The sequence below is a fragment of the Pseudomonas sp. NBRC 111119 genome (assembly GCF_001320125.1).
GTDB lineage: Bacteria > Pseudomonadota > Gammaproteobacteria > Pseudomonadales > Pseudomonadaceae > Aquipseudomonas > Aquipseudomonas parafulva.
The window spans coordinates 1-56875 of record NZ_BCAV01000007.1; the positions used below are offsets into that span (position 1 = coordinate 1).

Below are 56875 nucleotides of genomic sequence, written 5' to 3' on the forward strand. Positions count from 1 at the left end.
CAACTCGCGACCGTGACGGATGAGAAAGGCGCATTCACTGCTGCCCAACGGATGTTCGATCCTGACTCCACTTTCGGCGCGGTACTGTCGACGGTCGCTCCCGATGACGATGTCATGGTCTGCGATGACCTCGGTGATGAGTGGGCTGACTTCATAGGATTTCGCACGGATCCTGCTGCTCCAAGGATCACGTTCTATCACGCAAAGCATGGCGATCTCACGCTCGGCGCCGGCGCGTTTCACGTTTCTGTGAGCCAGGCCATTAAGAACCTGGGCAATCTCGCACTACCCGCTGCCGCCATGGCCAACAAGTTCGCCCTTTGGGATCGGCTCTATAGCAATGGTGGAGTGACGACGCGGATTCATCGTACCTGTCGCGGTACACCCGCGGCCTCCCGAACTGCGGTTGAGTTCTGCCGGAATGCCCCTCATACCTTCAAACGGGTGGCCATCGTCACCTCATCACTGAGCAAAACTGCTGTTGAACAAGCCTTCAAAGACATCGAGGCGGGGCGTACCCCAAGCCCCTACTTCGTCCAGCTTTATTGGTTGCTGTCGTCCTTTTTTGCTGCCTGCACCGAGGTCGGTGCTTTCGGGTGCGTGATATGCCAAGAGTGAGCACGAAAGCTCACACTTACTATCTTGTCACGTTACCAGCATGAGCCTCGGGTTTCAGGCTAAACCGTTCCGTCTTTGAGTTCTAAAGAGCGTATGCACCAAAGCCAATACACCACTGGACGGGTCGTCGATTTTATCGAATGGCTGGCACGCAGGCTGGACGGCGCTCCTATCCATTTTGCAGTCCCGGACACTGCGTCCTATGTCCATCTCCACGATGCCTTGAGCGCGTACCAATGGCCCCTCAGGGCTAAAGCTCCACTTCCGCCATCGGTTCCAGGATTCCCGTATCGACACCCTGTCGTACCTCCGATGCTACGCAATAGCGACCTGGCCACAAACGCTGCCGTCCTTAGGACGCTTCAGCATGAGCTTCGCAAAGCCTACACCGGCGGTGCTGCCAAGCACGTTGAGCTCGCAGGAGCAGTAGCCGCCATTTTTCACTGGGGAGGTGTCTACACCAACAAAAACAACAAAGGTAACAAGCCCTGGCTGCTGCACAACCACGTTGGATTACACGCGATTCTCAACACTTTTGTTTTCGACCACTCACGGGGCGATGACACCACAACCATTGCCAACTTGCGCTTCAACTCGGGCATGACCAAGGTCTACGCCCTTCTGCTTGAAGATTTCATCATCTACGACAGCCGAGTCGCCGCTGCTTTGGCCTGGCTGGTACGCCGCTGGTGGGTAGACGATCTGAGGCAGCCAGTGAACAGCTTGCCATCGTCGCTGAGATTCGGCTGCCTGCCAGGGAACGGAAAAATGGCGCCCTTTAGGAACCCCGATAGATCCGTCTTCACCACACTGAGAAGCGACCCTGCTGACCATTACCTCTGGAACGTGAGGGCCAATTGGTTACTGGGTGCTGCACTTGCCAAGGCTGAGCGGCCTGTCAATTTCCCGGATCTACGATCTATAGAGGCCGCGCTCTTCCAGATGGGACGGAAGGTTTCATGAGAAACACCTTCGCGTGACTCAGTGCCGCGGCGTCTAGGCGCACCCCGTCGGTGACCCTATCACCTCTCCGAGTCCTTACCCCGGATCTTCAGTCTTTGGGTTTGAACTGGACGTAATCTGCTGCCAGTAGGTGCGCCTCCTTACGAGCTCTGAGTCGGTGAATTCAACATCCGCACGGCGCGGCGACTAAAACTCGAACTGGAACTAGCGATTGAGCTTGGAACGACTATGTATTTGACCATCATGAGACCGGAACTCGCGGCTTGCGTTGCGACGTTCTCAGGGGGCTTGAGTGTCCTAAGTAGCCAGCAGTCGGGGCTGAACCGCACAGTGCTCATCATCAAGGCGTCGAAAGAGAGCATCCTAACCGCCAAGCTCGAAGGTGAGTTCAAGTTCTACCTGGCGCCGGCGCAGATCAGCGGACAGCCCTGCATGGCTGTAGTAACGGCTTTTTTTGACAACGCCGACAGCCCCCTCACTATCTTGTCTCCACTGATCGCTGGTGAGCGATTGCCAGAAGCGCTCGAGAAATTACCGAATGCATTCGATGTTTGCTTTTTTGACGAACACAATCGTGAGGTGTTTGCCTGCAACGCTTACGCTGAGCTATCCGCTTTCCGAGCTGCTTTGCAGTCCTGTGCAAAAGCTGCCCGAAGCGATGGTGTTGAGTTGATGCAGCGCGCGCACGAGTGGTTCGCCTGGCGCAGTGACGATGATGACTGCAGAGCCATTCCAGTGAAGCTGAGGCACACCCTATTACCGGTTGACCTCGTTCATTACAACCTGCGCGAAGATGCGCATGGCTATCTGGGGTCTCCGGGTTTCTCACGCTCCACGCTTCAGCGCCCCGAGCCGGGCGCTCAACAAGAGTTAGATATCATCATGCTCCTGCAGCGCGCCTACACACCTAGGCAGATTGTTCACTCACCCGTGAAGGTGGCCGACAACGAGGAACTCGTCGACATTGCAGTGGCTGGGACTCACTGCACCTTGCTCATCCAGGCGAAAGATAGCCCTAACACTGATCAAGGCCTTAGAACTTCACTCGAGCGAAAGCAAAGCAAGTCGGTGAGTCAGCTTAAAGGGGGGCTTTCACAGGTCGGGGGCGCAGTATCGTGCATTCGACGAACCACCGGCCTTGAGCTCAAGCTCGAGGATAACGAGAAGCTCGACATTGATCTGTCTGCCCGCCCTTTGGTGGGTGTGGTCGTGGTGAAGGAGCTTTTTCTCGACAAGTTTGATATCTACAGCGATCTGGCCATCAAAACCATGGAAAAATTCGGGTTGCCGGTAGTTTTCTTTGACTATGCGGAGTTCGAGCGAATGACCCGGTATTGCTCGTCTGAGGCCAAGTTGCTTTCGGCCTTTGATCAGATCCTAAGTGTCGCCATTGAGACCGGCCATTATCCCCGATTAAGCTTCGATACATCCCAAGCTTGACCGTCGCCAGATCCAGGAACGGCATCCTCGACCAATGCTCTGCTCGCCTGTGTTGGTGGCGCGTTGGTCGCTGGGCCGAGCGGATAAGAAGATGACCTACCCATACCTGTGGAGCCAGCCCTAGGCTTGGATGCGTCATGGCTTTTAGCTATTGTTCCGGCCTAATGACTTGGAGAAGGCCTGCGGAACGGAATGACGCCTCCAGTATCGGATACACCGAAGCTAAGCACCTATGCCAAAGGAGAGATATTTGAGCAAAAGGTGTTCGATTTTCTCTCAGGTGAGCTAGCAGCCGGCAGACTCCTCTTCGCGCCTCAGTTCAGTAAGATCTTTCGCAAGAAAAAGTATTTCTCCCGATATCGAGAGAGCTTCATCGTGTTCGATATTGCCATCGAGGTGCGACTTCCGGATAGGGAGGATCCCTCAGTGATCGTGCTGATCGAATGCAAAAATTACGATGGCACCATCCCAATCGACGACGTAGAAGAGTTCAGCTCGAAAATCGATCAGGTCGCGAGCCTTAACGGTAAAGGTATTTTCGTATCCGCAAGTGCTTTCCAGTCGAGTGCACTGAATTTCGCCCGCAACAAAGGCATGGCTGCGGTTAGGTACCTGGATGAAGGCAATTTCAAATGGGAGCTCTCTCGTTCATTGCTCGCGGGAACGATGACTGCCTCTGAGCGCAGGAGTGCAGCAATCCGCAACGCAATGATCGAGCAATCGTACGAGCCAGCACTGCATAGCACCTACGCCACCACTCCTCTCGGCTTCACAAATTCCTGGAGTGGGGTTCTCCAGGGGCTGCTGGCGGCCCCTGACGGCCAGAACGCGAGACTGGAGCATGTGATACAGCACCGGCCCGCTGTTAGGCAGTGGGTTACGTATCTCACGGAGCATCAGATTGAGGCGAAAGCAAATGAGGTACTGCAGGATATCGGTTACACCTGCGGACGTGTGAACCTGTCCAAACTGATCGATCACGAGCTCAAAATTAGCGGATTGGGAGTTACTTTCAGCCGAGCATCTATGTCAGCCCTTGGCGGTATCTCGTTCAATCCACCCCTAATCCAAATCTTCGCTGACGACAAGAACGAACCAAGAGCGCGTTTCACCTTGGCCCATGAGCTAGGGCATTTTTATCTGGAACACGGTCGCTACCTTGAGCGCGAGTTGCTCCACCCTCGAGACTTCGAACTGCAGCAAAGCACCCAAATGCCTACCGCGGATGTGGAGCGACTGGAGTGGCAAGCCAACGTTTTCGCAGCCCACTTGCTCATGCCGAAGACGGCCTTCCTTGAGAGGCTCGCGCGGCTTGCTCTGATTTACGATATCCGTAACCGCGGGCATGGCTTCCTCTACCTCGACAGCCAGCCTGTCAATCACCGCCTCTTTTACCTGGTTTCGGAGAATTTGAGCGTACATTTCGGCGTATCCAAAACAGCCGTACGCTTACGCTTGAGCAGCTTGGGACTTCTAATAGAGACCTCTGCGGCCAATCGATCGCCTTCCATTGCCCAGATTGTCAGCCGAAGGCGATGGTGCTAGTCTCGCCGCGCAAGGTGCTCGATAGGTGCCTGCAGTCCACGCCCGCGAAGCTCTAGCACTATCGTGACAGTTGAAAAACCCCGACCTGAATATCATCAGGTTGCCTTGTAGTGGACGCCAGGCCCGTAAGCAGGAGCTGCACAATGCAGGTTACCTACAGCCACATCAAGCAAGTCAAACGTCTCGCGAAAGCACTGAAAGACACCTACCCCTCCCTCAAGCTCTGTCAGCGTCAAGACAAGGCTGCCATCCAAGAGCTGGGGGTCAGGAACTACCATGAAGCGACCCGCCTGTATGACCAATGGCTCATGCTGCATGTCCACACCTCCCCTGACTCTGATGGCGTGAGCAAATGCTCGTTCTGCGAGTTCAGCTTCGCGGCTGACCTCAAAGAAGATCGCGAAGCCCACCGAGAGGTTCATGAGCGCTTCCATGAGGCGAGCGAAGCTTTGAGCTACAGCCCTGCCCACTATGCTCAGCGTGAAGTGATGAAGCGTGATGGTCGCAACCAGGCGCTCTCCGCAGAGAGCCCTGAGGTACGACTCGAGGGCTTGCTGTTGCTGCTGCGCGGATGGTTCGATCGATCGCTATCGAAGGCGATCTACAGAGACTACTGGCGCAAGCACCCCTCGTTCGACCTCTATGTGTCCATGATCCAAGACACCCTCTCCGGCAACTATGCCGAACTGAAGTCAGTGCTCAAAATCCGCTATGGCTACAATCCCGGCGAAATCGCAGCAGGTGACAGCAACTGGTATCCGAAGACCCGGTAACCCGTGAAGTAGGCCTCATTTTACCGATGAGGCCTTTTACATCTCCATTAGTTAGATGCAGATCCCGTGATCGAGGCGCATGAGCCATTTATAGATCACTGAATACCCTGATGAAGTGGAGAGTAGGAAGCATGGGGCTTGACCGCCAAATTCTACTCTTGAAGTTTTCATCCAATCAGCACTGAGCGCGGAGTTACCAAAGACCTGGTTTGCGACCCAACATATCTGCTGGTACCGAGCAATGTGACTACGATGATCAAGACTCCAACAACTGATCACTTCAGTGTTGCATGGCGCTACGATCTCAAGCATGTTCATGCTTATACCTCAGGATGAGTAAGAGCCATACTATTCCGGTTGAATATCTTCACTCGCTTGTTTCGTTACCCGCCCGCCATCACAGAAGGCGCGTGCAAAAGGTGGATCGGGATGAACTCTATATGACGATTGATTTGGCGAACTCTAGCAAGTTCTGGAACCGTCCCGCCCCGTAGCGATCCAGATGTGTTCCCACAATTCCGCACGCACGCGGCCCTTGTTCGTCACATTTCTTTGAGTCGCCCACCATGTAGACCTGCCCATGTTTCGGATCGGATAAATTCCCGGGCTCAATACCAAGCATTGAACATACACTTCGGTAAATGATTGGGTCGGGCTTCATCACGCCGCACTCCGCGCTAAGGGCATAGGCATCAAGGCCCGGAAGCAACCGCCGCACCTCTCTGCAATAAGGCCCTGCCAGATTTGAACAGACGCCAATTTTTGTGCCCGATGCTCTGAGCAGCTCAATCGCGGCCCAGGCATCATCAAACACCTGGATCGACTGCAGCTCGAGCTCAAGAGCATCCTTCAGCAGAGCCAGATCTCCAGAGCCCAAGTGGATTCCAAGGGCATCCGCGGCTTCGTGGAGCTCAGTGTCATGGGTCATGATCCATTCCAGATCGTTCGAGGATGCCGCGCGCCCTTGCTTTGCACCCAGGCGCACGAGCTGCCGGTACGGATTCTGACGGTTCCGAATCTCGACAACTGTACCGAACACGTCAAATATCACCGCCGCGACCATCAACGCTTCCTAGAAGAAAATGAGAATAGATCATAGCCGACATTAAGATTTTGCGACTAGCGAACGATAACACCGTGCTGAGCCAAATCGCTCACCAGTGTCTTACGACGCAACATACGCGGAATCTTGAAGACAGCCCTGTAACTGTAGAAAAGCGCCATTGGAATGAACAACAGACCGAGACCGTATGTGGCAGTTGCAATAATAACCCCTGCAGGAACCGCGGCCACAGCCATCATAACTCCTTTCAAAACGCTAGACCTAGTCACCAGCTTCATATGATCAAGATCATACTCAACTTTTCCATCCGGTTTCCCGACTGCCACCAAAACGATAGACTTCTTGGTCAGGTGCTTGAAATACCAAGCTCGCGGACTATCAGTCATCATGGCGCCATGGCGCTTGAGGTAGTTGAGCATCACGACCTCCTTAAAGTGAAAGGTGTTTCCCAGGTCATCTTCGCAGCGAACCGTGTCATATAGCGTATCAAGATCGGCACTGGCCTTGACATTAAAGTTCTTGACAGTCAACGTGAGCTTCTTGAGGTCGGACATGCATCTTCCTTAGGCGCATTAATCTACGGAGCAGCAGCTAAATCACCCTAGCAGCCACAAAATTGAGGCGAGTGAAACCCGTGATTTGAATCACTCGTAAAAATCGCCCGCTCTGATTGAGCAAGGGAAGCCAAGTTAACGCGGTTACGCTTTATCCTGTACCAGGCCTGAAATCGATCCACTATGTGCTCATCTCGCTTGTGATCACGAAGTGGTCGTTCCCGCTGATACTGCGCATGAGCTTAAACCCAGCCCTTTCCTCCACAAGCTGCAAAGGGGGTGTAGCAACGGTCATTCCATTCGCGTTGAGGCCAGATAGATCGCTGAAGACCTTGGCTGCATATCGCTGGCCAACGCGCCCAGCCTGGGACAAGTACGCATCAACGATGACGCCCCAGTCCTCGCGCTGTGCCCGAACGACTTCCAAGGGCACATTCGTCTTCAGTTGTGTGCTCTCTCGGAGTTCAAGAAAATTCAGGGCTTTCGCAGAATCCGACATCAAATTTCAATCTCAAAGAATGGGTCAAAACCGGTGCTCTCCCCAGGGTAGCCACCGGGGTTCGACACTACTCTGCAGCCCGTCAACTCAACATCTGTAGCATCATGCGTGTGACCAAACACCCACACATCGGCCTCCTCAATTAGGTGCGGCCAGTCATTGGTGTACGCTGCAGTAAGATGCCCTTCATGCTGATCACCAATCACCACGGGGGATGGTGAGTGATGGGTCACCACTACCGTTTTGCCGTCAAACGGTCGAGCAAGCTGTTGAGTCAGCCAGTCCTTGGCGATGTGGTTCCGGGTAATCAGGTCTTCCGTTCGAAGTCGCCTGTAGCTCAAATCCGCCCTGATGTATTTGAAGTCATTCATGCATTCCCTGGCAGCCCTGCTAGCCGCGAGCGGATCGCTTGTGGAGGTGAAATCAGTCCAGGCAGTAGTACCCAGGATCCTGACGCTATCCAGAATCAAGGCTTCGTTCTCCAGCACGTGGACATGGCTGGCCGCGGCGTCCTTCATTTTTCGCAGCGTGCGATCAATGTGGCCATCGTAGTACTCGTGGTTCCCAGCGATGTACGCGACTTGGCAGTCAAAGGTTTCGCTCGCCCAATGGACGCCTCTGGCCTTTTTGTTGATGTCGCCGGCGAGGATTACCAGGTCAACCCCAGCATCGAGGGGCGGCGGGTCGAAACGGCGGAACTCCGCGTGGAGGTCTGAGTAGATTCTGATTCTCAAAATGCTGACCTTGAGGATTTAGCGGTAAATTGACGCCGACTGGGATACAGAGCGCACGCGTGCCGGGACTACCGGCACAATGGAGTGGAAGCATTCCTGCTTTCCGCCTTCGATCACAACAGGGTGCAAGCGTGCGAATGGGTTCATTTCGCAGCACTATATTGCATGGAGTCGAACCGTGCAATATGGCTTTATCCTCGGCTTTGGGTATTCCAAATGTCGTTGAGAGAACCGCTGGCCGCAGTCTTGAGACTGACACGCACCGCCCGAAACCTGTCTCAAGAAGATTTTCATGGCCGGGTCGAAGCTCGGCACATGAACAACCTCGAGCGCGCGAAAAGCAGCCCCACCCTGTCCTCGCTCGAAGACATCGCCATTGCATTGGACGTTGACCTTGTAGCGCTCGTGGCGGTCGCCAGCGCTCATGTCCGTAGCCAGACCCCGAAGGAATTTTTGAAACACCTGGCCGGCGAGATCACCAAGCTTGAGAAGCTCGGTGTCCTGGTCAAGCTCGACGGCGAATTCACCGACGGCAAGCTTCAATCAGTGCACGGTCGCATTCGGTCAGGCGCCGCCAATCGAGCGGCGGTGCTTCAGTGCAAGGCTGAGGGAAAGACACAGAAGGAGACTGCGGAGCTGCTGGGACTCGCAAAGTCGACAGTGAGCAAACTGTGGAAGACGCCAGAAGCAGTTTATGTCAATAAGGGCGCTTGACCCCAGGCTATGGGTGCGGGTCACCTTGTGAACCCCTTATAGGGATTAGCAGGTGAGCACAGCCAAAATACAAGCACGCAAGTAGGTGATAGCACATGTCAGAACGCTCGGGCTCAGACGTCAGAGAAGGTGACAACACCGGAGTCAACGGCACTATTGAAGCGACCTACTACACGATCTAACATCCGGACAAGCTGGCTTGAATTAATTACTTGAAAACTATCAAGCTCGCTGAGCATCGAATAATCCCAATCATAAAAAAGATGCGCTATAAGCATGCCAGCCTTTGACCAGTCGAACGTATTAGGTCTAGGATATTTGTATGTTTCAAGAGACAACTGGCATCTATCAACCTCAACTTTCCGCCTCGCCAAAGGTATGTCCCCTGACGCACTCCTGTACAAATTTTTGGCTGCTGTTGGCCGAGCCATTTTTTCCTGAATCGCTAGCTGTGCGAGGTAGTGCAGTTTGCAAGGTGGCAAGCCATAGCTAAAGCTGTACGAAATTATCATACCAGTCGCGCTATCAATCAAGAAACAGACTGGCGTGAGAGCGTAGTCGTTAGCGTGCACCGTACGGATGCGCAAACTAGAAACCCAGTAAAGGGGTGCGAGATATTTATACATGCTATTACTCCCACCCTTTCAAAGAAGATACGCCCAACAAATCAGTGCTGTACACCTGCAGCACCGTACGAACGCCCTGCGACAAGTCAAGTCGCCGCCACAATGAAGATCCCGAGGTGCTCAGATATACGTCGTGATCTTGCCGAGCATCCGCGGCCTGCTCGTCGGTAATCCACCCCAATAACAGGCCTATCAGGTAAAAAGCCCGAGCGCGGGCGATCGCAGTGACGCGCAATGGCAACTGATGAAACAGGGAAATTCCATTTACATTATCAAATTCACTACTCGACTGAACGCTGAACTTCAGCACTGACGTGTAATTACCCATGACCTCGGCCCTCAGTGAAAGGCGAAGAAGCGTCAACAGAAAGTTTTCAGCGCTACGCTGTACTGCCTGATCGTGACAACCTTTCATTAATTTATATGCGCGTTCAACGACCATCCTGCCAAGTAGCTGCACTGCACTGTCCTTCTCGAGCCATTTCGTTTCCCGCTCCAGCTCATGACCACGAGCGCTGTCGTACTCGAATACATCCATCGCAAAATCCACTGAGTCATGCAGATAATTTCCAGCACTACGCAGTACACAGCCATGCACCTGACAAAACGGCTTCAATAAGTATCGCCAGCTTCTGAGATACACTGGAAAGCCCGTTGCCGTCACCGATTCCTCCATGCAAGCAAGGCAGTAATCTGATCGAAAGTAGATCGGTATGATTTGAGCCTCAGAGGGACGGAACGTGGATTCGATCCACTCCATCGAGATCTCATAGCATTCTGCAAAGGCCTTGACCCCTGGTAGACTGAAGTCAAAATCATAGTCTTTACCTCTGCCTCCTAGCGCTTCGATGTAGGGTGCGCGTAGCGCTGAGCTTTCCCACGCGTCGGATGGCATACCCCAAAACGCTCGCACTTCAGGCTCAGGCTGGACTTCACGCACTCTGTACATCCAGGATGAAAGCGCTTCATCAGGATAAGGCTCAGGATAAATTTTAGAATAAGGGTTAGGAAAAGGCCCCGGGTAGACCTCAGGTGTAGAGAAACTGGAGGACATAACTTTCGTACTCATTTAAATCATTCGTCGTGCTGAGCGCCGCCACTGCGCCTTGCTGGTGAAGGAAGCGCTCAACTAGTTTCAGCCTGAGTGACCTATTGACGTCCTGAATGTCTAAGCCAAATTTTGGCTCTGAGACTCTAAGGCTTTCTGCAGTAAGGTTGAGCGAGTACTCACAATTCAACCTCCCCCATAGTCGATTCGCGAACCCATGGTATTCTTCATCTGTCAGCCGCTGCCTAAATGTGTAGCGGCGCCAACCAAGCCGCAAGTACCTGTCGAACCTTTTCTGCAGTAGAGCACTGCGCGTTGAAATTACAAACTTGAGATCTCGAATTTCTTCTGAGAGAAGACGAATAACACCGAAAACTGTATCATAGTCATCAATGTCACTCGCCAGGACATCTAGATCATCGACCAAAATCATTTTTTGAGATGAGAGCGACAAAGTCCGTACCAAATTTGGCGCCAGTACCCTTTTTTTGGGATGGTACTTACGCCTGACATGGAATGCATCAGACAAATGATCCAAAAATTCTGATCCGCCAATGTACATATCACCCTGCAGTAGCTGAGTGCTACTAGGGTGGCGCTGATGCAGCGTTCTGAATAATGTCGTGATGCCGCATCCTGAAACACCATCCAGCAGCATCACGCTTGACTCTGTATTTGTTTCTGTATTTGCCTCTGCATTTGATTGAGGGGGTAGGTTTCTGGGCCAGATGGATTGCTCTAAAGTCTTCATCATGACCAGCTGTTCCGTTGAAAAATACGGGAGGACGAAATCGTCCTCCAATACTTCTCGAGCTAGAGCTTTAGCTTGAGAGGGCGTCATTACGCGCAGTCCTTCTCCATACTCACGTCGTGCAGGCCCTGCAAACTCGTTCCCAGTTCCATCGCCATGATGGCATCCACGTCACGGACATGCTTGAGCGTGATGCGTTCGGTACCGTCTGCGATTGCAGCCCAAGCCGATGCCTGCAGAATCTTGACGATGTTGTCGGTGATCCCCAGCGACTTCTCGACAATGGCCAAGCAGAGTTCCTGGTCACGAAAGTCCGTCGGCTTTTTCAGGGGCAGCCGGTGGATATAGCTGAACACGAAGTTCCGAACATCTTGGCCATTCGACCAAGTCTCCAGGTCGTGAACTGCATAACGACGAGCGAGTTGCGGATCCTCCCTTAAGAAGCGGGCGGCGTCAGGCACACCAAAGGCGAATACCGAAAGGCCATAAGTGGAACCGGAAAGGTTCTTCAACAGCGACAGATTGACCTTTCGCTGGAAAGGCGAGAGTGTAAGCGCATCATGCACCTCATCAATGACAATGGCTTTGATGTTCTGGCTTTTGATGAGATGCTGGAGATCCGGACTGATCCTACGGGACTGGCGGGCTCTGCGGCTCGTGTCCAACCCCATCTCGGCAAGTATCAGCTCCTTCAGACCCATGTTGTCCGCGTTTTGGTGCATCGTCACGGTGACAATTCGGTTCACAGAAGTGATATTCCTGCGTCCAAGCTCCTCGATCATGCTCGTCTTTCCGACGCCCCCCTTACCCAAACACAGCAAGCAAGGGGCAACAACCTTCCTTGGCATGGACATGATCATGTCCATCTTTTTGAACAATCGCTCGGCGGAGGGGTGCGGAACGAAAAAATCTTTCAGGCAGGACATAGCCCGATCATGATCGCTCAGTTCAAACAGTTGGTGGCAGCTGCAGTGCACATGAGAAAGATCCATAATTTATCTCCACATATAATATATAAGACGTATTGAGGATAAAAAGACACACTGAAGCCTCAGCTATATCTTTGAGCTGAAGTTTTGGTTGTGTCGATTAGTTAACAGGCTTGTTATTGTGGCGTTTTGTAGCGCCTTGGCAGATGCGTTGCTTAAATGCTGGTTGATTTTTCATTCTGTATCCAACCAACAGCATTATCTGCGCAAGCATGCCCAATTTTGATAACCACAGTTTTAAGCACCTGCTTGCAGGATATTTAAGTTGGAAAGTAACTATTGTGGTTCCTCTACCTCACTCTTGTTTATTGGATCGGTGATTTGGAGCCTGATATTGAATTCAGGGGCTGGGTTTGGGGTGAGTCTTGGCTGGATCTAAGTCTGAGGCGAGTCCCAGTCGCTCATAAGGTCAGGCCAGCTTCAGTAGAGAGTCGGTGGCGCATCAAAGTCGATCTGTTCTGCCGTGCCGCTCCTCGAAAAGCCCTGCCAGGAACGCTCCGCGGCCTTTCGTTCTCCCCCGACAGCTCGAAGTGCCGCACGCCCTTTCCGAACTTTTGAAACCTCGGGTTTAGGAGTTGTGGCGTTTTCGGGCTTTCTGGGGGATGCGATGCTGGCGGGCTTGGCAGTTGCAGCATTGTCAAGGAAGGTATCCAAGTGTTCCGTTTGATCCGTAAGCTCAGGTTCGGCTTGCGTGTTGACTTGAGACCTGGAATTAAGCGACTCGGTATAATTCCGCTGATCGCGTTTGCCCGCCGCTTTGGCAGCTTGGCGCTTACTTTGAGCAGTCCGCCGGTACTCTTCTTGGACGATTGCATTGCCCAAAGCAAGAGAAGCGGTAGCATCAGCAGAGTAGGTGCCATCCCGCTCACCCTTCTCCTGCCGCTCAACCCTGTACAGGGCATAGTCGTGGCTACGCCGCATCTGATTTCTGTACTCTGGTACACTTACGTAGGTACCATCTCCTTCAAGATCTACGAATATCTTCGAAAGATCATTTGGGTCGTACTTAACTACCAGCTCTTCTCGCACTTTGTTCTGCAGGCACGGTGCATAGTAGAATCGCCCGTGCATTTCGATCCCACCTGCGCGGATGAGCTTCGGCCTTTCTGGGTAAAGTGCGTACCGAAATCCTTCATGCAAAGACTCGTCGATCTGACGAGGCTGTGAATGCTTCCCAAAATGCTCATCCCATTTTTGGGAGGGAAACATCTTTATGGCCGGATGCTTGCGATTGTTATACGCATGAATGGCGCAGACGAAGAACTTCCTAAGTGCAGTAATAGAGATGGATGCCCTAGCCACGCTGTCCTCATCACCTCGCTGCTGTGTATTTGAATAGGTTGTCCCCCTCAAGAAATGGATATGAGATCGCATCATCGTACCTATCAAGCGCTCGATGTGCCCTCCCTGATGTTTTTTACCGACGTCACGGTGTTCAACTCTCACACCGAAACGTTTTAGCCTGGCCTTCAGCACCTCTGAGCGAAACTCAGCCGCATTATCCGCGTGTATGACCTCGGGCACGCCGTGCATAGGCCAGACGCTTGCATCCAGCCCAAGACTGGCGAGCATGGCCGTTTTGGGAAGGACGCAGTTCTCGATCAACATCGCTACCGTTACAGAATTGGGCGGAAGTAAGCTCAGGTAAAACCCAACAATAGCCCTCGTATGTATACAGATAGCAAAGCTAACCCAAGGGCGATCAATCACCGTCCGATCCTGCTCATCCACGACGATCATGTCGACACGGGTATGGTCGATCTGAACCCATTCAAGCGGGCGGGACGTAACCTTGTACCCGGGGCGAGCCTCGAAGACGTCAGCAGCATCAACCTTCCCTAGCTTCATGTTAGCCAGGAACCTCTTGCCCTTCTTCAAAAGCCGCCGTCGTACAGCATGATAGCTAGGCCGTTTGAGACCACGCTCGTCAGCAAGCATTTGGGCGGTCACCCAAACCCGTTCGATGGTTGCTGCCTTCCCTGCGTAGGCCTTGATGGAGTCAACAATCAACCCCTCAAGTTCTCCCCCAAGCTCGGACGGCGTCGGACGACGTCCGGGCATGCTGGACGTAACGGCACTCAGATCACCGCCACGTGCCCTCACTCGCCGGATAATTTTATGGAAGCCTGATGGCTTCATACCGATCGCCCTCGCCGCATCAACAGCGCTGATTTGACCGGAAAGATAAAGCTGAATCGTCGGAATCCGGTCGCTGGCAAGATCGAAGCGAGCAATGGTCTTATCCGAACTATCCAGATTTAGCTTTGAGCTCGATTTGGATTCTGCAATCCGTGAGGGCGCTATCGTTGGCTCAATATTTTTTTCAGATGTTTTATTGCGATTTGTCATTCCGTCTACCATTTGACGAGTTGCCATTGGTAAATGGCACCTGCCCGTTGTTTGTGGGTAGTGGTTATCACTTGCTGGTTTTTAAAGAGCGGCGCTGTGAAAGCCGAGCTAGTTTTACTTCCTAGATCGGCAAGGTCAAGCCCCACTCCGAAAAGCGTGAAAGTTGATTTAGCCATATATTGACTGACAATTTAGGCTATTTTATTTTACTGTTTTCAACGCCTAAAAAATATTGGAGGCCCGATGGTGTCAGGCCTTGAGGGGTTGAGCTGGCCTCATGAAAAATTTGCCAAGCGAGACGAGAAATGGAGTAGTATTATATATATTGACAAAAATCATATCTGCGGCATCGATATATGCGTTTCGCAATTTCGTGAAGTTCGCATCGAAATCACAAATGTTTTTTGTGCAAATTTTTCCTTGGACTCTATCTTCTTGGCCATCGCGGCTGAAAAAGCGTAAGCTAATGCGGACATTTTCCGCAGTTTGCGCAGTTAATGCGGACACTTTCAGCACAAGCGCTCAGTTAAATCGGACACTTTCTGGGAAAAATTTGCAAATAATCTGGACACTTCCCGTCAAAAAGTGTCCTGAGTGCAAATTGGAATGCTGGAGGTCTTGAATTTGGGGGCTTGCGGGGAGTGTCCACGATTCGCAAAGGTCACACTGAGCCCGTTTCCGATCTTTCCTATCATGTCGACTGTGAACGTTGAAACCAAAACGGAGTTCTGTCGCCTCACCGGAAACAACCCCTTCCCAATGAGTTGCCTTCGACAGCTCATGTGAAACCTGAGCTGCTGGCGGCCACTGTCGATTTCAGAACAAAATGCTAAGCGGCTTGGGGTCGCTTTTTTGCGTCCTGGCCTTTCGGAACCAAAACGGAAAACGGTGGCTTACAAGGTCGTCCCCTGGATGCTCGCGCAGCAGCTATCGGGCAAACCCGTGGACTCTTCTGTCCCGCTCAACCTGTCTGTTTGTAGTGACGGCTCGTTGCTCGCGTGGGACAGCCCGCTGCTGTACAACCGTGGTGAACGCCGGGCAGTGGCTGTGCACTCCATTTCTCCCGGCTTGTTGCTGCTGCATAAAGTGCCCAGTCAATATGCCTATGTCACGGTTCACCTGAGCCATGTCCTGCCCGAGTGGCGCCACACCACACATTCGGTCTGGGTCAAAACCGATCGCGGAATTTCAAAGTTCCAGATCCGGACGTTGCGAACGGATGAGGGTCAGTTTCAAACGGTCTACTCCAGCCCTGCCGCTGAGTTCATCCAGCACATGGGGGAAGGCGTCCAGCCCGCTCTTGGTGGGAATGAGATCTCGCTGGCAGGGGCAATCCGCCCTATCCACACACGCCCTCCTGTAGGATCACCCATCGGTAGTGGCGTTGGAACGGTCATTCTCGACCAGAGCAGCTCGGAGTGACGGAGTTCGTAATGATCCAAGAAGGGAATTTCGGAACCAGAGACCAGGTGGCACTGCAGGCTGGGTATTGGTGCAAGAATGCGCCGCTGTGGGATGGATTCCTACGGCTCCCCTCCCCTCTGCACGCGGCCCGGCAGATTGCAGCAGATCACCCGGTGTCTGAGAAGCTGAGGAAGGGGCAGTTCTGAATGCGCACAGTTAGTACATGCCATTGCCACACGGCCATAAACAACTTTTATCGGTGGAAAAATTGAGGCAAGACCAACCCCTAATGATTATCTCTTTACTGATCGCCGCATTATACAAAATGGCCTCCTTATCTCTAAATAAATTAATTCTGTGATTACTTACCCACTGAGCGCCTGCTAAAAAGCAGTACTTTACCATCAGTCACGTGCTATACTGGCAGATTTGGTGACGATTAAAAACATGGCAACTTCGCATTTCAGACATATCCCAAGACGAAATCGAGCCAGAGGCTTGCCATCCAAATTAAGACGACACTCCAAGAGGTTTAGACTTGCCTTAGCAGAAGGAAACATTGAAAAACAAAACAAAGAATCAATTGCTGCCTGGGAAACCATGGTTAAGTTGTTTGAGATACTTCGTGGAGAACAGGATCTAGGGAACTTGACGTCTGAACCGATGCGAACGGCAATCGGACATTTGGTTGTTTGCAATTCCATAGACGATCAGCTTGCCATAATGGAGCAGAATAAAATCGACCGTTCTAGATCAACAGAGCTCAGTCTCCGCGGAGCCCTTAACAAGATCGCCCACTGGGAAAATACGGATTTTCGTGTCGACAAAAGAGGCGCTCATTACATATTGCTGAGTGGTACGCATAAGCAAAAGAAATGGGTGGCTGAAATTCTTATATCCAAATTATGTAAAAGCTGCTCCATTGCAATTGCGGCAATCACCGGATAACAGCGACGCAATGCAGACGGGCGAGACAGGAGAGCTTCGGTCTGAAGCATCTACTCAAAGCCAGCGCTTGTGATAGGACTATCCGAGCGCTGGATACTTAAAAATTCTCTTCAAGATTCAAGCGCTGGGAATACTCACAGTAAAATTCAGACATATCTATTTACAGCACAACGAGGGGCTCTGGGCCTTTTTTTATCCAAAGCTTTAGCTCCTCAAATTCCGCAGAGTTTAGATCTGGGAACAATGTTTTGTTGATGCCAATTGTGGTTTCTTGAATCGTATAACCAGGAAATTTTTCACCCCCACTTGAGAGAGCTACTATCTCTTTAGAAAATCCTTCAAGCCCTGCATCTAGAGTCTTAAAAAATATTCTGCTGCGAGAATTTATGCCGTAAACCCCTTGCATCAGCCTGGCTACTCTCGGGATTGTCATTAAGTCCGCGATAGCATTGTACACTCTTTTCTCAGTTACCACTTTATCGCTTGAAGGAGTCTTGGGCTTCAAAACGTCGAATGCATTACGATTACCATAAAGACTTGCAATTCCGCAAATAGTTATTAAATTACCTCTTTCGACTTGCGATCGATCCGCAATTTCTCCAATTTTCTCCAATATAGGACGCCTTTTGTCTTTTTTTAGTTTTTGAAAAAGGTTTTCCTGCATATACTGAACTAATGGTGCGTACCTTTTAAAGTCACGAGGCTGCTGATCTGAAGCAGCGATTGCGCTAAGAAGCGTTTCGTTTCTAAAGAATTCCTTATCAACCTTTGCATGCTTGAAGAAGTCTGGAAAATAATCGAGCTCTTTATTTATACCATCAAAAGCCTCTGCCGTTGTCTGAGGCAACCCTTTATTTCCCTCAAGCATAGCAAAGATCAAGCTTATAGTTACCCCTTTGCGATCCAAGGATTTAATCCTTGAGATTTGCTCAGGCTTCAGACCCTTAAAATTATCCTTGATTTTTCCGATGATATTTCTATCAATCATATAAATTATTCCGCTCATCCACAGCTCCCTTTTTATTAACTTCCAGTATCCCGCTAATTGTTAGCCTATAAATTCGCCGAAATGTTCTCTTCAGTCTGAACCTTGTAGGTGAATACGAGCTTACAAGCTCCGCCCAGTAGCTGCTGATCAGACGACTTCCTTGATTTCCGCTTCCGCCGGCTCTGCAGGATTGGGTGTGACCAGGTCGAGACTGCCTTGCTCCTGGGTAGACAGTACCTTGGCCAGAAGCGTGTCTGTCGTGAGATTGTCGTACCTGTCCTCCAGGGTTTTCCGTAAGCGCATCAGACGAAGGTTGGCGGTGCTCACCAGAGTGCCGTAGGTGGTAGCCCTCACCTGTCCATAGTTACGAGACTCATCGCCCACTGTTTTGGACGTACTCACCCCGGCGGCGATCGACTGACCAACTACCCAAGCCGTGATGAACGGAGCGCCATTGACGTAGCCCGATGCGGCGATGTCCTGGACATACCCGTCGGCCTGGTTGACCTCCTTGCGGTTGAGTTTGAAGCCGCCTTTCTTGAGCTCGATCAGCAGGATGTTTTGCATCTGGGCGACTGACGCATCCTGAGGATCGAACTGTTCAATACCCACCAGTTGGGCAGTAGCCCGGTCTGGCAACACCACGATGTCAGGCCGTTTCCGATCGTTGATGAACGAAGCTTCCCCATCCCCCCAGAGCTGCTTCGCCACACTTTTCAGGGTCATGTTCGAGCAGTACTCCACTGACTCGAACTCTGGCCCGAACAACCAACGAGACCGTAGTATCAACGGATGCAGCGTGTGGAGTTCATCCGTCTCAGGATCCTCCGCCAGCCTGGTGATCGCCTCGATGACGCTGAGCCGGCCATCAATCTCATCCAGCACACGCAAGGCGTCCTTGACTGACCAATCAGCCAAGAGCGAGTCCAAGCCTTCAATGTCCGTCGCAGGAAGGTTGGCCAGCTTGTGAAGCAGCGATGCCCCGCTCTTGGATTTCTCAAGGTTGATCACGGCTTTCACCGCCGTGGCGAGAAACTCCGGGGACACCATAGGGTGAGCCTGGGCAACTGCTTTCGTGAAGGCAGTGACTTCGAGCTGGGCCCCGTGCCCCAGCGATTTGAGCTCTGACCGATTCTGTACCAACGCATCTTCTGAAGTGGCTTCCACAACCTCAGCTGCCAACTCATCCGCCACCTGGCCAATGCACTCTGCAGCAGCCTTGTACAGCTCCTCGACAGCGGGCGTTGGCTGAAATCCTGTCCAGTCCTCAATCACATGCCTCTCAAAGCCCTGGGTGTCTACGATGACCTTGTAGCGTTTGGCGAACCTTGTGCGGCCATCGAAGTTCGCTACTTGGCCGATAACCCACGAGGGATTGCCAACGAGTCGGTGCTCAACCCAAAACGCCACACCTTGGTGGATGGAGGAATGGTTCTGCTGCGTGGAGTCGATGACGATGACTTTTGCTGTGCGCCCATCACTCAGCTTCAAAGTGTGCGAGCGAGCATGCTGCTCAAGCTTGGCGAGGGTCAGCGGTGTGCCATTGACTCGAATTTGGAAGCTCGGGTCATGAATGAACCTTGCGGCCAGCACCGTGATGATTTCATCCACATCCGGCATCTTGCGGGTAACCGACACGGACAACCGTGTGCCCGAACCTTCTCGCTCACCAAACTCCTCGGAGCGCACCACAAAAGGACTGGGCCCGGATTCGGTACCCACGATGAAAGTGCTGAGCTTGCCATCGCGCCAGGTTTCTACCTGGTACTGGTCGCCGAAGCAAAGTAGGCCATGCCGACCAACCCCGTTGCGACCATAGGCCTTCCTGGATTTGCCGTTCTTGCCCTTGGGAAATTCGACCTTGAAGCTCTGATGCTTGAGTCGGTTGTAGCGAAGCGTCATCCAACGCTTGCTGAACTGCTGAGCTGTCATTCCATGACCGTCATCAACCACGGTCAGCGTCCCGCCTTGCTCAGTGGGTAAAACCAAGTCGACCCTGCTCGCGCCGGCATCCCAAGCATTGGCCACCAGCTCAGTGAGAGCCACCTGCGGCACGTGCGCGACGGGGCCCAACTCTCGGAGAAGATAGTCCTCCTCAAACAACGACAGATGACGGGTTTGGTCAGACATCGATTCCCTCCATGGATTGATGCGCACTGGCCTATTGCCAGACAGCAGCAGATGCGAGCAATCCTACCTGATTGGCTTGCTGAGCTAAATCCGGGAGGGCCACTTTCCGAATGCCCTGAAATCAGCGATCACGCGGTGCCGCACTCACCACTTAGCCTTTTTTTAGATCAGGGGAAAAGCGCTGGGCTAAAGGCCTAAATCGGCGGCGAAATGCTCGTCGCGCCTCCATCATTGACGAGGGGATGGCGCAGGCGTTGAACGAGGTTGCACAGGCGCAACTTGGATACCGAGAGCCTCGCGCATATCGGTGACCGGGGTCTTGTCCAGGCGCCCGCTGGCATTACGGTGATAGTGGTAAAAGCCCGAGCCGCTTTTTTGTCCGAGGCGGCCGAGCCTGACGAGGGCATCCAGGTGGCTGCTCGCCGCCGCCGACATCCGCTGCGGATACGCCGAGCCGATGGTGCGGAAGACATGCGCCGCGGTATCGATACCCACGACATCGTTGAGGTAGGCCGGCCCCATAGGCCATCCGAAAGCCTCCATGACCTGATCGATGCGGACGAAATCGACGCCCTCACCCAGCAGTTCCAGAAACGCCAGGATGTACGGCGTCAGCACGCGATTGACGAGGAACCCTGGGCAGTCACTGACCACGATCGGCGTTTTGCCCAAGGCCAGTACGTACTGCACCGCGGTCGAAAGGCTGGCCTGGTCGGTCTTCTCGCCACGCACCACTTCCACCAGTGGCATCTGCGGTACGGGATTGAAAAAGTGCAGGCCGACCAGCCGCTGCGGACGCCGAAGAACATCGGCCATGTCATGCAGGCGCAACGACGAAGTATTGGTCGCGATAACCGTGTCTGCGCTGACGACCGTCTCCAGTGTCGCCAACACGGTCCGTTTCACACCCAGGTTCTCGGTGACCGCCTCGATGGCCAGATGCACGTCTTCGAACCCGTAATAGTCGAGCAGCGGTGTGATCCGGCCCATCACTGCGCTTGCCGCGACTTCGTCCATGCGGCCGGATGCAACACGCTTGTCGAGCAGGCGACGTACTTCCGCCATCCCCGCCTGAAGGGCCGGCAATAGCACATCCTTGATCTTCACATCGATGCTTTTGAGCGCATTGCTGTAGGCAATCCCACCGCCCATGATGCCCGCGCCCAATACAGCGCTGCGAGAGACAGGACGGGCCTCGGATCGATACTGCCGGAAGGACTTCTTCAACGCCTGATCATTCAGAAACGCCTGAATAAGGCTAGATGCCGCCTGAGTCAGAGCAATCCGCGCGAAGGTCCTGGATTCCAGCGCCAGCGCCTGTTGCCCATCAAGGTGCAGGGCCTCTTGCAGCAGATCTAGCGCCGTACGAGCGGCGGGCAGATGCTCGCCACCGGGGCGCTCAAGGCGCGCCCGTTCCTGCTGAAACAGCGCCGCAACCCGTGGGGGATAGATCGGCACCGGCTGCTGTTTACGCTGCCGCGCCGCTCTCCAATCCAAGTCGCCGCTGACGGCCCGTTGCAAAAGCTCCAGCGCCGCATTGCGCAGATGCGCTGGCTCGGCGGCAGCGTCAACCACTCCCGCCGCCATAGCATCATGCGCACGAACCGGGCGACCGCCAACGATCCAGCGCACCGCAGTATCGATACCACCGACCCGAGGTAAACGGACAGTGCCACCAAAGCCGGGAATCAGTCCCAGCTTGACCTCCGGCAAGCCGATTTCTGCCGTGCTCGACTGAACACGAAAGTCCGTGCTCAACGCCAGCTCCAGCCCGCCACCCAAGGCGTAACCGTTAATAACCGAAACCGTCGGCACAGGCAGATTTTCCAACGCCAGGAACGTCGTATTGGACTTCGTAACGTCAGCGCAAATGTCCTCGGCGCCAAGCGAAAACAAGTCGGCGAACTCGGTAATATCCGCACCTACGATGAACACATTCTTGGCACTACTGACCAGCAGTCCGCGCAACGCCGGGTCTTCGGCGATCGACTCAACGGCCTCGCGAAGCTCTCGGACCGTGGCCTTGTCTAGCTTGTTCACGGGCTCACCGCTGCGCTCGAAACACAGCTCAACCAGGCCATCACCCAACGACTGCAGGAAGAGGGTTTTACCTTGATACATAGGTCCTCCTCAGCTCGCGCAGTAACTGTTGGCCACACTAAGGCGCTGCCGGCATTCATCAACCATCCGCCGCAGTAACTGCTCGCAGGTCGGGATGTCGTGGATCAGGCCCACAACTTGACCGGCCCAGACCAGCCCGGCGTTCAAATCACCAGTCTCTAGCGCCAGGCGGCCTTTCTGCCCGGATACCAGGTGCTGGATATCCTGGAACTCACAGCCGCCTTCGCGCTGCTCGATCCCAACTACTTCGCTCGATACGGGCGTTTTCAGTACCCGCCCGGTGTTGTGCAAGGTCCGGAAAATCAGATTGGTTTCACGCTCGCTGGCGCCCACCAGGGCATCTTTGATCGCCGAGTGAATCGGCGCCTCGACCGTTGCGCAAAAACGGGTGCCCATGTTCACACCCTCCGCGCCCAGCGCCAGCGCTGCCGCCAGACCACGTCCGTCGGCAATACCACCGGAGGCGATGACCGGAATGCTCAAGGCCCGCGCCGCCAGGGGAATCAGCACCAGCCCGCCGACATCATCTTCACCGGGGTGGCCGGCGCACTCGAAACCATCGATGGATACCACATCAACACCGTTACGCTCGGCCGATAGGGCATGGCGCAAAGACGTGCATTTGTGCAGGATCTTTACTCCATGCTGCTTGAATCTGGCGATGAACTCCTTTGGACTGTTGCCTGCGGTCTCCACTACCTTCACCCCGCTGTCGATAATGGCTTCAACGTACTCGGCATAGGGCGGCGGGTTCACCGAAGGCAGGATGGTCAGGTTCACCCCGAACGGTTTCGAGGTCAGGCCCCGGGTCCGTTCGATTTCCGCACGCAAATCCGCAGGGGTCGGTTGTGTCAGGCCGGTGAGCATGCCCAGACCGCCGGCATTGGATACGGCCGCTGCCATTTCGGCACGCCCCACCCACTGCATTCCACCTTGGACGATCGGGAACTGGATCCCCAACAACTCAGTAATCCGGGTCTTCATGAAGGGCTCCTCACAGACGCTCGATGATAGTGACGTTGGCCATGCCGCCGCCCTCGCACATGGTCTGCAGTCCGTAGCGTTTGCCACGGACATGCAGAGCATTGATCAGGGTGGTCATCAGCTTGGTACCCGAGCCGCCCAGCGGGTGGCCGAGGGCGATGGCGCCGCCATGTACATTCAGGCGTGACGGGTCGGCGCCCAGCGCTTTCAGCCAGGCCAGCGGTACAGGTGCGAAGGCCTCGTTGACCTCGTAGAGGTCGATGTCGTCGATGCGCATGCCGGCTTTTTCCAGCGCCCGTTGCGTGGCGGGGATAGGTGCTTCGAGCATGATCACCGGGTCATGGCCGAGCACGGTCATGTGGTGGATCCGGGCCAGCGGCTCGACGCCCAGTGCCTTGAGGCCGCGCTCGTTGACCACCAATACCCCTGATGCGCCATCGCACACCTGACTCGCGTTGGCCGCAGAAATGACACCCCCTTCCTGCAGCAGCTTGACGCTGCCGATGCTTTCCAGCGTGGCATCGCTGCGAATGCCTTCATCTACCCGATGCAGCTCGTTTTGCGGGCCGGCCTCCGCGGTACGCACCTGAAGGTCGAGGATTTCACGCCGGAACACGCCGCTTTCAACCGCGCGGGCGGCCAGTTGGTGGCTGGTCAGGGCAAAACGATCGAGATCTTCACGGCTGAAGCCATACTTTTTCGCCAATTGCTCCGCGCCCGAGAACTGACTGAAGCGCACACCGGGGTAACGCGCCTGCATCGCCGGGCCGACATAGTGGCCATAGCCATGCTCATGGGGCAGCGTGCTGGGCAGAAACATCGGCACGCGGGTCATGCTCTCAACACCAGCGGCGATGACGATATCCTGAGTGCCGGACATCACTGCCTGAGCGGCAAAGTGCAAGGCCTGCTGGGACGATCCGCACTGACGATCCAAGCTGGTGCCGGGCACGCTCTCCGGCAATATCGAAGACATGATGGCGTTGCGAGCAATGTTGTTGGACTGCTCGCCGATCTGGCTGACGCAGCCCATGATCACGTCATCGATCCTGACCGGATCGACGTCCACGCGGGCGACCAGTTCATTGAGTACCTGGGCGGACAGATCTGCGGGGTGCCACCCCGACAGACGCCCATTGCGACGCCCCCCTGCGGTCCGAACTGCTGCGACGATATAGGCTTGGCTCATGTCTCGTTTCCTCATCCCGAACTGACGACCTGCTTCGCAGCAGGCGGTTTCAAGCGCATTAGCGCGATGGGACAAAGCCTATTCAGTCATGCCTGATGCCGCGCCGTTCGTTAGAACTAATCTGCGCCTGGCGCAGAGGGCAGCTTCACCGCCTCGCTGGACGCCTGGGCAAATTAGTTCGTTCGGACCCATTCATGGCGCAGTCATTTCCCTAGGATCCGCTCTACCACTCCTCGACCTTGCGCGTCGCAGGCGTGCAACAGAACAACAACAAGAGCGATCACATCATGAACATGACCCTCCGTTCCGTTCATCTGCCCGTGCTGGCAGCCTCCACGCTGCTGCTTGGCGCCTCCCCTCTTAAAGCTGACGAAGGGCACTGGTGGCTGCGCACAGGTCCGGCATTCGTGGACTTCAAGAATGACGTCACACTCAAGGCACCCCTGCTCGGCGGCGAGATACCCGGCGCCAGCGCCGACGTAAAAGACAACGTCACCGTTGCCGCCGAGATCGGCTACAGCTTCAACGAGAATTGGGCGCTGGGCCTGACCATCGGTTACCCACCGACCACCGAGTTGAAAGCCGGAGGATCGCTGAAGGGGCTCGGCAAACTGGGCAGCATCACCTATGGTCCGGCCGCGCTGACAGCCCAGTACCGCTTCACCAACTTTGGCAAACTTCAGCCCTATATAGGCGCGGGCTGGTCGTACATGCTGGTGCTGGATTCGAAGGACAAAGCGGTCAGCAACCTGAATGTCGATGACGTCAACGGCGCCGTATTCCAGGCGGGCTTCGAGTACCGAAACAGCGACAGCATGGGCGTGTTCCTCGACGTCAAACGCTTCTACCTGGAAGCCGAAGCAACCGGCAATGCGCCTGCCAGCTTGGGCGGCATTCCGGTGAAAGCCGACATCGTGCTAGACCCCACGGTGTATACCGCCGGCGTGGTTTTCTACTTCTGATGCGCCACAGGCACCGGCCGCCTGCCGGTGCCTGGCCATCCTTACGAACGCTACGGTAACCTGCTGCCCCATCATGTGACAGGTGGGCATGATGCATTCCTCTTGGCTGAAGGGTTTGATAAGCAGTGGCATCAGTTTGGGGTAACCGAACGGGTGATAATGCAAGATCCTATAAAGTCGGGGAACAGGCTTGCAGGGAGGTCTGGTTTAAGTACAACCACTGCATCTCTCAAAACGCTCGATGCGCCATTAAATAAACCAAGCAGCTCATAAGATACCTACTAAACAACCTTGTGATCAGACTCGCTTTGAAAACACAAAGAGTTGAAGCTGCAATGATTAGTTGGGCAATCCAACCAATCATCAACTCCACCCCATCGGGTCAGATCGCGTCGTTCTGAGCGTGGACGACACTCAGTTCACCCGAAACAGCTTGTCATCGTGGTGGCACCTCCCCTTCGGCACGGCATAACCTGCCTAATTTCGGCGGTTATTGAGACTCATTAAGTCGCTCAGTTTTGGGGTTGCGCTTGAGCACACCATTGCCTCAACAGCTCGGCGCCTTCTCGGTGAACGATATCTTCCAATCTTCGAAAAGCAGTCGGGTCACCCCAAGGCAGTAAGCATGGGCCAAACCTTCAACCAGTTTTTGGACGTGACACGATCTTGATAGATACCATTTTTATCTGTAGCGAACCTTCCTGCTGGCCGGATTACCATGTCGAAAAGATCATCCAATCCCAACGGGGCAGTGATTTCATATGTGCCGTCCCCCCGCATTCTAATCGCTACAGCTGTGGCAGTTTCTGGCCAGTAACGCATTGCATCGGTCGCCGACTGATACGGCTCATCGCCGTTCTTAACATGCATTCTCGCTTGGTTTTTCACAGACCACGGCACCTTCGGGTCTAAGTAGCTAAGAACGGCCTCCAAGGCTTCATCTTGCTCAGGCGTGCAACGCGTGGCATCAAACCAGATGACATCAACGTCTGTTGAGACCCTAGATGAACTGCGACCGTGCAGATGATCCCAAACCGCGTTCCGGACGAAACCTGCGCCTACCCAGCAGTCGGGCAAGTTCAAGGACCGCACTATTTCGAGCACCCTCCGCCGAATGGGGTCATCCGAAATAATTGCTTTGATTCTCGAGCGATTGTCCACTTGAGACGTCACGTGCATGTCACTGGATGTGGATGCTGGTTGATCATGGCTTCATTCGGTGGCGTTCCCTCAAGACCGATCGTGCCAGGGTACTGGCCCGAGGTGTGGCTTGGGACAGCGCCCTCCTCCATCAAAATCCTCATTAGCTTTTCATCCCGATCAACAGGTTAACCACTCGATCGGCCAATTTTCCATAGGGTGGCAACAACATGTTGATACCGCGTATCGGGCCTTGGTACAGCACCGGGCGCAGTTTGGAGAACGCCAGGAAGCCTTCGTAGCCGTGATAATGGCCCATTCCGCTGTTCCCAATACCACCGAACGGAAGGCTGTGCACACCCACATGCAGCAGGCTGTCGTTGATCGTTACGCCGCCGGACAAGGTGTTGTAGATGTACCAGTCGGCCAGATCGCGATCGCGGGTATAAGCGTAAAAGGCTAGCGGCCGTGGATGGCTATTAATGTAGGCCACCACTTCCTCGCGGGTTTTGTAGGTTTTGATCGGCAGTATCGGCCCGAAGATTTCGCGCTGCATCACGTCCATGGCTTCGCTCGGGTTGAGCACAATATGCGGCGCCATGATGCGCCGAGTGGCATCCGGCTTCTGGTTTTCCAACAAGGGCACGATGCGCGCGCCTTTGCTTTGGGCGTCGGCTAGCGAGGCCTGCAGGCGGTCGTAGGCGCGCTGATCGATGATCGCCGTGTAGTCCCCGCGGTTGATATCAGGGTAATGCCGGGCTACGTAAGCCTTGGCCGCGGTGATAAAGGCCTGAACTTGGCCCTCTGGAACGAATAGATAATCGACGCTGGTGCATACCTGCCCGGCGTTGAACATCTTGGCCCAGAGAATACGCTGTGCGGCGGTTTCAATGGCGAAGTCCGGGGCAACGACCGCCGGCGACTTGCCGCCCAGCTCTAGCGTTACCGGGGTCAGGTTGCGTGCAGCATTGGCCATGACGGCGCTGCCGGTGGCCGACGAACCCGTGAAGAAGATATGGTCGAACGGCAGCGCAGTGAAGGCGGGACCATGGCCACCGCCGTCCGCGAAAAACGCCAACTTGCCCTGTGGGAAATAGCGCGGGGTCAGCTGGCGCAGTAACTGGGCCAGGTGGTTTGAGTTTTCTGACATCTTGACCATGGCCGAATTACCGGCTGCGAAGATGCAGGTCAATGGGTGCATGGCCATGGCAATCGGGAAGTTCCACGGCACCACTACACCGACCACACCGATCGGTTGCGGAATGAGGCGTGCCTTGGCCAATGGCAACTGCAGCGGGTCGATGTGACGCTTTTGCGGCTTCATCCACTTATTCAGTTGTTTGATCGCCGATCGTAGGCCGTCAAGGGTCACGGCGATCTCGGCGAACAGCGTTTCAAAGCGCGACCGGCAGCCGTAGTCACGGTTGACTGCTTCGACCAGTTGCTCACGGTTATCCGCGACCATGCGCACCAGTGATTTGAGGTCAGCCACGCGCTGTGCGTGGTCGGGAAAGCGGTTGGCCTCGAAATGAGCGCGCTGGCCTTCCAGGCACTGGACGAACTCGGCGGGGATATTGATTTGAACGTTCATGAGGGATTCTTGTGATCGCATGCAGTGGTCAACAATTCCCGGACACAGAATTGAGTTTTTCTTCCGCAACCGCCGGCGGCACGAAACCGCTGTACAGCGAGCATTCTCGCCTAAAAAGGTATCCGGGGTTAGTAGATCACTGCCTTTATCACCGAGTGGCCCATCCCTCACATTTGCGCTTGCAGGAACAGCGAAAAGAGCTCTGATTGCGACTTTATACCGAGCTTGCTGTACATGTGCTTGCGATGAACCTTGACAGTTTCCACGGAGATCTCAAGCTTGCCGGCAATTTCCTTGCTGGAGTACCCACTGAGCACCAGCTGGCCAACCTCTAGCTCCCGCCCCGTCAGGGGCGTGTTGATCTGTCCTACGCGGGATTCTATCCTGCTCTGCCAATGCGGCGCGGGCTCCGTGGCGGCGTCAAGCAGCTCCCGTTCAAAAGTCATCCTCTGGCGCATCAGCGCAGCAACCCACGGTCGCAACAACTCGAGCAACGTCACCTGTTCAAGGGTGAATCGGCGCTTGCTCCCGAGGGAAAGGCAGAGCGTGCGCTGCGAATCCAACTGCACGTTGAACTGAAGCTCGTCGGCGACGACATTGAGTCTGAAATAGCGCTGGTAGTAGTCGGTCTGGTCAAAACATTCGGGGGCTACGTCAGATAGCCGGAACAATCCATTGACCGCTGATTCACGGCTGGCTACGTAGAATGGATCCAGCAAATACAGGCCATTCAGGTAGTCCTGAAACAGAGGATCCGGATTTCCATCCTCCGTAGGAGACTCAGCAAAAACCACCGGACGCCCAACCGTAAACACCAGCGCAACCCAGCTATCGCATGCGACGTACTCGCCAAGCAGTCTTGCAAGCGCCGCCCAGAAATTGTCCTTGTCCAGGGACTCGATCATTTGGCCCATAGATCGGTGCCAGGCAATTTCGTGCAGTGTTAAATTCATGCTCTACCCCTGTGGGGTTACCTCCCGGGCGTAATACCCGGCGTAGTGATGACCCCCCATAATCCGGGCTAGCTTACGCTGACAGACCCTGCACCGGGATCGTTTTTAATGCTTCATGCCGCCAGAGCATGGAAATTGAGGCTGCTAGTCGAGGATCAAAATGAAGGTCGAGCTTATCCAATTGGCGGGCAGTGATGGCGACACTGCGTACAACCTACAGCGCACAGTCGAGGCGATTAACAGCTGCGGAGCTGATACCGACCTTATCGTTTTCCCTGAAACCCAGCTAATGGGGTTTCCATCTGCTGAGAACATAACACGCATCGCTGAACCCTTAGATGGACCTAGCCTAGTCGCAGTTCAGCAAGCGGCTAAAGCAAGGAACGTGGGTGTCGTAGTAGGCACGGCGGAAGCGGGAGACGACGGTAAGTTCTACAACACCACTGTATTGATCACCCCAGAAGGCGTGGCGCTGAGCTACCGGAAGACTCACCTTTGGTCATCCGACTGCGGCGTATTCACCCCAGGCGATCGCTTTGCCACCGCCGTGTTCAAAGGCGTCCGAGTCGGTTTGCTGATTTGCTTTGACATCGAGTTCCCAGAAACAGCCCGAGCGCTGGGGCAATTGGGCGCAGAGCTGATCATCGTCACCAACGGCAATATGGATCCTTATGGGGCGACCCACAAAGCCGCGATCACTGCACGCGCTATGGAAAACCAGGCTTTCGCAGTTATGGTCAACCGAGTCGGAGAAGGCGACGGCGGCCTGCTATTCGCTGGCGGCAGTGCAGCAGTCGACCCCTACGGCCAACTGCTGTGCGAAGCGGGTCGCAGCGAATGCCGTATGACAGTCAACCTGGACTTGTCAGAATTGCAGTTGTCCCGCCGCCATTACACCTACGTCGCGCAACGTCGCATCCAGTTGCCCGGTAAGCACGTCGAGCACGACACCGGACTTCGCGAGCTGATCATCCCCGCCTGAGTGCTCCGCTATCCAAACCTTTGAAGAAGCATGGCTGCCACGGACGGCGCAACGTTCGACTCTGAATAACAATCACAAACTGGAGCAAGCAGTAATGGCCAAACTCAAGCGGACACTTTCGCTGGGCTCGGTGGTGCTATTCGGCATCGCCTACATGACCCCTATCATCGTCCTTGGCACTTTTGGGATTCTGGCTGATACGACCGACGGGATCGTCCCCGGGGCCTACCTTGCCGCTTCCATCGCCATGCTGTTCACCGCGTTCAGCTACGGCAACATGGCGCGTGCATTTCCCGTCGCTGGCTCGGCATACAGCTACGTGCGTAAATCTATAAGTCCACAGCTAGGCTTCATCACAGGTTGGGCAGTCTTGCTCGATTACCTCTTCCTTCCCATGGCGATATGGCTAATCGGTGCAGCCTACCTGCACTCTGCCTTTCCGAACGTCCCCCAGGCTCTCTGGGTATTAGCATTCATCGGCATCACCACAACGATCAATGTGATTGGCCTGCGTTTGGCGAAAACGGTCAATGGTTTGCTGATGCTAATTCAGCTACTGGTACTCGTGGCGTTCGTTGTCCTGGCCGTGCACTATGTATGGGGTGACCCGACCAGGCCTCTTTGGACACTTGAGCCCTTCTTCAAAGAAGGCGCTCAACTTCCACTCATCATGAGTGGTGCGGCGATCGCCTGCTACTCCTTCCTGGGCTTTGATGCCGTCAGCACACTGACCGAAGAAACGAAAGACCCACGCAAGAACATCCCCACAGCGATCATGTTGATCACGTTGATTGGCGGGGGCATCTTCATCGCTTGCAGCTACTTCGTTCAACTCGCTCACCCATCGGCCGACTTCGCCAACGCAGATGCGGCGGCTTACGAAATTGCCAAGAACATCGGAGGCGATGTCTTCGTTAGCATTTTCCTTCTAGGACTGATCGTAGGGCAGTTCACCTCCGGCCTTTCAGCTCAGGCCAGTGCATCCCGATTGCTGTACGCGATGGGCCGTGATGGCGTGCTTCCGCGCTCGTTTTTTGGCAGGCTCAGTGAACGTTTCAGCACACCTGTTCCCAGCATCATTTTGTGTGGCGTAGTCGCCCTGCTCGCTCTGCGCATGGACGTGACGACGTCTACCTCGTTCATCAACTTCGGCGCCTTCCTCGCCTTCAGTCTCGTAAACCTAGCCGTGATTTTCCATTACTGGCTCCCGATGAAAAAGCGCGGTGGCAGGGCGGCGCTGATGTACTTGGCGTTTCCAGTGGTAGGGCTCGCGTCTAACCTCTGGCTGATGGCGAGCCTGGATCATTTGGCAATCTACCTCGGCATAGGTTGGCTTTGTCTCGGCATGATCTATCTCACCGTGCTGACTCGCGGTTTCAAACACCTCCCTCCAGAGATGAGTTTCGAGGAAGCCTAGGTCTGATCGGACGCCCTGCCTTTGCCAGGAAACGGCAGGGCGTGTTCCGGCGCATCTGCCATCATTTCCTCATTGCAGTCACTGATCGCTGAGTAAAAACCTACCACCTCGTGGACTAGCCCCCCCTGCAGATGACATCGCCCATAAGTTGAATGAGAGCGTCTGAGAGGGCGCTAGCACTGGTCATAACGTCTTCGCGCATCGGTGAACCTTTCTGACTGCCCTATCACCCATGTCCACAGAGGAATCATCTGGACCAACAATCCCATCCCAAGGTCGGTCAACGCATATTCAACACGCAACGGCTTCTCCCCGAAGTCATGGCGGGATATCAGCCCATCGCGCTCCAGCTGGCGCAGGGTATGTGTGAGCATGCGTTGAGTCACGCCGTTCAACTGACGGCGTAACTCTGCATGGCGCAGGGGGCTTTTTACACCCAGCGCGTGCACCACGCCCAGTGACCACCGATTACCGGCATGACCGAGAATATCTCGCTTGAGGCCATCTTCATCGTCCCTAAGTGCGCGGCAGGCCTGTTGCGAAAGCCGGACGATTTCCTGAGCATCCAGACCGCTCGGTATCACCGGTGTACCTACTTTCTGCTCATCGATACCCATGACAAGATCCCTGACTTCGGATGGAGTACGTCAAAAAGAGGTTAACCATGATGACTACTATTTCAAACGTCAAACAAGGCATTCTGGTATTAGGTGCCGGCGAGCTGGGGCTTGCCGTCCTACGAGGGTTGGCAGCGAGATTGACCGAGTCGTCAGGCATTACCGTGCTGCTGCGCCAGGCCACCGAGGAGTGTTCGTCAGCTGATAAACATCACGATATCCAAACCATCAGGGGGCTGGGGATTGCCGTCGAGACACTGGACATCGCCACTGCTACCGTCGAGGAGATTGCTGGCGTGCTGGGACGTTTTGACACAGTCATCAGCTGCGTGGGGTTTGCCGCAGGCCGTGGCACGCAACTGAAGCTCACTGAAGCCGCGCTTTCATCTGGGGTGAAGCGCTATATTCCATGGCAATTTGGCGTTGATTACGATTTGATTGGGCGTGGCAGCCCTCAAGATCTGTTCGACGAGCAACTGGATGTTCGCGACTTGTTACGTGCCCAGGCCCGAACGGAATGGGTCATCATTTCTACAGGTATGTTCACCAGCTTTCTGTTCGACCCTGCTTTCGGGGTGGTTGACCTGACCGCAGGACAGGTGAATGCACTAGGCAGCTTCGACACACAAGTCACGGTCACAACCCCTGAAGACATAGGTACGCTCACCGCAGCCATTGTTCTGCATACACCACGGCTTGTTAACCAGATTGTATATACCGCTGGTGACACCCTCACCTATGGTGCTCTGGCAGACTTGGTGGAGCGCGTCCTCGAACGGAAAATACAACGCAGAGAGCTTGGTATTCCTCAGGTGTTGGCGGAACTTGAGCAACGACCAGACGACCGTTTACGAAAATACCGGGCAGTTTTCGCACTCGGCCAAGGTGTGGCGTGGGACGTGGCAGCAACCTTTAACGCAGTCCATGGAATACCCATGACCAGCGCTGAACAATGGGCTCGAGCCAATCTTCGCAGTCGCGAGGGGATGTTGTAGAGGTGCAGCGCACTCGTCCATCAAAACTTGGTCAGCTTTACACCCTGATCAATAGCGCGGCACTGGGCCGGGGTTCATCGCCAGATTATTCGAACTGCCGCTTGCCAATGGCTGAATACCGCTTGCGGCTCAGCCATAAAAAACAACGTCGCTATCAGCGACAGCAGTAAAGCGATGATCACCAGCGGCACCCGCACCAGCCCCGCCAGCCAGCGAGGCACTCCCCATCGACTCGATGCAGTCAGGCCGCCCAGCAGCAGTGATATGACCGACAACAGCAGTGGAATGATAAAAGGGGCATTAACGTCCGAATTCCCAAGGAGACCTGCAATGCAAACCACAGGCAATACCATCCTGATCACCGGTGGCGGCAGCGGTATCGGCCGTGCGCTCGCTGAAGCCTTTCTGGCGCTGGGCAATGAAATCATCATCGCCGGGCGCCGCGAGGCCGTTCTCAAGCAAGTGGCCGAGGCTAACCCCGGCCTGCACTACGTGGTACTGGACACCAGCGACCCAGAATCTACACAAAAAGTTGCCAGGCAATTGATCATCGATTACCCGCAACTCAATGCAGTGATCCATTGTGCCGGCATCATGCGTGGCGAATCCCTACGCGACGGCGCTACAGAACTGGAGGCTACGGTCGCCACCAACCTGGTGGGCCCGATCCGCCTCGATGGCTTGCTGTTGCCGCACTTTTTGACCCGACCCCACGCCGCCATCGTAACGGTTTCCTCAGGTCTTGCCTTCGTGCCACTGGCACTCACGCCCAGCTACTGCGCGACAAAGGCAGCAGTGCATTCCTACAGCCAATCGCTGCGCTATCAGCTCAAGGACACGGCGGTGAAAGTTCACGAGTTGGTGCCGCCCTACGTGCAGACCGAGCTGATGGGCGAACGCCAGGCCAATGACCCCCATGCCATGCCGCTGAAGGAGTTCGTCGACGAGGTCATGGGCATTTTCCGGAACTCGCCTGATGCCGAGGAAATCCTGGTCGAGCGCGTGAAACCGCTACGGTGTGCGGAGGCGAATGGCGGATATGCCGAGTTCTTCAAGCAGTTCAACGACCAGATGGTCGCTGCGCGGGTCGGCGAGTAGTTGAGCGCAACATGGGCACAGCGGCGACTGGAGTCTTGTTAACTCAAGTCGCCACTGGTTTTACTGAATCGTGACGGTGCCAAACAATCCGGAACACCAGTGCTGAAATACAGTTACCGGCTAAACACCACGGTACTTTTCACGCGTTCATCGACCGAAAGCGAGAACACATCTGGCCGTGCATAGTGCCCAACCACATCGAAGTCATACCGAGCCCGGGTCAATTCCTCGATCTCAATCTGCGCTGTCAACAACCCCTCCTCCCCGCGCAACGGCCCGGCAAGTACGTCGCCCAGTGGCCCCACAATCACACTGTTGCCTTGGATCAGTGGCCTCTCCTCGTCCCAATGCGGCACCTTCACACCCAGCTGCTTCGGCGAAGGCTGCACCTGGCAGGCGCTGACCACGAACATCCGGCCCTCGTGAGCAATGTGGCGCATCGACGCCTGCCATACATCCCGCTCGTCCACCGTAGGGGCGCACCAGACCTGCACGCCCTTGGCGTACATTGCGGTGCGCAGCAGCGGCATGTGGTTCTCCCAACAGATCGCCGCGCCCACCTTGCCGAATGGCGCCTCAAGCACAGGCAGGGTCGAGCCATCCCCCTGGCCCCAGATCAGGCGCTCGGTTCCAGTCGGCATCAGTTTGCGGTGCTTGGCGACCAGCCCGTGCTCCGGTGAGAAAAACAACGCCGTGCAGTACAGGGTATTACCGCCCCGCTCGATCACACCCACAACCAAATGAGCACCGGTGCGTTCGGCAAGCCCGGCCAGCTCGTCAGTTTCCACGCCCGGCACATCGATGGCGTTCTCGTAATAACGCTGGAAGCTTTCCCGCCCCTCTGGCAGCCGATAGCCCAGGTAGGTGCCAAAGGTTTCACCTTTCGGGTAACCGCCAAGTACGGCCTCTGGCATGACCACCAGATTGGCGCCCGCCCCTTTGATCTGTGGCTCGTAGGCCAGGATGGCCTCGAGTGTGCTGGTTTTGCCCTCAGGCCGGGAGCCAATTTGCAGTGCAGCAACGGTAGTGGTGGCCATGGTCGTCATCTCGGGTGTTAGGGCTGGAATATGGGTATAGTCCGCCCAGGCCACCTATCAATCAATCCGCAGGGCTGACTAACTGATATGAGCAGTATTGATATCTTGGGCATGGATCTCAACTTGCTGAAAGTGTTCGAGGCCCTGTACGAAGAAGGCGGTGCAAGCCGCGCCGCGATCCGCCTGGGTATCACGCAACCCGCCGTCAGTGCTGCGTTGACGCGCTTGCGTGTGGTGTACGCAGACCACCTGTTCGAGCGGACCGGCCGGGGCCTGCGCCCCACGGCCAAGAGCGAAGAACTGCGGCCGGTGATCGCCAGCGCCCTGGAAAAGTGCCGTCAGAGCCTGTTGCTCGCCAGCCCCGATGGCGACGGGTTCACGGGGCGCACCCTGACGCTCGGGCTCTCCGATGACCACGAACTGGCCATCGGCAGGCAACTGGTCGACCTGGCCAAGCGCAGCGCGCCGGGGCTCAGGATCATCTTCAAGCAGACCCACAGCATGGTGGCAGGCGATGCCTTGATGGGCAGGCATATCGACCTGGCCTTGACCGCAGGTACCCTCGGTTCGCGGGCGCTGGGCCGCAAGGTGCTGGGCACCGGCGGTTACGCTTGCCTGATCGCCCGGCAAGCCGATCAGCAACCGGTTGAGCTGACACTGGACGGGTTTCTCGAGCGCAACCACCTGCTGGTGTCGTCGGGTGGGTACGTAGGCGTGGTCGATGAAGCCCTGGCAGCGCTGGGCAGGTCACGCACGATCGAGGCCTCCACCACCCACTTCGCCGCACTGCCCAGCCTGCTGGCAGGTACCAATTGCGTGGCCACGCTCCCAAGCCATGCAGCCCATGCCTTGGCGAAGAGCAGTGCGGTGGTCTGCTGCCCCTGCCCCGTCGACTTGCCCAGGTACTCGGTCGAATTGGCTTGGCGGGTGGACAGCGCGCGGGATCCGGTGGTGCAAAAGGTCAGCGGTTTGATCAGCGAGGCTCTGCAGGCAATCAAGTTGCACGACGTGCTGCTCGGTCATCACTGAGCGCGGAGTCATGCTGGAAGCGTTTCTCGAACCACGGTGATGAAACTATTGCGCCTTGATCCCACTCAATCGGCCAATACGGCGGCAGTTCCGTCGTCTCTCGATCGTTGATCACGAAACAAGGGCTCCCGCATGATCGCTCGCTGGCGTTGGGCACTGGCACAAACCACAAAACGGCTATGGTTTCGCGCCACCCTGTTCTCATTCATCGGTGTGCTCACCGCCTTGCTGGCGATCGCCTTCCGCGACTTCGTGCCGCCCTCGCTGCCGGCCAAGGTCGGTGCGGATTCGGTCGACAAGATCCTCGGCATCATCGCCTCCAGCATGCTGGCCGTGACTACGTTCTCCCTCAGCACCATGGTGTCGGCCTATGGCGCCGCCAGCAGCGGCGTGACCCCGCGGGCCACCAGCCTGGTGATGGAAGACTCCACCACCCAGAATGCGTTGGCCACGTTCATCGGCTCGTTCCTGTTCAGCCTAGTGGGCATCATTGCCTTGAGCACCGGTGCCTATGGCGCGCAGGGCCGGGTGGTGCTGTTTGCGGTCACCATCGTGATGGTCATTCTGATCGTGTACACGCTGCTGCGCTGGATCGATCACCTGTCCAAGCTCGGCCGGGTCGGTGAGACCATCGACCGTGTGGAGGTCGCCACTATCACGGCGCTGGAAAACCGGGCGCGCTGGCCGTTTCTGGGCGGCGAAGCCTACCCCCGCGATTTTGCCCTGCCCGCCCATGCCAGCACCCTCGTGAGTGCTGGCACCGGCTATGTCCAGCATGTGGATGTGAATGCCCTGGCGCTTGCGGCCAAGCAGCATGGTGTGGCCATTTACCTGGAAGTGCTGCCCGGCAGTTTCCTGCACCTGGGTGCAGTGGTTGCGCACATCGTGGGCAAAGGCAGCCAGCAGGTCAGCGCTGAGTTACAAACTGCGGTACTGGCCGCGCTAACCATCGGCTTGCGCCGCACTTATGAGCAAGACCCGCGCTTCGGGCTGTCGGTGCTGGCAGAGATCGCATCGCGCGCGTTGTCGCCCGCCACCAACGACTCAGGCACCGTGATAGACGTGATAGGCCGGGGGGTGCGCTGTTTCACCCAGTGGGCTCAACAGGCGCCTGAGCAGGAAGCCGAACACCACTGCAGGGATGTATACGTGCGTGCGCTGGTTGTTGATGACATGTTCGATGACTTTTTCACGTTGATCGCACGCGACGGTGCGGGCCTGCTTGAGATTGATATCCGCTTTATCAAGGCACTCGCCAGCTTGGCGGCTATTGACGCAGACAAGTTTGGGCAGGCCTGCGCCATGCATGCCGCCCTGCTGGTCAAGCGCGCTGAACGGGCGCTGCCGCTGGAGGAAGACAAAGCGCGGTTGCAGGCGCTGGTCTTATCGTTACAGCTGTCGCATACAGCAAATAAACAAACCGTGGACGTTCATTTCACTTAATTTTCACCCCCTCTGCGCGATCCTGAAGCTATCCCTACGTGTGATAGACCTTGCCCGCCTAGCAGCGGGCTTTCTTTTGCCCGCGATTTGACCTGCCTGCCCTTCCCGATCCCTTCTGATGACATGCCCGCGCTTGCAAACGGCCGTTCGCGTCGTTACATAAAATCTAAGCGGTAATGATTCGCAATCGCTATCATGCAGTTCTCCGCCGCCAGGCTGGATCCCGTCATCCCCTTTTCCTCAAGCAGGTCGACTCATGTACGTCCCAAACTTCCCGCGCAAATGCGCGTTGCGCGCTGTCTGGCTGCCCCTTGGGCTTGTTGCGAGCGTTGCATCCCCCATGGCCTTGGCACAGCAGAGCCTGGAGATCCCCGTCCCCACTACGCAACCGGCCAGCGCCAAGGGGGCACAGGGAGCGCTGGAGCTGGAAGAGACAGCGGTATCGGCCAGTGCAGACGCATCCAGGGACGGCCTTGTGCCTGAGTACGAGGGTGGCCAGGTGGCCCGCGGTGGGCGGGTGGGTATCCTGGGCAACAAGGACTACATGGAGACGCCGTTCACCTCCACCTCCTACACCAACCAGCTGATCCAGGACCAGCAGGCCCACAGCGTCGCGGATATCCTGCAAAACGACCCTTCGGTGCGCATCGCCAGGGGGTTCGGCAACTTCCAGGAGCTGTACATGATGCGCGGCTTCCCGCTGTACTCCGATGACATCGCCTACAACGGGCTGTACGGGCTGCTACCTCGGCAATACGTGGCCTCGGAATTCATCGAGCGGGTTGAAGTGTTCCGGGGTGCCAGTGCGTTCCTCAACGGCGCAGCGCCCGGCGGCACGGGCATTGGCGGGGCTATCAATATTCTGCCCAAACGCGCACCGAATACCCCGCTCACCCGGCTGACCGTAGGCGCGGAAAACCGCGGGTTCGGCACGGTGGCCGCCGACGTGGCCCGACGCTTCGGTGAAGAGGACCGCTTTGGCGTACGCGTGAACGTGGCCAAACGCGGCGGTGAAACGGCGGTGCAGGACCAGGACCGCTCGCTGGACATGTTCGCCCTGGGCCTGGATTACCAGGGTGAGCGCCTGCGCCTGTCGGCGGACCTTGGCAACCAGTACCACTTCATCGACAACCCGCAGCCCAGCGTCACCCCCACCGGCCGGGTGCCCAGCCCACCGGATGCCGACAAGAACTACGGGCAACCCTGGACCTATTCCAAAGAAAAACAGACGTTCGGGACCTTCCGCGCCGAGTACGACCTGTCTGACGCACTCACCACCTGGGCGGCGGTGGGCATGCGCAAGGGCGAAGAAAAAAACGTGCTGGCCAACCCGTCTTCCGATGCAAATGGCGTGACACGCTCCACGCGCTTTGACAATTACCGGGAAGAAACCGTGACCACCGGTGAGGTGGGCATGCGTTACAGCCTGCAGACCGGCCCCGTGTCGCATCAATGGGTGGTATCCGGCGCGATGTACGACACCAAGGACCGCAATGCCTGGGCTGGCAACTTTACCGGGTTTGCCAATGACCTGTACGACCCCTTCACCGTGGCCAAGCCAGGCAACACCAGTTTCAGCGGCTCCATGTCCGACCCACACATCACCTCGCGTACCCACACCCAGAGCCTTGCCATCGCCGACACACTCGGCTTTTTCGATGACCAGTTACTCGTTACCCTCGGCGCACGCCGCCAGGGCCTGGACGTGACCGGTTACGACTACAACTCCGGTGACAAAACGTCCCAGTACAACCGCTACGAGACCACCCCTGTAGCCGGTGTGGTGTATCAGCTCAATGAGCAGTTCTCCGTGTACGCCAACTACATCGAAGGCCTGACCAAGGGCGACACGGCGGGTGCCACCACTACCCTGCCCGACGGCTCGAAGGCGCCCGTCCTCAATGCTGGCGCCTCCCTGGCACCTTATGTGGCCAAACAGACCGAGCTTGGCGTGAAATACGACGGCGGCGGTTTGGGCGGTAGCCTGGCCGTGTTCGAGACCCGCAAGCCGGTGGGTATTGTCGAGAACCAGATATTCAAGGACGGTGGCGAACAGCGCAACCGCGGTATCGAACTTTCGCTGTTCGGCGAGCCAACCCCTGGGGTGCGGCTGCTGGGTGGGGTGACGCTGCTGGACGCTGAACTGACCAAGACCCAGAACGGCCAGAATGATGGCAACGAACCCATTGGCGTGCCCAGAACCCAGGCTAACGTCGGTGGCGAATGGGACGTACCCGGCGTGAATGGGCTGACTTTGACCAGCCGGGTGGTTTATACCAGCCGCCAGTACGTGAACAACGCCAACAGCCTGGAAATCCCGTCCTGGACCCGCCTGGACCTGGGTGCGCGTTACGGTTTCAAGGTGGACGACAAGGACGTGACCCTGCGTGCACGCCTGGATAACGTTGCCGGGCGTGACTATTGGGCGTCTGCGGGTGGCTACCCGGGTTCCAACTACCTGGTACTGGGAGCGCCACGCACCTTGTCCCTGAGCGCGTCAGTCGACTTTTGAGCAAAAACCATCAGGTGGCAGGAAGTAAAAATAGGCGCATAAGAATATGAATATTGATTCTATTTAGGAATAAATAATTTCCTTATTCTGGTCGTCCCAAGCGCCGGCGTGTTTAGTGCCGGCGCCCTCCTTACCGTCGACCGCGCCATGAACTTCAAACAGCTCAGCCACTTTGTCGCCCTCATCGAACACCGCAGTTTCGTGCGGGCGTCCGAAGCCTGCAACATCACCCAGCCAGCTTTCAGCCGTAGTATTCGAGGTCTTGAAGAGGCGCTGGGCTGCCAATTGGTCGATCGTCACTCGGGCCGCAACTTTCAGCCTACGGTACAGGGCGAGCGGGTGCTGCAGCATGCCCGCAGCGTGCTGGAGGGCATGTCGCGCCTCACCCGCGAACTGCACACCGGGGCCGGGCTTGAGGCCGCCGAAATACGTGTGGGCTGCGCACCGTTTGCCGGCGAACGGCTTGTGCCACCCGCTATTGCGCGTTTCTTGGGCCACTACCCGCGCATGCAGGTACGCCTGGAGGTGGCGCACTGGCAGGGATTGGTGCGAGGGCTGAAGCGTGACACGCTGGATTTTCTCATCACGGCCTCGGAACCCTTCACGCTGGATGAGCAGTACGAGGTAACCCCATTGCATCCCCAACGCATGGCACTGGTTTGCAGGGCGGGCCACCCATTGTTGCAACAGCCTGGCCGACTCACAGCCGGACGGTTGTTCAGCTTCCCGGTCGCGCTGCCAGCCGGTGCACGCCCGGTGCTCGGCCGCATGGCCCGGGTACTGGGGGTTCAGCCCCCAGCGGTAGCCTTGGAAAGCGATACTGCCATCGGGCTGCTGCGGGTGGTGGCAAGCAGCGATCTGATCGGGCTCATGCACGTGGCCGGCTTTGAAGCGGAAATGGCCGCGCTCGGCGTTCAACCCCTGGATCAACTGGAAGAGGGGTTGCGCCCGTTTGCCCGCTATGCAGTCATCCAGCGGCGCGAGCAGCGGCTGAGCCCGGCTTGCGAACGGCTGCTGGAGTACATCAAAGAGGCTGACGCCAGGCCTGCTGCATTCGGCCCTGCGTTGAAACTGGCGAACTGAGAGTGCCGACCTTGGAATGAGAGTAAATATCATTTATATTGTTACTTTATATCATTTCAAGGACCTTACTCATGAAGCCTGGCATCCACCCCAACTACCGCCCTGTCCTGTTCCATGACGTTTCTGCGAATGCGTTCTGGCTGGTCGGTTCCACCATCGATACCGACAAGACGCATACCCACAGCGACGGCGTCACCTACCCGTACGTCACACTCGACATATCCAGTGCCTCCCACCCCGTCTATACCGGTCAGGAACGCAAGGCCAAGACCGAAGGCCGCGTTGCTGGCTTCAACAAGCGCTTCGCGGCATTCACCGGTAACTAACCGCCCCTGCCCTGGCCATTGCCCTCAGGCACGCCAGGGCCGTTCAATCGTCACGCAGGTGGCGCTCCTTTCTTTCCTGCCGTTCCTTGGCTTCGATGCTGAGTGTGGCCGTTGGCCGCAACAGCATGCGGCGCAGCCCGATAGGCTCGCCGGTGTCCTTGCACCAGCCATATTCCCCGCGTGCGATGCGCTCAAGCGATTCGTCGATCTTGTCCAGCAGCTTTTTCTCCCGCTCCAGCAGGCGCAGCTGCCACTGCCGTTGCTCCTCCACAGTGCCCAGGTCGGAAGGGTCGCTGCTGGGCTCGTAGTCACGCATCTGTTCGAACTCGTGGTCGATGCGCTGTTGCAAATCGGTACGCTGGGCGAGCAGCAGGTCGCGGAAAAACGCCAGTTGGGCGGCGTCCATGTAGGCCTCGGCAGGCATGCCCAGCAGTTCTTGTTCCGTCATGGTGTTATCTCTTGGTTCTGGGTGTGGTGAGGTCAGCGACGCGAGGCAGCGAAGGCCAATGGCAGGCCCTGGCAGCTGTCGTGCAGGCGCTGCTCATGCCAGGCAAGCTGGCCGGACACCAGGGTGGTGGTAACCCGGTGGCGCAGGCTGTGGTGTTCGAACGGCGTCCATCGGCAGTGGGCAAGGACAGGGTCGAGGCGAACTGGCCGCGGCACGGCCAGCCGTTCGACCAGTGCAAGGTCCGCCCAGTAGCCTTCGCGCAGGTAGCCGCGGTGCTGGATGCCGAACAGATCGGCCACCGCGTGGCTGGTCTTGCGCACCAACTGTGTGAGGGGTAACAGGCCTTCCTCCACCAGCTCGAACAGGGCCGGCAAGGCGTGCTGCACCAGGGGCAACCCGGAGGGTGCCGACGCATAGGGGCGTTGCTTCTCAGCCCAGGCGTGCGGTGCGTGGTCGGTACCTATCACATCGATGCGGTCGTCGAGCAATGCCCGGCGCAAGGCATCCCTGTCTTCGCGGGCCTTGATGGCCGGGTTGCACTTGATCAGGTGGCCCAGGGCGGCGTAGTCGCTGTCATCGAACAGCAGGTGGTGCGCACAGACCTCGGCGGTGATCAGCTTGTTCAGCACCGGGCCAGGCTCGAACAGCGCCAGCTCCCGTGCGGTGGTCAGGTGCAGCACATGCAGCCGTGTGCCGTGGGTGTTGGCAAGCTCCACAGCCAGGCTGGACGAGCGCCAGCACGCCTGGGCGTCACGGATCAGCGGATGCATCTCGGGTGGCACATGGTCGCCGAAGCGCTCCCGGTAGCGTGCTTCATTCGCCAGAATCGAGGGCGTGTGCTCGCAATGCGCCAGTAGAAGGGTCGGCACCTGCGCGAACAGCCGCTCAAGCACCTTGGGGTCATCCACCAGCATGTTGCCCGTGGATGCCCCCATGAATACCTTCACCCCTGCTACGTGGCGTGGGTCCAGCGCAGCCACGGTGTCGAGGTTGTCGTTGCTCACGCCAAAGTGGAAGCCGTAGTTGGCCATCGATGAGGCGGCCGCCCGGCGCTTCTTGTCCTCCAATGCGGTGAGGGTGAGCGTGGCCGGGTTGGTGTTGGGCATGTCCATGAAGCTGGTGATACCACCGGCCACGGCGGCGCGGGATTCGCTGGCGATGGTCGCCTTGTGGCTGGCACCCGGCTCACGAAAGTGTACTTGGTCATCGATCATACCGGGGATGAGCCAGCGCCCTTCGGCGTCGATTTCCACCTCGGCCGAACCGTTGCAGATGCTGGAGGCAATCTTTTCAATTCGGCCATGGGCCACCAAGACATCAGCGTCGAACACAGCCCCTTCGTTGACCGCCCTGGCGTTACGGATAAGGACGCTGCTCATGGCACCGACCCCGCCGGGTTGCCCTGCACCACCACCTCATCACCGTCGATGACGTTATAGAAACAGCTGCGTCGACCGGTATGGCAAGCCCCCGCAACCTGGTCGACCAGCAGCAGCAAGGCGTCCCCGTCGCAATCCAGGCGCACCTCTTTCACGTGCTGGACGCTGCCAGAGGTCAGGCCTTTGCGCCAAAGGCCCTGACGCGAACGGGACCAGTAGCAGGTACGGCGGGTGTGCAAGGTCTCATCCAGGGCGGCGCGGTTCATCCAGGCCAGCATCAGTACCTCGCCGGTGTCGTGTTGCACGGCGACGGCAGGCACCAGCCCCTGGTCGTTCCAGGGGATATGGCCGATGACATCGTGCAGGGGAAAGCGGGCGCCCGCTCGTGCGTGCTCGAGGGTAGTGAACATAGGCTGGGACCTGAGTAAAATGCATGTGTTATAACATAACATATGTTGTTATCTTTTCAGCCCCCTCCCCTTGCGTTAGTCATAAAAAGGTAAGCCTTCATGAGCCAGACCCCCCCATCACCTGCCACCCAGGCACCCTACGCCGACACAGAGATGGCCTGCCTGGCAGGCGCCAAGGCAGCCCTGTACAGGTGGGCCGAAACCGTAGCCACGCGTGATGTGGACAAGGTGCTGGCGCTGTATGCTGCCGACGCGATCCTGGTCCCTACCCTGTCCAACCTGGTACGCGACTGCGACGACAGCCGCCGTAATTACTTTGAGAACTTCCTGGCCAACGATGGCCTGGTGTGCGACATCCAGGTGTTCAAAAAACGTGTCAGCCGCAAGTTGGGCACCGTGGTGGTGGGTGGGCTTTACACGTTCGTCTACCGGGACGGTGGCGAGCACTGCACCGTACCGGCGCGGTTTCTGTTCACCTTCGAGCGCATCGATGAAAGGTGGCTTATCACTGGGCATCATTCGTCGATCGAAGCGTGAGTTGCCGCCTTGAACAGCCTTTACTTCCGTAGACGATCTTCCTCCTCTGCTGGCCCGTAACTGGCTTTCACTGCCTGAGACAAAGTCTTAATGCTTCAAGGCTATTTTTCTCTTTCAGCGACAGGAATACCCTGACTCTCTTTCCTATTGCTCAAGGCCAGCCTCATGAAATCTGTCGTTTATTCGCAACCCGGTCTACCGATCGAGCACGCACAATCGCTGTATGACGCAGACCTGCCCACCCCAACGCCAGGCGCCCGTGACCTGCTGGTGGAAGTGAAAGCGATTGCGGTGAACCCGGTCGACACCAAGATCAGGGCCAGCCGTGGTGGCGACACGCCGCAGGTGCTGGGCTGGGACGCCGTTGGCGTGGTGCGCGAGGTGGGCGCTGACGTTTCGTTGTTCAAGCCGGGCGATGAAGTGTTCTACGCCGGTGCCATTGATCGCGCGGGCTGCTACAGCGAGTTTCACCTGGTCGACGAGCGCATCGTTGGCGCCAAGCCGCACAGCCTGAATGTTGCGGAGGCCGCCGCCCTGCCCTTGACCGCCATCACGGCCTGGGAACTGCTGTTCGACCGCCTGCGCGTCGAAGAGCAAGGCGGCCAGGGCCAGCGCCTGCTGGTCATTGGCGCCGGCGGTGGCGTAGGTTCGATACTGGTGCAACTGGCCAGGCGCCTGACCCAACTTACCGTAATCGGCACGGCCTCACGCCCGCAAACCCGACAATGGGTGAAGGACCTTGGCGCACACCATGTGATCGACCACAGCGCGCCGCTGGCGCCGCAGTTGCGCGAATTGGGGCTGGAGGCCATCGACCACGTGATCAGCCTGACCCACACCGACACCTATCTGGAGCAGTTGGTGGAGGTGTTGCGCCCTCAGGGTCAACTGGCCCTGATCGATGACCCGGCACAGCTGGATGTGATGCCGCTCAAGCGCAAATCGTTGTCGCTGCACTGGGAACTGATGTTCACCCGTTCGCTGTACCAGACCGACGACATGATCAAGCAGCACCAATTGCTGTGCCGTGTCGCGCAACTGGTCGATGACGGGGTGCTGAAGACCACCTTGGGCGAGCATTTTGGCAAGATCGATGCGGCCAACTTGAAACGCGCTCACGCAGTGATCGAAAGCGGCAAGGCGAAGGGCAAGATCGTGCTTGAGGGGTTCTAACCCTTATTCGATGCAATAGCGCTCGCTATGTACGCGCTCGACTGCAGCCACGATTTGCGCCACAGCCACATCGATGGGCCCGTCGTTGTGGCACAGCAGCCAGCCGTGCTCTTGAGCGGCGAGTGTGAACGCGGCCGTGCACGCGGCCTGCTCCTCCAAGGTATGGATCACGGTGCTGCCCAGCCCACGGGTGCGTGAGGCAGCCCTGGCCCAGGAAACCTGCGGGGCCGTGACCACGGCGATGTGCAGGTCGGGTACCTGTACACCGTATTGCCGGTTCAGTTGCAGAATCTGGCTGAACGGCAGGGTTCGGCGAAACGCTGCATCAGACGGGTACCAGCGGTCAATCAGGATGATGCTGTCCTGGGGTTGCCGGGGCAGGACGTGCCGCGTGATCCAGGCCCGGCTGTGCGCCAGGCGCTCGCACACGCGTAGCTCCAGCTCGGCGCCGGGGTGCCGGGCAAGCTGATTGACCAAGGCCATGGTGTCGCCCCGTGCCGGGTCGCACTTGCGCTCACAGAGCCTGATCACCTTTCTGCCGCCTGCCCTCAGCGCTTGGGTCACGGCCTCCAGCAATGTGGTCTTGCCGGTGCCTTTGGGCCCGTCCATGGCAATGAAAAGCGGTCGGTTCATCAAGGTTACCCGTTGAGCAGTGGGCGGCATGAGACCACCGAACCCCGTGTTCAGACAAGCCAACCGTCCATTCAAACAGCTGACCGTCAAAAAAACCGCTAGCCCTGCAACCGCCAGCTATGCCCGGGCCAGCCGGCCTGCTAGGCTGACCAAGGCGGCCCAGCGGGCAGCCTTTACATTTTTCACAGGCCTGGCTAATGACCTCCGACCCACTGGTAAACCTGAGCAACTGCGACCACGAGCCCATCCAGATTCCAGGCAGCATCCAGCCCCATGGCTGCCTGCTGACCTGCGACGCTTCCGCAACCACCCTGCTGCGTCATTCGCTGAACGCCCCGCAACTGCTGGGGGTAGAGGGTGACATCAACGGCCAGAAGCTGGACGTCGTTCTCGGTGCCGAACTTGCTCATACCCTGCGCAATGCCCTGGCACGCCTGCGCGAAGGCTCCCGCCCCGCGCTTCGCTTCGCAGAAGTGCTGCCCAACGGCGTGGCTGTGGACGTCACCGCCCACCTGTACAAGGGCAATGCGCTACTGGAGTTCGAGCTGGCCGGCCAAAGTGGCGCCGAGCCCGTCGAGCTGGCCCGCACCCTGATTGCCGAGCTGCGGGAAATCGACAAGACCAACCGCCTGTTCCGTGATGCGGCGCGCTTTGTGCGGGCGGTGCTGGGCTATGACCGGGTGATGATCTACCAGCTGGACAGTGACGGTGCCGGCAAGGTCATCGCCGAAGCCAAGCGCAGCATTCTGGAGAGCTTTCTGGGGCAGTACTTTCCGGCTTCCGATATTCCACCCCAGGCACGCTCGCTGTACCTGCGCAACCTGATCAGGGTCATCCCGGATGTAGGCTTCGAGCCAGTCGCCATTGAACCTGTGCTGGACGCTTCAGGTGAGCCCCTGGACCTTTCGTACGCGCACCTGCGCAGCGTCTCCCCCGTGCACTGCGAGTACCTGCACAACATGGGTGTGGGCGCCTCGATGTCGATTTCCGTCATCGTCAAAGGTGAGCTGTGGGGGCTCATTGCCTGTCATCACTATTCGCCGCGCACGTTGAACATGGGGCAGCGCGTGGCAGCGGAGATGTTCGGTGAGTTCTTCTCGCTGCACATCGAGACCCTGCACAGCCGGCAAAAGCTGGAAGCCGCCGTGCAGGTGCACGAAACCCTCGACGTGATGCTGCGTGATGCCAACCATGCGGCAGATATGGACATATTCTTCCAGGGGCGTCTGCCGCGCCTGATGGCGCTGATACCGTGCGACGGCATTGGCCTGTCGTTGCAGGGGCGCTGGTCGTCCGCCGGCACCGTGCCGCCAAAAACCGCGCTGCCCGAACTGTTGCGGTTTGCCGACGGCATCACCGAAGGCAGAACCTGGGCATCCCACCGCCTGGCAACGGCTCACCCGGCGGCTCAGGCGTACTTCACCGAGGTGTCCGGGGTGCTGATACTGCCTATATCGCAGCGCCCGCGGGACTACATCATCTTCTTCCGCAAAGAGGTGGTGGAAACCCTGGACTGGGCGGGCGACCCCAATAAAACCTACATCAGCGGCGCCTTGGGTGACCGCCTGACCCCACGCAAAAGCTTTGCCATCTGGAAAGAAACGGTCCACCAGCAGTCATTGCCCTGGACGGAGCAGGACCGCCAGTTCGGCGATGCCATCCGCACTGCCATCGTCGAAGTCGTGCTGCACAACAGCGAGCTGCTGGCCAGCGAGCGGTCCAAAGCTGAGGTGCGCCAGCGCATTCTCAACGAAGAGCTGAACCACAGGGTCAAGAACATCCTGTCGCTGATTGGCGCGCTGGTTGCCCACCCCACCTCCGAAAGCCAGACGCTACAGGGTTATGTGGCCACGCTGCAGGGGCGGATCCAGGCACTGGCGCTGGCGCACGACCAGGTGGTGCGCGGCGACGGCGGTGGGCGGCTGGCGATGCTGCTGGACGCGGAGCTGTCGCCCTACCGCACCGCCAGTGGGGTGATCGAGCTGCAGGGGCCGAATGTGATCCTCGATGCACGGGCCTATTCGGTGATGGCGTTGGTGCTGCATGAACTTGCCACCAATGCGGCCAAGTACGGGGCGTTATCGCGCCCGGGCGGCACCCTGTCGGTCACCTGGTCACTGGATGAGGCAGGTGCCTGCACCATCGAGTGGCAGGAACGCGGCGGCCCGCCAGTGCGCGCGCCGAGCCGCAATGGTTTTGGCTCGGTGCTGATCAGCCGCAGCATCCCCTTCGACCTGGGCGGTACCAGCCAGGTCGAGTATTGCCCGGAGGGGCTGCGCGGTTGTTTCACCATCCCCGATAAACACCTGGCGCTTGGCGAGGCGGAGGCTGCGGCGACAGCCGGCACAACGGCGGCATCGTCCGGGGAGCGCTTTGCGGCTCGGGCGGGTTTGAACGTGCTGATTCTGGAGGATCAGCTGGTGATTGCCGTAGGCCTGGAGCAGATTTTGACCGACGCGGGTGTGGACTGCGTGATGACGGCGAGTTCCGAGCACGAAGCCATGCAGTTGCTGACAGTGCGCCAGCCGGATGCAGCCATTCTGGATGTGAATCTGGGGCGGAGCACGTCGATTTCCGTGGCTGATGAGCTCACGCGCCGTGGGATACCCTTCCTGTTTGCCACCGGTTACGGCGACGGCATCAGCATCCCCGCGCACCTGAAGCACATCCCGGTCACGCGCAAGCCCTATGACACCAGCACTATCCTGGCAAACCTGCAGAGCTTGTTGAGGCCACAGTAACCCTGTGGGAGCGGGTTCACCCGCGAAGAAGGCAGCGCGATATATGGCACCGGCTTCGCCGGTGTTCGCGGCTAAAGCCGCTCCCACAGAACCCCATAAAATCAATAGCTTATGTGAGCTTCATCAGATCAGATCTAGCTGGCCATCCGGGTGCGGGGCACCCGGAAAGAGGCAGGCGGCGAGCCGTGTACACCCGCCACCTTGATCTCAGATAGCCAACGCGCGCTCGCGCAGTTCGCTGTTGAGAATGCGGTCGTTCTCGCTGTAGTCGACCGGGCAGTCGATCACATGCACGCCTGGGGTCTTGATGCAGTGTTCCAGCAACGGCAGCAAACCTTCAGCGCTTTCCACACGGTGGCCATTGGCACCGTAGGCCTCGGCATACTTCACGAAGTCCGGGTTGCCGTAGTCCAGGCCGAAATCGGTGAAGCCCATGTTCGCCTGCTTCCAGCGGATCATGCCGTAGCCGTCATCGCGCAGAATCACCACGGTCACGTGCATGCCCAGGCGTACGGCAGTTTCCAGCTCCTGGCTGTTCATCATGAAACCACCGTCGCCACACACCGAAATCACCGGGCGGTCCGGGTACACCAGGTGCGCCGCCATGGCCGACGGCAAGCCGGCGCCCATGGTCGCCAGGGCGTTGTCCAGCAGCACGGTGTTAGGCTTGTGGGCCTTGTAGTTGCGGGCGAACCAGATCTTGTAGATGCCGTTGTCCAAGGCCACGATGCCTTCGGACGGCAGCACGCGACGGATGTCGGCCACCAGGCGCTGCGGGTAGACCGGGAAGCGGTCGTCGTCGGCGCCTTCGGCAGTCTGCGCTTCGTTGGCCTCGCGAATGGCCATCAGGCGCGTGAAGTCCCAGTGGCTGGTGTCGGTCAGGGCCTCGCCAATCTGCCACACGGCGTTGGCGATATCGCCGATCACTTCCACCTGCGGGAAGTACACCGCATCCACTTCAGCCGAACGGAAGTTTATGTGAATAACCTCGGTGCCGCCGCGCACCATGAAGAACGGCGGCTTCTCGATCACGTCGTGGCCGATGTTGACGATCAGGTCGGCTGCTTCGACGGCGCGGTGCACGAAATCACCCGAAGACAACGCGGCGTTGCCCAAGAAGCGTGGGTGACGCTCGTCCACCACCCCTTTGCCCATCTGCGTAGTGATGAACGGGATACCGGTCTTGTCGATCAACTGCTTCAAGACCTTGGCGGTCATCTTGCGGTTGGCGCCGGCGCCGATCACCAGGATCGGGTTGCGGGCGTTTTGCAGCTTCTGCACGGCTGCCTCGATGGCCTTGTGCTCAGCCAGCGGGCGACGGTGCAGGCTGGGGGGAATCGGCAGGCTGTCGGTCTGCTCGGCGGCGATGTCTTCCGGCAGCTCCAGGTGCACGGCACCGGGCTTTTCTTCTTCTGCCAAGCGGAAGGCTTCACGCATGCGCGCCGGGATGTTGTCAGCCGAGGCGAACTGGTGGGTGTACTTGGTGATGGGGTCCATCATGCCGCACACGTCGATGATCTGGAAACGGCCCTGCTTGGACTTCTTGATCGGCTTCTGGCCGGTGATCATCATCATCGGCATGCCGCCCAGGTAAGCGTAGGCACTGGCAGTGACCAGGTTGGTAGCACCGGGGCCGAGGGTAGACAGGCTGACGCCGGTCTTGCCGGTCAGGCGGCCATAGGTGGCCGCCATGAAGCCTGCGGACTGCTCGTGGCGGGTCAGTACCAGCTTGATCTTCGACTTGCGCAGGGATTCGAGCAGGTCGAGGTTTTCCTCACCAGGGATGCCGAATACATACTCGACACCTTCGTTTTCCAGACATTGCACAACGACATCGGCGGCCTTGGCCATTTAGGGTACTACCTCGAAATCTTGGAGGAATTGCGGCTTGTTAAAGCGGCGTGACTGAGATGTTGCAGGATGTCTCAGTGCCGCGCATCGTAGGCCTTCGCGTTAATAATATTAAATATATTGTTATGATGCTCAGCATCACAAAACGTTATGAATGGTGAACCGCGCCGATGAACCTCAAAGCACTGCGCTGCTGCGTCGAAATCGTACGTCAGGGCAGCTTCACCAAAGCGGCCCAGCACCTGCACATCGCCCAGCCAGCATTGAGCATGGCGGTGACGCGCCTGGAAGAGGAACTGGGCGTCAGCCTGTTCAACCGCACCACCCGCAAAGTGGTGCTCACGGCCGAAGGCGAGCAGTTTCTGCCGCGCATTGCATCGGCACTGCGGGAGATGGACGTGGCCCGCCAGGAACTGCGCGACATGGCCGACCTCAAGCGCGGCGAAGTGCGCCTGGGCATCCCGCCGATGTTCGGCCTGCACTATGTGCCCGGCCTGATGAACGCCTTCCGCCGCCTCTACCCTGGCATTGCCATGACCGTGTTCGAGGGCAGCGCCGAGGACATCGGCCAGCGCCTGGAGCAACGTGACATCGACCTGGCCTTGCTCGAATCCAGGCGAGTGCCCCCTGACAAACAGTCGATCCTGCTGGGCAGCGACGAGATGCTGGCCTGCATGCACCCGGATCACCCCTACGCCGGTAAAGACAGCCTGACGGCCGAGGACCTGCGCAAGACCGACATGGTGGTGTTCGACCGCACGTTCGTGCAGCGCCAGCTGCTGGATGCGTTTTTTGCAGAACACGGCATCACCTACCAGGTGGCCCTGCAAAGCAACTTTGTGTCGCTGGTGGTGCAGGCGGCACTGGACAACCTTGGCGTCGCGACGTTGCTGCGCTCGGTGCAACTGCGCACCCCCGGCATCGTCGGGGTGCCGTTCAAACCCGCGCAGCAGATGAGCTTTCGCCTGTGCTGGCGGGCCGGGGAGTACCTATCGCTGGCCAGTAAACGGTTCATCGACTTCGCCGAGCAAAGCCAATACCTGGAACGTTGAACGGCAAGAGCACATTTGTACCCCGGCCTGCACTTCCCTCCTTTTGCACGGTCAGACCCTAGGCCTTGCCGTTAGACACGCTCGACGTCAAGGCCCATGATTCTCTAAGATTCAACTTTATCGTTTCAGCTTGTTGCATTAAGGACCACGATGTCAGTTCAGCAATTACCCCCGCTGCCCACCAAAGGCACCGTCGCCAGGATGGAAGCCGCCATGGCCCTGGGCAGCTTTGCCATCGGGACCGGCGAATTCGCGATCATGGGCCTGATGCCTGATATCGCCAGCAACCTGCAGTTGAGCGAGCCCCAGGTTGGCCACGCCATCAGTGCCTACGCATTGGGAGTGATGGTGGGCGCCCCGACCCTGGCGATATTGGGAGCCAAGTTGCTGCGCAAGCACATGCTGCTGCTGTTGATGGCCCTGTATGCACTGGGCAACCTGGCCACTGCTTTTGCGCCCTCCTTCGGTGGCTTGGTGGCCTTCCGCTTCGTCAGCGGCCTGCCCCACGGCGCCTATTTCGGCATCGCCGCCGTAGTCGCTTCGAGCATGGTGGCCAGCAACCAGCGGGCGGGGGCCGTAGCACGGGTCATGATGGGCCTGACGCTGGCCATGCTGCTGGGCAACCCGGTCGCCACCTTCCTGGGCCAGTACTTCGGCTGGCGTTCTGCGTTCGTGCTGGTGGGCGTAATTGCCCTGTGTACCATCGCCATGGTCTGGCGCTTCGTCCCCCAGCGGCACGATGAAGTGCGCAGCGACCCGCGCAAGGAACTCAAGGCCTTCACCCTGCCCCAGGTGTGGATGGCGCTGGCCATCGCCTCCATTGGCTTCGCCGGCATGTTCTGCGTGTTCAGCTACCTGGCACCCACCATGCTGGAAGTCACCCGGGTAGCCCCGCAGTGGATCCCTTTTGGCCTGGCCGCATTCGGGCTGGGCGGTATCATCGGCAACATTGCCGGCGGCAAGCTGTTTGACCGGCTGCAGTTCCGGGCGGTGGGGCTGGTGCTGGCCTGGTCCATCGCCGTACTGCTGTTCTTTACCTTCGCTGCACACGCCCTGTGGAGCCTGCTGCTCGGCGTTGGCCTGGTGGGCACCATGATCGCTTTGGCAGCCCCGTTACAGATCCGCCTGATGGACATCGCCCACGAGGCGCCAAGCCTTGCCGCTGCCTCGAACCACGCGGCCTTCAACCTGGCCAACGCCCTGGGCCCCTGGCTGGGCGGTATGGCCATCACGGCGGGCATGGGCTGGACCAGCACCGGTTTCATCGGCGCGGCTACCGCCCTGGCAGGCCTTGGGCTGTACTTCATCGCCCGGCGGATGAAGGGCGGCCACTGAACCTTACCAGCGTCAGGCAGCCGCCCAGGCGGCCTGACGCGCCAGTACCGACTCGGCGCGCTCCCCCACCAGTTCGGCATACACACCCGGGGCTGTGGCGCCCTCGGTACTGATCACAAGCAGGCGTGCTTCAGGGCCAAGGGCCAGGCCCGCTGCAACGTCGGGTGCTTTTTCAAGCAAGTGCATGGCGCCTGCCAGCCCGGCCACGGCCGACTCACCCGCCAACACTGGTATGTCACCTTCACTGCCGGCTGCCAGGCGACGCATGGCAGCTATCGCTTCGGCATCACTGATGGTCATGAAGGCATCGACGCTGGTTTGCAAGAAGCGCCACGCCAGCGGTGATGTTTCGCCGCAGGCCAGCCCCGCCATCACCGAGTCTACCGACCCGGTAGCCTTGGCCGGTTCACCGCGCAACCCGCTCTGGTACAGGCAGTCGGCCTGTTCGGGCTCAACCACCACGAACACCGGACGGTGCTCCGCGTAGAGTTCCCACAGGTAGCTGACAACGCCTGCCGCCAGGCCGCCCACCCCACCTTGCAGAAAGACATGGGTGAACGGTGGCTGCCCGGCGTTGGCTTCGACGACCTCTGCAGCAATGGTGGCGTAGCCCTGCATCACATCCCGCGGGATCACCTCGTAACCTTCATAGGACGTGTCGGACACCACGTGCCAGCCGTTGCTGGCAGCCAGCGCCGCGGCGTGTGCCACCGATGCGTCATAATTGCCGGCAATACGCACGATCAGGGCACCGTACGCGGCAATGGCCCGTTCACGCTCGATGCTCACCTGCGCATGCAGCACGATCACACAGCGGCAACCTATGCTCTGCGCCGCCGCCGCCAAGGCCCGACCGTGGTTGCCATCGGTTGCACTGACAACGGTGAACGCGCTGAGCAACTGAGCGTGGTGCCCCGCAAGCACGCCGTACGGGTGCATGCGTTGCAGGGGGAAGCTTCCCAGTACCAGGCGCAGCAGCGCGATAGGCGCACCCAGTGCCTTGAAGCTGCCCAGTTCCGAGCGCACAGATTCATCCTTGACCGCTACCTGCGCAACACCCAGTTCAGCGGCAAGGCCGGGCAAGCTGTACAGCGGGGTGGGCTTCTGGTTCAGGCGAGCCCACCCGCCCATCCAGTGGCGGCTCTGTTGGGCGATGGCAATGCTCATCACCGCTTGAAGGGCACGTGGGTAAGGCTGGCGGCAAGCGTTGGGGTTACGAACGAACATGCAGTACGGCTCCTGCTGGCAAGCCAGCGATGGCAACAGTCAGTGAAATGCCCACACAGGCGTGGCTCAGGCCCTGCTCAGGCGCTGGACCACCACGTCCAGCAGCACGTTGGCGCCCTGGATCAACAGCGCGTCATCGGTGTGCTCATGCGGGTTATGGCTGATACCGCCCTGGCTGGGCACGAAGATCATCGCTGCCGGTGCCGTGCGGGCGATCATCTGCGCGTCATGGCCTGCACCTGACACCATGCGTCGATAGCTCAAGCCCAGGCGGGCCGCTGATTGCTCGATGGCATCCGCCAGGCCTGCGTCGAACACCACTGGCGCAAACCGCGCCAGGCGCTCGCTGCTGATGCTGACCTGCTCGCGTTCCGCCAGGTCGGCCAGTAGCTGTTGAAGACGCGCTTCGGCAGCCGCCAGGCGGCCTTCGTCAGGATCACGCAGGTCGACCGTGAACGTTGCCTTGCGCGGGATGACATTGATGACGTTGGGTTCGAACTGCATGCAGCCGACCGTTGCCAGCGTGGTTGGGCAGTCCGTTGCCAGGTCACGCAGCGCTGCCACCACCGCACAGGCGACGAACCCGGCATCGTGCCGCAATGCGGTGGGGGTGGTACCGGCGTGGTTGGCGTGGCCCTTGACCTGCACCTGCTGCCACGAAATACCCTGCAGGCGCTCCACCACGCCAATCTCAACGCCTTCTGCCTCCAGAATGGGGCCTTGCTCGATGTGCAGCTCGACATATTCATGGGCAGCAATCGCCCCTGGCACAAGCGGGCCGGCGTAGCCAATGCGTGCCAGTTCGTCGCCAAGGCGGGTACCGTCACTGCCTACGGTGTCCAGCGCTTGCTGCAGCGCCATCCCGCCGGCATGCACCAGCGAGCCCATCATGTCGGGCTGGTAGCGCACGCCCTCCTCGTTGGTGAACGCCGCGACGGTGAGCGGGCGCTCGGGCAGCCGCCCAGCCACCCGGTAGGCGCGCAGTACCGCAAGGCCCGCCAGCACGCCGTAGCAACCGTCCAGGGCGCCGGCGTTGGTGACCGTGTCGATGTGCGAGCCCATCATCAATGGTGCTTGCCCGGCGCCTTTGCCGCGCCCAGGCAAAGTGGCGAAGATGTTGCCAATGCGGTCCACCTGCACGTGCAGGTCAAGGGTTTTCATCCAGCCCACCAGCATGTCCCGCCCGGCCTTGTCTGCATCAGTCAGCGCGATGCGCGTGCGGCCGCCCTGGTAAGGGTCTGCGCCCACCTGGCCAAGCGCGTGAAGCTGCCGCAGCAGCAGTGCGCCATCCAGGCGCAGTGCAGGTTTCGTGTCCATACCGTTCTCCGCCAATGAGGATTTATTCGAATGGGGAGATTTTATTCACTGCCAGTGCAATAAAAGCTTGATTATCGAGCGCTTGACGCACTTTCATTACGCATTACCTTCACTTTGCCCCGGACGCGCGTCATGCCCCTCGATCACTTCGACCTCGCCTTGCTCGATGCGGTACAGCAAGACGCTACCACCTCGCAAATGCAGCTGGGCACCCAAGTCAACCTGTCCTCGGCCGCGGTCAACCGCCGTCTGAAAAAAATGACCACCGATGGCGTGATCACAGCAACGGTGGCCCAGGTGGACCCCGTGCAACTGGGCTACGTACTGACCGTGATCACCGAGGTTGAGGTGGAGAACGAGCGCCTGGACCTGCTCGATGCCATGAAGCGCACCTTCCTGGCCTGCCCACAGGTGCAGCAGTGCTACTACGTCACTGGCGCCTATGACTTCGTGCTGATCCTGCTGGTGCGCAATATGGAGCAGTACACCCAGCTCACGCGTGAGCTGTTTTTCGAGAACAACAACGTCAAGCGCTTCAATACGCTGGTGTCCATGAGCAACGTCAAGACCGGTGTGCGCGTGCCGACGGCGTAACACCCTGGTTCGCCACCTTCGGGGAATTTGCCTACAAGCCCGATGTCGGTACGCTGACCCCTCATTAGCGCCCCTGAAGGAGACAACGATGCAATACGTGAAGCTGGGTAGCACCGGGCTGGACATCTCCAGGCTGTGCCTGGGCTGCATGACCTTCGGTGAACCGGATGCCGGCACCCACCCCTGGACGTTGGGTGAAGAGGCCAGCCGGCCGATCATCCGCCACGCGGTGGAGCAAGGCATCAACTTCTTCGACACCGCCAACAGCTACTCGGCCGGCACCTCGGAAGTGATCGTGGGCAAGCTGCTGAAGGAATTCACCCGCCGCGACGAAACCGTCATCGCGACCAAGGTGTTCTACCCGGCTAACATGTGGCAAGGCGCCAGCCGGCCCAACGAGCAAGGGCTGTCGCGCAAGGCCATCATGACCAGCATCGACGCCAGCCTGACGCGCCTTGGCACCGATTATGTCGACCTTTACCAGATCCACCGCTGGGACTACCACACGCCCATCGAGGAAACCATGGAAGCCCTGCATGATGTGGTGAAGGCCGGCAAGGCCC

Annotated in this window: 53 protein-coding genes (1 of these 53 cut by a window edge); 26 read left to right on the plus strand and 27 right to left on the minus strand. The window is 57.8% G+C overall.

The genetic code is table 11. From position 1 onward, the window contains the following. The 5 genes from APH25_RS25615 to APH25_RS02810 all read left to right on the plus strand — a co-directional run. Nucleotides 1-618, plus strand: a 618-nt coding sequence (locus APH25_RS25615; protein WP_060480982.1) for a hypothetical protein, incomplete at its 5' end; no start/stop codon positions are given. A gap of 312 nt (nt 619-930) precedes the next feature. Next, nucleotides 931-1581 carry a hypothetical protein gene (locus APH25_RS02795; protein WP_060480983.1) on the plus strand — a complete coding sequence of 217 codons (651 nt, stop codon included), beginning with the start codon at nt 931-933 and terminating at the stop codon, nt 1579-1581. Between the two features lie 228 nt (nt 1582-1809). Next, complete coding sequence (locus tag APH25_RS25835; RefSeq protein ID WP_256217476.1) at nt 1810-3021, plus strand: hypothetical protein; 1212 nt, start codon at nt 1810-1812, stop codon at nt 3019-3021. Between the two features lie 192 nt (nt 3022-3213). Continuing rightward, nucleotides 3214-4566, plus strand: coding sequence for an ImmA/IrrE family metallo-endopeptidase (locus tag APH25_RS02805; protein ID WP_060480984.1), 1353 nt, complete (start codon nt 3214-3216; stop codon nt 4564-4566). A 143-nt stretch (nt 4567-4709) separates the two neighbouring features. Further along, on the plus strand, nt 4710-5339 hold the full coding sequence (locus APH25_RS02810) for a hypothetical protein (RefSeq protein WP_060480985.1): 630 nt from the start codon (nt 4710-4712) through the stop codon (nt 5337-5339). Between the two features lie 51 nt (nt 5340-5390). Here APH25_RS02810 and APH25_RS26170 read toward each other — a convergent pair whose 3' ends face one another. The 4 genes from APH25_RS26170 to APH25_RS02830 form a co-directional block, all read right to left on the minus strand. Further along, nucleotides 5391-5657 (minus strand): MbcA/ParS/Xre antitoxin family protein, encoded by a 267-nt coding sequence (locus APH25_RS26170; RefSeq protein WP_082428193.1) that lies wholly within the window; start codon nt 5655-5657, stop codon nt 5391-5393. Between the two features lie 118 nt (nt 5658-5775). Further along, on the minus strand, nt 5776-6402 hold the full coding sequence (locus APH25_RS02815; RefSeq protein ID WP_060480986.1) for an HAD family hydrolase: 627 nt from the start codon (nt 6400-6402) through the stop codon (nt 5776-5778). Between the two features lie 56 nt (nt 6403-6458). Continuing rightward, on the minus strand, nt 6459-6956 hold the full coding sequence (locus APH25_RS02820) for a hypothetical protein (protein WP_060480987.1): 498 nt from the start codon (nt 6954-6956) through the stop codon (nt 6459-6461). 498 nt (nt 6957-7454) lie between these two features. Then, complete coding sequence (locus tag APH25_RS02830; RefSeq protein WP_060480989.1) at nt 7455-8189, minus strand: metallophosphoesterase; 735 nt, start codon at nt 8187-8189, stop codon at nt 7455-7457. A 315-nt stretch (nt 8190-8504) separates the two neighbouring features. Between APH25_RS02830 and APH25_RS02835 the strand changes: the two genes are divergently transcribed. Further along, on the plus strand, nt 8505-8903 hold the full coding sequence (locus APH25_RS02835; protein WP_256217477.1) for a helix-turn-helix domain-containing protein: 399 nt from the start codon (nt 8505-8507) through the stop codon (nt 8901-8903). Nucleotides 8904-9016: 113 nt separating this feature from the next. Here APH25_RS02835 and APH25_RS25415 read toward each other — a convergent pair whose 3' ends face one another. The 5 genes from APH25_RS25415 to APH25_RS02855 form a co-directional block, all read right to left on the minus strand. Further along, nucleotides 9017-9529 carry a hypothetical protein gene (locus tag APH25_RS25415; RefSeq protein ID WP_156333127.1) on the minus strand — a complete coding sequence of 171 codons (513 nt, stop codon included), beginning with the start codon at nt 9527-9529 and terminating at the stop codon, nt 9017-9019. Between the two features lie 4 nt (nt 9530-9533). Further along, a complete protein-coding gene (locus APH25_RS25420) occupies nt 9534-10598 on the minus strand; it encodes a hypothetical protein (RefSeq protein WP_177331152.1) in 1065 nt (354 codons plus the stop codon). After that, the gene (locus APH25_RS02845) at nt 10558-11418 is read right to left on the minus strand and encodes a hypothetical protein (RefSeq protein ID WP_060480991.1); all 861 of its coding nucleotides are present in this window, start codon (nt 11416-11418) and stop codon (nt 10558-10560) included. The genes APH25_RS25420 and APH25_RS02845 overlap by 41 nt, the downstream gene beginning before the upstream one ends. Further along, nucleotides 11418-12320: a TniB family NTP-binding protein gene (locus APH25_RS02850; RefSeq protein WP_256217478.1), complete on the minus strand. Its 903-nt coding sequence runs from the start codon at nt 12318-12320 to the stop codon at nt 11418-11420. Before APH25_RS02850 ends, APH25_RS02845 begins: the two co-directional genes overlap by 1 nt. Before the next feature lie 417 nt (nt 12321-12737). Further along, a complete protein-coding gene (locus APH25_RS02855; protein WP_082428197.1) occupies nt 12738-14693 on the minus strand; it encodes a Mu transposase C-terminal domain-containing protein in 1956 nt (651 codons plus the stop codon). 861 nt (nt 14694-15554) lie between these two features. On the opposite strand from APH25_RS02855, the gene APH25_RS02865 reads away from it, so the two are divergent. From APH25_RS02865 to APH25_RS02870, 3 genes are all read left to right on the plus strand, one after another. Further along, nucleotides 15555-16088 (plus strand): hypothetical protein, encoded by a 534-nt coding sequence (locus tag APH25_RS02865; protein ID WP_156333129.1) that lies wholly within the window; start codon nt 15555-15557, stop codon nt 16086-16088. An 11-nt stretch (nt 16089-16099) separates the two neighbouring features. Continuing rightward, nucleotides 16100-16276 carry a hypothetical protein gene (locus APH25_RS26175; protein ID WP_371262493.1) on the plus strand — a complete coding sequence of 59 codons (177 nt, stop codon included), beginning with the start codon at nt 16100-16102 and terminating at the stop codon, nt 16274-16276. A gap of 241 nt (nt 16277-16517) precedes the next feature. Beyond that, the gene (locus tag APH25_RS02870; protein WP_156333130.1) at nt 16518-17018 is read left to right on the plus strand and encodes a hypothetical protein; all 501 of its coding nucleotides are present in this window, start codon (nt 16518-16520) and stop codon (nt 17016-17018) included. Between the two features lie 160 nt (nt 17019-17178). Here APH25_RS02870 and APH25_RS02875 read toward each other — a convergent pair whose 3' ends face one another. From APH25_RS02875 to APH25_RS02895, 5 genes are all read right to left on the minus strand, one after another. Beyond that, the gene (locus APH25_RS02875; RefSeq protein WP_060480996.1) at nt 17179-18024 is read right to left on the minus strand and encodes a hypothetical protein; all 846 of its coding nucleotides are present in this window, start codon (nt 18022-18024) and stop codon (nt 17179-17181) included. Between the two features lie 129 nt (nt 18025-18153). Further along, the gene (locus APH25_RS02880; protein ID WP_060480997.1) at nt 18154-20136 is read right to left on the minus strand and encodes an ATP-binding protein; all 1983 of its coding nucleotides are present in this window, start codon (nt 20134-20136) and stop codon (nt 18154-18156) included. Nucleotides 20137-20364: 228 nt separating this feature from the next. After that, nucleotides 20365-22257: a 3-hydroxyacyl-CoA dehydrogenase NAD-binding domain-containing protein gene (locus tag APH25_RS02885; protein WP_082428198.1), complete on the minus strand. Its 1893-nt coding sequence runs from the start codon at nt 22255-22257 to the stop codon at nt 20365-20367. A gap of 9 nt (nt 22258-22266) precedes the next feature. Continuing rightward, the gene (locus tag APH25_RS02890) at nt 22267-23241 is read right to left on the minus strand and encodes a nitronate monooxygenase family protein (protein ID WP_060480998.1); all 975 of its coding nucleotides are present in this window, start codon (nt 23239-23241) and stop codon (nt 22267-22269) included. Nucleotides 23242-23251: 10 nt separating this feature from the next. Then, nucleotides 23252-24430 (minus strand): acetyl-CoA C-acetyltransferase, encoded by a 1179-nt coding sequence (locus tag APH25_RS02895; RefSeq protein ID WP_060480999.1) that lies wholly within the window; start codon nt 24428-24430, stop codon nt 23252-23254. A gap of 287 nt (nt 24431-24717) precedes the next feature. On the opposite strand from APH25_RS02895, the gene APH25_RS02900 reads away from it, so the two are divergent. Then, nucleotides 24718-25392 carry an OmpW family protein gene (locus APH25_RS02900; protein WP_156333131.1) on the plus strand — a complete coding sequence of 225 codons (675 nt, stop codon included), beginning with the start codon at nt 24718-24720 and terminating at the stop codon, nt 25390-25392. A gap of 606 nt (nt 25393-25998) precedes the next feature. On the opposite strand, the gene APH25_RS02905 is transcribed toward APH25_RS02900, so the two are convergent. The 3 genes from APH25_RS02905 to APH25_RS02915 all read right to left on the minus strand — a co-directional run bounded on the left by APH25_RS02905 (nt 25999) and on the right by APH25_RS02915 (nt 29076). Continuing rightward, nucleotides 25999-26571 carry a nucleotidyltransferase family protein gene (locus APH25_RS02905; RefSeq protein ID WP_060481001.1) on the minus strand — a complete coding sequence of 191 codons (573 nt, stop codon included), beginning with the start codon at nt 26569-26571 and terminating at the stop codon, nt 25999-26001. Nucleotides 26572-26695: 124 nt separating this feature from the next. Continuing rightward, on the minus strand, nt 26696-28123 hold the full coding sequence (locus APH25_RS02910) for a coniferyl aldehyde dehydrogenase (RefSeq protein ID WP_060481002.1): 1428 nt from the start codon (nt 28121-28123) through the stop codon (nt 26696-26698). Between the two features lie 167 nt (nt 28124-28290). Next, entirely contained in the window at nt 28291-29076 is a 786-nt protein-coding gene (locus tag APH25_RS02915; protein WP_060481003.1) for a helix-turn-helix transcriptional regulator, read from the minus strand. 160 nt (nt 29077-29236) lie between these two features. On the opposite strand from APH25_RS02915, the gene APH25_RS02920 reads away from it, so the two are divergent. Beyond that, on the plus strand, nt 29237-30058 hold the full coding sequence (locus APH25_RS02920; protein WP_028633973.1) for a carbon-nitrogen hydrolase family protein: 822 nt from the start codon (nt 29237-29239) through the stop codon (nt 30056-30058). Nucleotides 30059-30152: 94 nt separating this feature from the next. Next, nucleotides 30153-31475: an APC family permease gene (locus APH25_RS02925; RefSeq protein ID WP_060481004.1), complete on the plus strand. Its 1323-nt coding sequence runs from the start codon at nt 30153-30155 to the stop codon at nt 31473-31475. A 173-nt stretch (nt 31476-31648) separates the two neighbouring features. Here APH25_RS02925 and APH25_RS02930 read toward each other — a convergent pair whose 3' ends face one another. Further along, nucleotides 31649-32092 (minus strand): helix-turn-helix domain-containing protein, encoded by a 444-nt coding sequence (locus tag APH25_RS02930; RefSeq protein ID WP_082428199.1) that lies wholly within the window; start codon nt 32090-32092, stop codon nt 31649-31651. Between the two features lie 47 nt (nt 32093-32139). Between APH25_RS02930 and APH25_RS02935 the strand changes: the two genes are divergently transcribed. Next, on the plus strand, nt 32140-33087 hold the full coding sequence (locus APH25_RS02935) for an aromatic alcohol reductase (protein ID WP_156333132.1): 948 nt from the start codon (nt 32140-32142) through the stop codon (nt 33085-33087). 74 nt (nt 33088-33161) lie between these two features. On the opposite strand, the gene APH25_RS25425 is transcribed toward APH25_RS02935, so the two are convergent. After that, nucleotides 33162-33440, minus strand: a complete 279-nt coding sequence (locus APH25_RS25425; RefSeq protein ID WP_156333133.1) for a hypothetical protein — start codon at nt 33438-33440, stop codon at nt 33162-33164. Between APH25_RS25425 and APH25_RS02940 the strand changes: the two genes are divergently transcribed. Then, on the plus strand, nt 33418-34185 hold the full coding sequence (locus APH25_RS02940; protein ID WP_060481005.1) for an SDR family oxidoreductase: 768 nt from the start codon (nt 33418-33420) through the stop codon (nt 34183-34185). The genes APH25_RS25425 and APH25_RS02940 overlap by 23 nt on opposite strands. Before the next feature lie 113 nt (nt 34186-34298). Here the strand turns inward: APH25_RS02940 and APH25_RS02945 are convergent, their stop codons facing one another. Continuing rightward, nucleotides 34299-35222, minus strand: a complete 924-nt coding sequence (locus APH25_RS02945) for a carbon-nitrogen hydrolase family protein (protein WP_060481006.1) — start codon at nt 35220-35222, stop codon at nt 34299-34301. An 87-nt stretch (nt 35223-35309) separates the two neighbouring features. Here APH25_RS02945 and APH25_RS02950 point away from each other — a divergent pair, with 87 nt between their 5' ends. From APH25_RS02950 to APH25_RS02970, 5 genes are all read left to right on the plus strand, one after another. Then, complete coding sequence (locus APH25_RS02950) at nt 35310-36251, plus strand: LysR family transcriptional regulator (protein WP_060481007.1); 942 nt, start codon at nt 35310-35312, stop codon at nt 36249-36251. Between the two features lie 132 nt (nt 36252-36383). Further along, nucleotides 36384-37694 carry a DUF2254 domain-containing protein gene (locus APH25_RS02955; RefSeq protein WP_060481008.1) on the plus strand — a complete coding sequence of 437 codons (1311 nt, stop codon included), beginning with the start codon at nt 36384-36386 and terminating at the stop codon, nt 37692-37694. A gap of 256 nt (nt 37695-37950) precedes the next feature. Beyond that, the gene (locus tag APH25_RS02960; RefSeq protein WP_060481009.1) at nt 37951-40206 is read left to right on the plus strand and encodes a TonB-dependent siderophore receptor; all 2256 of its coding nucleotides are present in this window, start codon (nt 37951-37953) and stop codon (nt 40204-40206) included. 147 nt (nt 40207-40353) lie between these two features. Next, nucleotides 40354-41289 (plus strand): LysR family transcriptional regulator, encoded by a 936-nt coding sequence (locus tag APH25_RS02965; protein WP_156333134.1) that lies wholly within the window; start codon nt 40354-40356, stop codon nt 41287-41289. A 71-nt stretch (nt 41290-41360) separates the two neighbouring features. Next, nucleotides 41361-41615, plus strand: coding sequence for a type B 50S ribosomal protein L31 (locus APH25_RS02970; RefSeq protein WP_060481011.1), 255 nt, complete (start codon nt 41361-41363; stop codon nt 41613-41615). Between the two features lie 43 nt (nt 41616-41658). On the opposite strand, the gene dksA is transcribed toward APH25_RS02970, so the two are convergent. From dksA to hisI, 3 genes are read right to left on the minus strand one after another with little or no spacing between them, the layout of a single operon-like run. Next, the gene (gene dksA, locus APH25_RS02975; RefSeq protein ID WP_028633960.1) at nt 41659-42063 is read right to left on the minus strand and encodes an RNA polymerase-binding protein DksA; all 405 of its coding nucleotides are present in this window, start codon (nt 42061-42063) and stop codon (nt 41659-41661) included. Nucleotides 42064-42095: 32 nt separating this feature from the next. Then, nucleotides 42096-43442, minus strand: coding sequence for a dihydroorotase (locus APH25_RS02980; RefSeq protein ID WP_060481012.1), 1347 nt, complete (start codon nt 43440-43442; stop codon nt 42096-42098). Continuing rightward, nucleotides 43439-43852, minus strand: a complete 414-nt coding sequence (gene hisI, locus APH25_RS02985; protein ID WP_060481013.1) for a phosphoribosyl-AMP cyclohydrolase — start codon at nt 43850-43852, stop codon at nt 43439-43441. The genes APH25_RS02980 and hisI overlap by 4 nt, the downstream gene beginning before the upstream one ends. Nucleotides 43853-43951: 99 nt before the next feature. On the opposite strand from hisI, the gene APH25_RS02990 reads away from it, so the two are divergent. Both APH25_RS02990 and APH25_RS02995 read left to right on the plus strand, forming a co-directional pair. Further along, on the plus strand, nt 43952-44389 hold the full coding sequence (locus tag APH25_RS02990) for a nuclear transport factor 2 family protein (protein ID WP_060481014.1): 438 nt from the start codon (nt 43952-43954) through the stop codon (nt 44387-44389). A gap of 165 nt (nt 44390-44554) precedes the next feature. Further along, a complete protein-coding gene (locus APH25_RS02995; protein ID WP_060481145.1) occupies nt 44555-45562 on the plus strand; it encodes a zinc-binding alcohol dehydrogenase family protein in 1008 nt (335 codons plus the stop codon). A gap of 3 nt (nt 45563-45565) precedes the next feature. On the opposite strand, the gene APH25_RS03000 is transcribed toward APH25_RS02995, so the two are convergent. After that, a complete protein-coding gene (locus APH25_RS03000) occupies nt 45566-46195 on the minus strand; it encodes a dTMP kinase (RefSeq protein ID WP_060481015.1) in 630 nt (209 codons plus the stop codon). A gap of 197 nt (nt 46196-46392) precedes the next feature. On the opposite strand from APH25_RS03000, the gene APH25_RS03005 reads away from it, so the two are divergent. Further along, nucleotides 46393-48936 (plus strand): HWE histidine kinase domain-containing protein, encoded by a 2544-nt coding sequence (locus APH25_RS03005; protein WP_060481016.1) that lies wholly within the window; start codon nt 46393-46395, stop codon nt 48934-48936. A gap of 207 nt (nt 48937-49143) precedes the next feature. Here APH25_RS03005 and APH25_RS03010 read toward each other — a convergent pair whose 3' ends face one another. After that, nucleotides 49144-50787 (minus strand): acetolactate synthase large subunit, encoded by a 1644-nt coding sequence (locus tag APH25_RS03010; RefSeq protein ID WP_028633953.1) that lies wholly within the window; start codon nt 50785-50787, stop codon nt 49144-49146. A 170-nt stretch (nt 50788-50957) separates the two neighbouring features. Between APH25_RS03010 and APH25_RS03015 the strand changes: the two genes are divergently transcribed. Both APH25_RS03015 and APH25_RS03020 read left to right on the plus strand, forming a co-directional pair. Further along, the gene (locus tag APH25_RS03015) at nt 50958-51839 is read left to right on the plus strand and encodes a LysR family transcriptional regulator (protein WP_060481017.1); all 882 of its coding nucleotides are present in this window, start codon (nt 50958-50960) and stop codon (nt 51837-51839) included. 150 nt (nt 51840-51989) lie between these two features. Next, on the plus strand, nt 51990-53174 hold the full coding sequence (locus APH25_RS03020) for an MFS transporter (RefSeq protein ID WP_060481018.1): 1185 nt from the start codon (nt 51990-51992) through the stop codon (nt 53172-53174). Nucleotides 53175-53186: 12 nt separating this feature from the next. On the opposite strand, the gene APH25_RS03025 is transcribed toward APH25_RS03020, so the two are convergent. Together APH25_RS03025 and APH25_RS03030 are read right to left on the minus strand one after the other, a co-directional pair. Then, the gene (locus APH25_RS03025) at nt 53187-54401 is read right to left on the minus strand and encodes a diaminopropionate ammonia-lyase (RefSeq protein WP_060481019.1); all 1215 of its coding nucleotides are present in this window, start codon (nt 54399-54401) and stop codon (nt 53187-53189) included. Nucleotides 54402-54467: 66 nt separating this feature from the next. Then, a complete protein-coding gene (locus APH25_RS03030; protein ID WP_060481020.1) occupies nt 54468-55718 on the minus strand; it encodes a Zn-dependent hydrolase in 1251 nt (416 codons plus the stop codon). 132 nt (nt 55719-55850) lie between these two features. Here APH25_RS03030 and APH25_RS03035 point away from each other — a divergent pair, with 132 nt between their 5' ends. Next, the gene (locus APH25_RS03035) at nt 55851-56312 is read left to right on the plus strand and encodes an Lrp/AsnC family transcriptional regulator (protein WP_060481021.1); all 462 of its coding nucleotides are present in this window, start codon (nt 55851-55853) and stop codon (nt 56310-56312) included. An 88-nt stretch (nt 56313-56400) separates the two neighbouring features. Further along, nucleotides 56401-56875, plus strand: the 5' portion of a protein-coding gene (locus APH25_RS03040) for an aldo/keto reductase (protein WP_060481022.1). 521 nt of this gene lie beyond the right edge of the window; the window shows 475 of its 996 coding nt (coding positions 1-475); the start codon lies at nt 56401-56403; its stop codon lies beyond the right edge, outside the window.

What these genes read in the sequence shown, in the direction of transcription:
- APH25_RS02795 (WP_060480983.1), top strand. Translation starts at nt 931, where the DNA reads ATGCTACGCAATAGCGACCTGGCCACAAACGCTGCCGTCCTTAGGACG.
- APH25_RS25835 (WP_256217476.1), top strand. Translation starts at nt 1,810, where the DNA reads ATGTATTTGACCATCATGAGACCGGAACTCGCGGCTTGCGTTGCGACG.
- APH25_RS02805 (WP_060480984.1), top strand. Translation starts at nt 3,214, where the DNA reads ATGACGCCTCCAGTATCGGATACACCGAAGCTAAGCACCTATGCCAAA.
- APH25_RS02810 (WP_060480985.1), top strand. Translation starts at nt 4,710, where the DNA reads ATGCAGGTTACCTACAGCCACATCAAGCAAGTCAAACGTCTCGCGAAA.
- APH25_RS26170 (WP_082428193.1), bottom strand. Translation starts at nt 5,657, where the DNA reads ATGAACATGCTTGAGATCGTAGCGCCATGCAACACTGAAGTGATCAGT.
- APH25_RS02815 (WP_060480986.1), bottom strand. Translation starts at nt 6,402, where the DNA reads ATGGTCGCGGCGGTGATATTTGACGTGTTCGGTACAGTTGTCGAGATT.
- APH25_RS02820 (WP_060480987.1), bottom strand. Translation starts at nt 6,956, where the DNA reads ATGTCCGACCTCAAGAAGCTCACGTTGACTGTCAAGAACTTTAATGTC.
- APH25_RS02835 (WP_256217477.1), top strand. Translation starts at nt 8,505, where the DNA reads ATGAACAACCTCGAGCGCGCGAAAAGCAGCCCCACCCTGTCCTCGCTC.
- APH25_RS25415 (WP_156333127.1), bottom strand. Translation starts at nt 9,529, where the DNA reads ATGTATAAATATCTCGCACCCCTTTACTGGGTTTCTAGTTTGCGCATC.
- APH25_RS25420 (WP_177331152.1), bottom strand. Translation starts at nt 10,598, where the DNA reads ATGAGTACGAAAGTTATGTCCTCCAGTTTCTCTACACCTGAGGTCTAC.
- APH25_RS02845 (WP_060480991.1), bottom strand. Translation starts at nt 11,418, where the DNA reads ATGACGCCCTCTCAAGCTAAAGCTCTAGCTCGAGAAGTATTGGAGGAC.
- APH25_RS02850 (WP_256217478.1), bottom strand. Translation starts at nt 12,320, where the DNA reads ATGGATCTTTCTCATGTGCACTGCAGCTGCCACCAACTGTTTGAACTG.
- APH25_RS02855 (WP_082428197.1), bottom strand. Translation starts at nt 14,693, where the DNA reads ATGGCAACTCGTCAAATGGTAGACGGAATGACAAATCGCAATAAAACA.
- APH25_RS26175 (WP_371262493.1), top strand. Translation starts at nt 16,100, where the DNA reads ATGATCCAAGAAGGGAATTTCGGAACCAGAGACCAGGTGGCACTGCAG.
- APH25_RS02870 (WP_156333130.1), top strand. Translation starts at nt 16,518, where the DNA reads ATGGCAACTTCGCATTTCAGACATATCCCAAGACGAAATCGAGCCAGA.
- APH25_RS02875 (WP_060480996.1), bottom strand. Translation starts at nt 18,024, where the DNA reads ATGAGCGGAATAATTTATATGATTGATAGAAATATCATCGGAAAAATC.
- APH25_RS02880 (WP_060480997.1), bottom strand. Translation starts at nt 20,136, where the DNA reads ATGTCTGACCAAACCCGTCATCTGTCGTTGTTTGAGGAGGACTATCTT.
- APH25_RS02885 (WP_082428198.1), bottom strand. Translation starts at nt 22,257, where the DNA reads ATGTATCAAGGTAAAACCCTCTTCCTGCAGTCGTTGGGTGATGGCCTG.
- APH25_RS02890 (WP_060480998.1), bottom strand. Translation starts at nt 23,241, where the DNA reads ATGAAGACCCGGATTACTGAGTTGTTGGGGATCCAGTTCCCGATCGTC.
- APH25_RS02895 (WP_060480999.1), bottom strand. Translation starts at nt 24,430, where the DNA reads ATGAGCCAAGCCTATATCGTCGCAGCAGTTCGGACCGCAGGGGGGCGT.
- APH25_RS02900 (WP_156333131.1), top strand. Translation starts at nt 24,718, where the DNA reads ATGAACATGACCCTCCGTTCCGTTCATCTGCCCGTGCTGGCAGCCTCC.
- APH25_RS02905 (WP_060481001.1), bottom strand. Translation starts at nt 26,571, where the DNA reads ATGCACGTGACGTCTCAAGTGGACAATCGCTCGAGAATCAAAGCAATT.
- APH25_RS02910 (WP_060481002.1), bottom strand. Translation starts at nt 28,123, where the DNA reads ATGAACGTTCAAATCAATATCCCCGCCGAGTTCGTCCAGTGCCTGGAA.
- APH25_RS02915 (WP_060481003.1), bottom strand. Translation starts at nt 29,076, where the DNA reads ATGAATTTAACACTGCACGAAATTGCCTGGCACCGATCTATGGGCCAA.
- APH25_RS02920 (WP_028633973.1), top strand. Translation starts at nt 29,237, where the DNA reads ATGAAGGTCGAGCTTATCCAATTGGCGGGCAGTGATGGCGACACTGCG.
- APH25_RS02925 (WP_060481004.1), top strand. Translation starts at nt 30,153, where the DNA reads ATGGCCAAACTCAAGCGGACACTTTCGCTGGGCTCGGTGGTGCTATTC.
- APH25_RS02930 (WP_082428199.1), bottom strand. Translation starts at nt 32,092, where the DNA reads ATGGGTATCGATGAGCAGAAAGTAGGTACACCGGTGATACCGAGCGGT.
- APH25_RS02935 (WP_156333132.1), top strand. Translation starts at nt 32,140, where the DNA reads ATGATGACTACTATTTCAAACGTCAAACAAGGCATTCTGGTATTAGGT.
- APH25_RS02940 (WP_060481005.1), top strand. Translation starts at nt 33,418, where the DNA reads ATGCAAACCACAGGCAATACCATCCTGATCACCGGTGGCGGCAGCGGT.
- APH25_RS25425 (WP_156333133.1), bottom strand. Translation starts at nt 33,440, where the DNA reads ATGGTATTGCCTGTGGTTTGCATTGCAGGTCTCCTTGGGAATTCGGAC.
- APH25_RS02945 (WP_060481006.1), bottom strand. Translation starts at nt 35,222, where the DNA reads ATGGCCACCACTACCGTTGCTGCACTGCAAATTGGCTCCCGGCCTGAG.
- APH25_RS02950 (WP_060481007.1), top strand. Translation starts at nt 35,310, where the DNA reads ATGAGCAGTATTGATATCTTGGGCATGGATCTCAACTTGCTGAAAGTG.
- APH25_RS02955 (WP_060481008.1), top strand. Translation starts at nt 36,384, where the DNA reads ATGATCGCTCGCTGGCGTTGGGCACTGGCACAAACCACAAAACGGCTA.
- APH25_RS02960 (WP_060481009.1), top strand. Translation starts at nt 37,951, where the DNA reads ATGTACGTCCCAAACTTCCCGCGCAAATGCGCGTTGCGCGCTGTCTGG.
- APH25_RS02965 (WP_156333134.1), top strand. Translation starts at nt 40,354, where the DNA reads ATGAACTTCAAACAGCTCAGCCACTTTGTCGCCCTCATCGAACACCGC.
- APH25_RS02970 (WP_060481011.1), top strand. Translation starts at nt 41,361, where the DNA reads ATGAAGCCTGGCATCCACCCCAACTACCGCCCTGTCCTGTTCCATGAC.
- dksA (WP_028633960.1), bottom strand. Translation starts at nt 42,063, where the DNA reads ATGACGGAACAAGAACTGCTGGGCATGCCTGCCGAGGCCTACATGGAC.
- APH25_RS02980 (WP_060481012.1), bottom strand. Translation starts at nt 43,442, where the DNA reads ATGAGCAGCGTCCTTATCCGTAACGCCAGGGCGGTCAACGAAGGGGCT.
- hisI (WP_060481013.1), bottom strand. Translation starts at nt 43,852, where the DNA reads ATGTTCACTACCCTCGAGCACGCACGAGCGGGCGCCCGCTTTCCCCTG.
- APH25_RS02990 (WP_060481014.1), top strand. Translation starts at nt 43,952, where the DNA reads ATGAGCCAGACCCCCCCATCACCTGCCACCCAGGCACCCTACGCCGAC.
- APH25_RS02995 (WP_060481145.1), top strand. Translation starts at nt 44,555, where the DNA reads ATGAAATCTGTCGTTTATTCGCAACCCGGTCTACCGATCGAGCACGCA.
- APH25_RS03000 (WP_060481015.1), bottom strand. Translation starts at nt 46,195, where the DNA reads ATGAACCGACCGCTTTTCATTGCCATGGACGGGCCCAAAGGCACCGGC.
- APH25_RS03005 (WP_060481016.1), top strand. Translation starts at nt 46,393, where the DNA reads ATGACCTCCGACCCACTGGTAAACCTGAGCAACTGCGACCACGAGCCC.
- APH25_RS03010 (WP_028633953.1), bottom strand. Translation starts at nt 50,787, where the DNA reads ATGGCCAAGGCCGCCGATGTCGTTGTGCAATGTCTGGAAAACGAAGGT.
- APH25_RS03015 (WP_060481017.1), top strand. Translation starts at nt 50,958, where the DNA reads ATGAACCTCAAAGCACTGCGCTGCTGCGTCGAAATCGTACGTCAGGGC.
- APH25_RS03020 (WP_060481018.1), top strand. Translation starts at nt 51,990, where the DNA reads ATGTCAGTTCAGCAATTACCCCCGCTGCCCACCAAAGGCACCGTCGCC.
- APH25_RS03025 (WP_060481019.1), bottom strand. Translation starts at nt 54,401, where the DNA reads ATGTTCGTTCGTAACCCCAACGCTTGCCGCCAGCCTTACCCACGTGCC.
- APH25_RS03030 (WP_060481020.1), bottom strand. Translation starts at nt 55,718, where the DNA reads ATGGACACGAAACCTGCACTGCGCCTGGATGGCGCACTGCTGCTGCGG.
- APH25_RS03035 (WP_060481021.1), top strand. Translation starts at nt 55,851, where the DNA reads ATGCCCCTCGATCACTTCGACCTCGCCTTGCTCGATGCGGTACAGCAA.